The 52,664-nt window shown below is 52.4% G+C and carries 38 protein-coding genes, 2 tRNA genes and 3 pseudogenes; 22 read left to right on the top strand and 21 right to left on the bottom strand.

Translation table 11 applies throughout. From position 1 onward, the window contains the following. Positions 1–17 precede the first annotated feature (17 nt). From JCM12308_RS08660 to JCM12308_RS08615, 10 genes are all read right to left on the bottom strand, one after another. Positions 18–93, bottom strand: a tRNA-Val gene (locus JCM12308_RS08660). Between the two features lie 257 nt (positions 94–350). Then, positions 351–626 carry a non-specific DNA-binding protein Hbs gene (gene hbs / locus JCM12308_RS08655; RefSeq protein ID WP_008546789.1) on the bottom strand — a complete coding sequence of 92 codons (276 nt, stop codon included), beginning with the start codon at positions 624–626 and terminating at the stop codon, positions 351–353. Between the two features lie 191 nt (positions 627–817). Beyond that, complete coding sequence (gene lon / locus JCM12308_RS08650) at positions 818–3,247, bottom strand: endopeptidase La (protein ID WP_008547296.1); 2,430 nt, start codon at positions 3,245–3,247, stop codon at positions 818–820. Positions 3,248–3,707: 460 nt separating this feature from the next. Further along, a complete protein-coding gene (gene clpX, locus JCM12308_RS08645; protein ID WP_008547232.1) occupies positions 3,708–4,973 on the bottom strand; it encodes an ATP-dependent Clp protease ATP-binding subunit ClpX in 1,266 nt (421 codons plus the stop codon). Between the two features lie 257 nt (positions 4,974–5,230). Then, complete coding sequence (clpP, locus tag JCM12308_RS08640; RefSeq protein ID WP_008547009.1) at positions 5,231–5,866, bottom strand: ATP-dependent Clp endopeptidase proteolytic subunit ClpP; 636 nt, start codon at positions 5,864–5,866, stop codon at positions 5,231–5,233. A gap of 347 nt (positions 5,867–6,213) precedes the next feature. After that, positions 6,214–7,560 (bottom strand): trigger factor, encoded by a 1,347-nt coding sequence (tig, locus tag JCM12308_RS08635; RefSeq protein WP_008546975.1) that lies wholly within the window; start codon positions 7,558–7,560, stop codon positions 6,214–6,216. 234 nt (positions 7,561–7,794) lie between these two features. Next, a tRNA-Leu gene (locus JCM12308_RS08630) sits at positions 7,795–7,877 on the bottom strand. A 246-nt stretch (positions 7,878–8,123) separates the two neighbouring features. Continuing rightward, positions 8,124–8,483, bottom strand: coding sequence for a hypothetical protein (locus JCM12308_RS08625; protein ID WP_208609004.1), 360 nt, complete (start codon positions 8,481–8,483; stop codon positions 8,124–8,126). Between the two features lie 266 nt (positions 8,484–8,749). Further along, on the bottom strand, positions 8,750–9,103 hold the full coding sequence (locus JCM12308_RS08620; RefSeq protein WP_054783451.1) for a hypothetical protein: 354 nt from the start codon (positions 9,101–9,103) through the stop codon (positions 8,750–8,752). A gap of 115 nt (positions 9,104–9,218) precedes the next feature. Further along, positions 9,219–10,739, bottom strand: coding sequence for an NAD(P)H-hydrate dehydratase (locus JCM12308_RS08615; RefSeq protein WP_083416992.1), 1,521 nt, complete (start codon positions 10,737–10,739; stop codon positions 9,219–9,221). A 211-nt stretch (positions 10,740–10,950) separates the two neighbouring features. On the opposite strand from JCM12308_RS08615, the gene JCM12308_RS08610 reads away from it, so the two are divergent. The 4 genes from JCM12308_RS08610 (at position 10,951) to JCM12308_RS08600 (ending at position 14,505) form a co-directional block, all read left to right on the top strand. Continuing rightward, the gene (locus tag JCM12308_RS08610) at positions 10,951–11,400 is read left to right on the top strand and encodes a type III secretion system chaperone (protein WP_083416991.1); all 450 of its coding nucleotides are present in this window, start codon (positions 10,951–10,953) and stop codon (positions 11,398–11,400) included. Positions 11,401–11,413: 13 nt separating this feature from the next. Further along, positions 11,414–12,526, top strand: a complete 1,113-nt coding sequence (locus JCM12308_RS08605) for a protein kinase domain-containing protein (RefSeq protein ID WP_208978391.1) — start codon at positions 11,414–11,416, stop codon at positions 12,524–12,526. After that, entirely contained in the window at positions 12,514–12,705 is a 192-nt protein-coding gene (locus JCM12308_RS29420) for a hypothetical protein (RefSeq protein ID WP_208978390.1), read from the top strand. The genes JCM12308_RS08605 and JCM12308_RS29420 overlap by 13 nt, the downstream gene beginning before the upstream one ends. Positions 12,706–12,867: 162 nt before the next feature. Further along, the gene (locus JCM12308_RS08600; protein WP_054783449.1) at positions 12,868–14,505 is read left to right on the top strand and encodes a protein kinase domain-containing protein; all 1,638 of its coding nucleotides are present in this window, start codon (positions 12,868–12,870) and stop codon (positions 14,503–14,505) included. A gap of 114 nt (positions 14,506–14,619) precedes the next feature. Here the strand turns inward: JCM12308_RS08600 and JCM12308_RS08595 are convergent. Then, positions 14,620–14,988, bottom strand: a pseudogene (locus JCM12308_RS08595) (VOC family protein); the annotation flags it as partial. Between the two features lie 393 nt (positions 14,989–15,381). Between JCM12308_RS08595 and JCM12308_RS08590 the strand changes: the two are divergent. Then, positions 15,382–15,720 (top strand): P-II family nitrogen regulator, encoded by a 339-nt coding sequence (locus tag JCM12308_RS08590; RefSeq protein ID WP_008547261.1) that lies wholly within the window; start codon positions 15,382–15,384, stop codon positions 15,718–15,720. A 120-nt stretch (positions 15,721–15,840) separates the two neighbouring features. Next, a complete protein-coding gene (gene glnA, locus JCM12308_RS08585; protein ID WP_014285966.1) occupies positions 15,841–17,250 on the top strand; it encodes a type I glutamate--ammonia ligase in 1,410 nt (469 codons plus the stop codon). 184 nt (positions 17,251–17,434) lie between these two features. Here glnA and JCM12308_RS08580 read toward each other — a convergent pair whose 3' ends face one another. Beyond that, a complete protein-coding gene (locus tag JCM12308_RS08580) occupies positions 17,435–18,031 on the bottom strand; it encodes a YceI family protein (RefSeq protein WP_054783447.1) in 597 nt (198 codons plus the stop codon). A gap of 168 nt (positions 18,032–18,199) precedes the next feature. On the opposite strand from JCM12308_RS08580, the gene JCM12308_RS08575 reads away from it, so the two are divergent. From JCM12308_RS08575 to JCM12308_RS08560, 4 genes are all read left to right on the top strand, one after another. Beyond that, on the top strand, positions 18,200–18,625 hold the full coding sequence (locus JCM12308_RS08575; RefSeq protein ID WP_054783446.1) for a MarR family winged helix-turn-helix transcriptional regulator: 426 nt from the start codon (positions 18,200–18,202) through the stop codon (positions 18,623–18,625). A 706-nt stretch (positions 18,626–19,331) separates the two neighbouring features. Beyond that, positions 19,332–19,712, top strand: coding sequence for a bleomycin resistance protein (locus JCM12308_RS08570; protein ID WP_054783445.1), 381 nt, complete (start codon positions 19,332–19,334; stop codon positions 19,710–19,712). Positions 19,713–19,894: 182 nt separating this feature from the next. Then, positions 19,895–21,148 carry a tyrosine--tRNA ligase gene (gene tyrS, locus JCM12308_RS08565; RefSeq protein ID WP_037035782.1) on the top strand — a complete coding sequence of 418 codons (1,254 nt, stop codon included), beginning with the start codon at positions 19,895–19,897 and terminating at the stop codon, positions 21,146–21,148. Between the two features lie 159 nt (positions 21,149–21,307). Next, positions 21,308–22,069, top strand: a complete 762-nt coding sequence (locus JCM12308_RS08560; protein WP_054783444.1) for a class I SAM-dependent methyltransferase — start codon at positions 21,308–21,310, stop codon at positions 22,067–22,069. Here the strand turns inward: JCM12308_RS08560 and JCM12308_RS08555 are convergent. Next, positions 22,062–25,232, bottom strand: a complete 3,171-nt coding sequence (locus JCM12308_RS08555; RefSeq protein WP_208609001.1) for a YhdP family protein — start codon at positions 25,230–25,232, stop codon at positions 22,062–22,064. The two genes, JCM12308_RS08560 and JCM12308_RS08555, sit on opposite strands and share 8 nt — an antisense overlap. Positions 25,233–25,527: 295 nt before the next feature. On the opposite strand from JCM12308_RS08555, the gene JCM12308_RS08550 reads away from it, so the two are divergent. From JCM12308_RS08550 to JCM12308_RS31400, 4 genes are all read left to right on the top strand, one after another. After that, entirely contained in the window at positions 25,528–26,025 is a 498-nt protein-coding gene (locus tag JCM12308_RS08550) for a peroxiredoxin (protein WP_083416989.1), read from the top strand. Positions 26,026–26,028: 3 nt separating this feature from the next. Beyond that, positions 26,029–26,913: a ferritin-like domain-containing protein gene (locus JCM12308_RS08545; protein WP_054783442.1), complete on the top strand. Its 885-nt coding sequence runs from the start codon at positions 26,029–26,031 to the stop codon at positions 26,911–26,913. Between the two features lie 157 nt (positions 26,914–27,070). Then, positions 27,071–27,970: a hypothetical protein gene (locus tag JCM12308_RS08540; RefSeq protein ID WP_244271855.1), complete on the top strand. Its 900-nt coding sequence runs from the start codon at positions 27,071–27,073 to the stop codon at positions 27,968–27,970. Continuing rightward, on the top strand, positions 27,967–28,293 hold the full coding sequence (locus JCM12308_RS31400) for a M23 family metallopeptidase (RefSeq protein WP_244271854.1): 327 nt from the start codon (positions 27,967–27,969) through the stop codon (positions 28,291–28,293). The genes JCM12308_RS08540 and JCM12308_RS31400 overlap by 4 nt, the downstream gene beginning before the upstream one ends. A gap of 75 nt (positions 28,294–28,368) precedes the next feature. Here JCM12308_RS31400 and prfB read toward each other — a convergent pair. From prfB to JCM12308_RS08525, 3 genes and pseudogenes are all read right to left on the bottom strand, one after another. Beyond that, positions 28,369–29,500 (bottom strand): peptide chain release factor 2 gene (gene prfB, locus JCM12308_RS08535; protein ID WP_128647353.1). Its coding sequence is split into 2 segments (ribosomal slippage): positions 28,369–29,430 and positions 29,432–29,500, totalling 1,131 coding nucleotides; the frame shifts between segments, so codons are not numbered across the junction. A 151-nt stretch (positions 29,501–29,651) separates the two neighbouring features. Further along, a pseudogene (locus tag JCM12308_RS08530) lies at positions 29,652–32,101 on the bottom strand (penicillin-binding protein 1A). Between the two features lie 267 nt (positions 32,102–32,368). Next, a complete protein-coding gene (locus JCM12308_RS08525; RefSeq protein WP_208978389.1) occupies positions 32,369–33,610 on the bottom strand; it encodes an N-acetylmuramoyl-L-alanine amidase in 1,242 nt (413 codons plus the stop codon). Positions 33,611–34,429: 819 nt separating this feature from the next. On the opposite strand from JCM12308_RS08525, the pseudogene JCM12308_RS08520 reads away from it, so the two are divergent. Then, positions 34,430–37,488: pseudogene (locus JCM12308_RS08520) on the top strand (Rne/Rng family ribonuclease). 63 nt (positions 37,489–37,551) lie between these two features. On the opposite strand, the gene JCM12308_RS08515 reads toward JCM12308_RS08520, so the two are convergent. Further along, positions 37,552–38,694 carry a pyridoxal phosphate-dependent aminotransferase gene (locus tag JCM12308_RS08515; protein WP_054783441.1) on the bottom strand — a complete coding sequence of 381 codons (1,143 nt, stop codon included), beginning with the start codon at positions 38,692–38,694 and terminating at the stop codon, positions 37,552–37,554. A gap of 184 nt (positions 38,695–38,878) precedes the next feature. Between JCM12308_RS08515 and JCM12308_RS08510 the strand changes: the two genes are divergently transcribed. From JCM12308_RS08510 to aat, 6 genes are all read left to right on the top strand, one after another. Then, entirely contained in the window at positions 38,879–40,051 is a 1,173-nt protein-coding gene (locus JCM12308_RS08510) for a M48 family metalloprotease (RefSeq protein ID WP_054783440.1), read from the top strand. Continuing rightward, positions 40,021–40,320, top strand: a complete 300-nt coding sequence (locus JCM12308_RS29415) for a hypothetical protein (protein WP_054783439.1) — start codon at positions 40,021–40,023, stop codon at positions 40,318–40,320. Before JCM12308_RS08510 ends, JCM12308_RS29415 begins: the two co-directional genes overlap by 31 nt. A gap of 50 nt (positions 40,321–40,370) precedes the next feature. Continuing rightward, the gene (locus JCM12308_RS08500; protein ID WP_054783438.1) at positions 40,371–41,114 is read left to right on the top strand and encodes a DsbA family protein; all 744 of its coding nucleotides are present in this window, start codon (positions 40,371–40,373) and stop codon (positions 41,112–41,114) included. 525 nt (positions 41,115–41,639) lie between these two features. Further along, positions 41,640–42,134: an acetyl-CoA carboxylase biotin carboxyl carrier protein gene (accB, locus tag JCM12308_RS08495; protein ID WP_008547175.1), complete on the top strand. Its 495-nt coding sequence runs from the start codon at positions 41,640–41,642 to the stop codon at positions 42,132–42,134. Positions 42,135–42,148: 14 nt separating this feature from the next. Beyond that, positions 42,149–43,516, top strand: coding sequence for an acetyl-CoA carboxylase biotin carboxylase subunit (gene accC, locus JCM12308_RS08490; RefSeq protein WP_008547084.1), 1,368 nt, complete (start codon positions 42,149–42,151; stop codon positions 43,514–43,516). A gap of 31 nt (positions 43,517–43,547) precedes the next feature. Then, on the top strand, positions 43,548–44,237 hold the full coding sequence (gene aat, locus JCM12308_RS08485) for a leucyl/phenylalanyl-tRNA--protein transferase (RefSeq protein ID WP_054783437.1): 690 nt from the start codon (positions 43,548–43,550) through the stop codon (positions 44,235–44,237). A gap of 15 nt (positions 44,238–44,252) precedes the next feature. Here aat and JCM12308_RS08480 read toward each other — a convergent pair whose 3' ends face one another. Further along, positions 44,253–44,798 (bottom strand): DUF2155 domain-containing protein, encoded by a 546-nt coding sequence (locus tag JCM12308_RS08480; protein WP_008546745.1) that lies wholly within the window; start codon positions 44,796–44,798, stop codon positions 44,253–44,255. Positions 44,799–45,189: 391 nt separating this feature from the next. Here JCM12308_RS08480 and JCM12308_RS08475 point away from each other — a divergent pair, with 391 nt between their 5' ends. Next, positions 45,190–47,166 carry a mechanosensitive ion channel family protein gene (locus JCM12308_RS08475; RefSeq protein ID WP_054783464.1) on the top strand — a complete coding sequence of 659 codons (1,977 nt, stop codon included), beginning with the start codon at positions 45,190–45,192 and terminating at the stop codon, positions 47,164–47,166. 57 nt (positions 47,167–47,223) lie between these two features. Here the strand turns inward: JCM12308_RS08475 and JCM12308_RS08470 are convergent, their stop codons facing one another. From JCM12308_RS08470 to JCM12308_RS08460, 3 genes are all read right to left on the bottom strand, one after another. After that, positions 47,224–50,061 (bottom strand): valine--tRNA ligase, encoded by a 2,838-nt coding sequence (locus JCM12308_RS08470; RefSeq protein ID WP_054783436.1) that lies wholly within the window; start codon positions 50,059–50,061, stop codon positions 47,224–47,226. 207 nt (positions 50,062–50,268) lie between these two features. Beyond that, positions 50,269–50,925 carry a PopZ family protein gene (locus tag JCM12308_RS32175; RefSeq protein WP_054783435.1) on the bottom strand — a complete coding sequence of 219 codons (657 nt, stop codon included), beginning with the start codon at positions 50,923–50,925 and terminating at the stop codon, positions 50,269–50,271. Between the two features lie 222 nt (positions 50,926–51,147). Further along, complete coding sequence (locus JCM12308_RS08460; RefSeq protein WP_244271853.1) at positions 51,148–52,395, bottom strand: TolC family outer membrane protein; 1,248 nt, start codon at positions 52,393–52,395, stop codon at positions 51,148–51,150. Positions 52,396–52,664 lie beyond the last annotated feature (269 nt).

The raw sequence follows: 52,664 nt of genomic DNA, 5'->3' as shown, positions 1-52,664 counted from the left end.
CCTCCTGTAAAGAGGAATGGTGGGCGATGAGAGACTCGAACTCCCGACATCTTCGGTGTAAACGAAGCGCTCTACCAACTGAGCTAATCGCCCCCGCTTGGGTGGTACGCCGTGTGGCGTGGGGAGCTATTTAGCCGCCCTCCCTACCCTTGGCAAGTCCTGAAATTGAAAAAAACGACATTACCAGCAAAAAACTTGAGCCAGCCACCGATCCTGTGAATTACCTGATTAAACAAAGGCTTGTCTGCACAGCTAAAAATCGGAGGCCCACCTGAAATCCACGCATAAAAAAAGCCCCTGCCACTCCAATGAGCAACAGGGACTTTTCAACCCAAAACGAACAAGCCCAATTAGGCGTTGACCGCGTCCTTCAGGCCTTTACCAGCTTTAAATTTCGGCGTCTTGGAAGCCGGAATCTGAATGGTTTCGCCTGTGCGTGGATTACGGCCTTCAGTTGCCGCACGAGCGGAAACGGAAAAGTTGCCAAATCCGATGATCCGAACTTCATCGCCGCTCTTCAGGGTTTCAGTGATTGCCTCGAAAGATGCTTCTACTGCTTCGCCTGCCTGTGCTTTGGTCAAGCCAGTTTTTTCTGCAACGGCCCCGATCAGATCATTCTTGTTCATGACAGTCCCTTTCTAAAATAACGTGGGGAATGCTTTAGATTCGCGCTGCACTCCTGAATCGGACATTCGTGCGAAAATGCGTTCAAATCAAGCCGCAAACCGCAGAAAACGGCCATTTCCTGTGTAGTATCAACCAAAAAAAGCCTCGGAACTTGTCCGAGGCTTTTGTATCCACAACCTGACGCTCTGGTTTAGTGGGCAACGACCCCTGAACCCTTGTCATCTTTGACCAATGCTTCTGAGCTGGACTTATCTTCCTCTTCGCTCCATTCGATGGCCTCAGGCATACGAACAAGAGCATGTTCAAGGACTTCGTCCATGCGAGCGACTGGAATAATTTCCAATTCATTCTTCACATTGTCAGGAATGTCAGCCAGATCCTTCGCGTTGTCCGCAGGGATCAGAACCTTCTTAATGCCGCCGCGCAGAGCTGCCAGAAGCTTCTCTTTCAGACCACCGATCGGCAGCACGCGACCACGCAGTGTGATCTCGCCTGTCATCGCCACATCACGACGAACCGGAATACCTGTCATCACAGAAATGACGGTGGTCGCCATGGCGATACCTGCAGATGGACCATCCTTAGGAGTAGCCCCTTCTGGCACGTGAACATGCAGCTCACGCTTGTCAAACAGTGGTGGCTCAATGCCGAAGTCTTCAGAGCGGGAACGAACGTAAGACGCAGCTGCGGAGATGGACTCTTTCATCACATCACGCAGGTTGCCGGTTACGGTCATCTTGCCCTTACCTGGCATCATGACACCTTCAATGGTCAGCAGCTCACCGCCAACCTCGGTCCATGCCAGACCGGTGACAACACCAACCTGATCTTCGTCTTCAACCTGACCGAAGCGGAAGCGTGGAACACCGAGGTATTCCTCAACAATGTCCTCATCAACAGAAATGGACTTCTTGTCGGAGGTCAGAATGTCTTTCACAGCCTTACGCGCCAGAGTGTTCATCTCACGCTCAAGGTTACGCACACCGGCTTCACGGGTGTAAAGACGAATGGTCTTCTGCAAAGCGCCATCGGACACTTCAAACTCACCATCCTTCAGACCGTGGTTCTTCACAGCCTTAGGCAGCAAGTGGCGACGGCAGATCTCGATCTTCTCGTCTTCGGTGTAACCAGCAATACGGATGATTTCCATACGGTCCATCAGTGGGCCAGGAATGTTCAGCGTATTGGCGGTGGTCACGAACATGACGTCAGACAGATCGTATTCCACTTCAAGGTAGTGATCCATGAAGCTGCCGTTCTGCTCTGGGTCAAGAACCTCAAGCAGAGCGGAAGATGGATCGCCACGGAAGTCCATGCCCATCTTGTCGATCTCATCGAGCAGGAAGAGCGGGTTGGACTTCTTCGCTTTCTTCATGGACTGGATCACCTTACCCGGCATGGAGCCGATGTAAGTGCGGCGGTGACCGCGGATCTCAGCCTCATCACGCACGCCGCCAAGGGACATACGCACGAATTCACGACCAGTTGCCTTCGCAATGGATTTACCCAGAGAGGTTTTACCAACGCCTGGAGGGCCAACGAGACACAGGATAGGACCGCGCAGCTTGTTCGCGCGCTTCTGCACTGCCAGATACTCGACAATGCGCTCCTTGACCTTCTCAAGGCCGTAGTGATCGGTGTCCAGCACCTTCTCAGCCAGCGTCAGATCGTGCTTCACTTTGGACTTCTTGCCCCAAGGAATGCCGATCAGCCAGTCAAGGTAGTTGCGAACAACGGTTGCTTCCGCAGACATTGGGCTCATCTGCTTGAGCTTCTTCAGCTCAGCATTTGCCTTCTCGCGAGCTTCCTTGGACAGCTTCGTCTTTTCAACGCGCTCTTCCAGCTCAGCAAGTTCGTCACGGCCATCTTCACCATCGCCAAGCTCTTTCTGAATGGCCTTCATCTGCTCATTCAGATAGTACTCGCGCTGGGTTTTCTCCATCTGGCGCTTCACGCGGGAGCGGATGCGCTTTTCCACCTGCAGAACGGAGATTTCACTCTCCATCATGCCCAGCACCTTCTCAAGGCGCTCTGTGACCGCCACAGTGCCAAGCAGCTCCTGCTTGTCCTGGATCTTCACAGCAAGGTGGGATGCAATGGTGTCAGCAAGTTTCGAGAAGTCGTCAATCTGGTTAACGGCGCCGAGAACCTCAGGAGACACTTTTTTGTTCAGCTTCACGTAGTTTTCAAACTCGGAAATCACTGAACGGCCAAGCGCTTCAACCTCAACCTCGTCACCACCAGTCTCATCGAGAATGACAGCTTCCGCTTCATAAAGGTCTTCGCGATCGGTGAACCCGCCGATTTCGGCACGTGCACCACCTTCAACCAGAACCTTTACGGTATTATCAGGCAGCTTCAGCAGCTGCAAAACTGTTGCAAGAGTACCGACCTTATAAATCTGGTCAGTATCCGGATCGTCATCCGCCTCGTTCATCTGGGTGGCAAGCAGGATCTGCTTGTCAGAGTTCATAACCTCTTCCAGAGCACGGATCGATTTCTCGCGCCCTACAAACAGCGGCACGATCATATGAGGGAATACGACGATGTTGCGCAGTGGGAGAACTGGAAATACCGAGCTTTCCGTTTCTTCTACCGGGCGCATTTCATTGTCAGCCATCTCTATTCCTTTCAAAATGCGGCTTTCCAACGAAAGCCACGAAAAAGCGCAACATAAAAATCAACTCGGACCACAAGGCCATTCGAAGAATTTTTGTAAAGGCCGAACCTCCTCGCCCCGGAACGGGCACGAACAAACTCGCCAAGCTGCGAACTAGACCTATTACGTGGAGACACCGCCCCCAAGTGTCAAGCACTCCCCTCTTAAGTCTTTCAGCGATCTGTTGATATTATAAGCTTTTTTCCTGTTGGAAGGAGCGCATAACACCGCCTGACCATCCTCATCCTTAAGCCGGAATGCTATCCTTTCTGGCCTGATCCGCCGTTTACGCAGAACACTCATTCACCGCATCATGCTAGACGCATGAGACAAAAAATGGGCGGCACTTTTTTCTCAAGTTACCGCCCAAATTAAACTCAATACCTGCGAGCGACGCCAAATGGCTCTTCAATCACCTAGCTTATGCGCTGGTGGCTGAATTCTCCGCACGGTCCTCATAGATGTACAAAGGACGTGCTTCGCCGTCGACGACTTCAGCAGAAATAACAACTTCCTTGACGCCCTTCAGTCCAGGAAGCTCATACATGGTCTCCAGAAGGATCGCCTCAAGGATGGAGCGCAGACCACGTGCACCGGTCTTACGTTCAATCGCTTTGCGGGCAATGGCCTTCAGAGCATCTTCGTGGAAGGTCAGCTCAACATTTTCCATCTCGAAGAGACGCTGATACTGAGCAACCAATGCGTTCTTAGGCTCACGCAGAATTGAAACCAGCGCATCTTCGTCCAGATCTTCCAGAGTTGCGATCACAGGCAAGCGACCGACAAATTCCGGGATAAGACCGAACTTGAGCAGATCTTCTGGCTCCAGCTCCGCAAACAGCTCACCAGTCTTACGATCTTCCGGCGCCATGACGGACGCGGCAAAACCGATAGAGGTGGAACGACCACGGTCAGAAATGATCTTGTCCAGACCAGCAAACGCACCACCACAGATGAACAGAATGTTCGTGGTGTCCACCTGCAGGAACTCCTGCTGTGGGTGCTTACGACCACCCTGCGGAGGCACAGAAGCAACAGTACCTTCCATGATCTTCAGCAGTGCCTGCTGAACACCTTCACCGGAAACATCGCGGGTGATGGATGGGTTCTCTGCTTTACGCGTAATCTTGTCCACCTCATCGATGTAGACAATACCACGCTGTGCGCGCTCAACATTGTAGTCAGCGGCCTGAAGAAGCTTCAGAATAATATTTTCAACGTCTTCACCAACGTAACCCGCTTCAGTCAGCGTGGTTGCGTCAGCCATTGTAAACGGAACATCCAGAATTCGGGCGAGCGTTTGTGCCAGGTGGGTTTTACCACACCCGGTAGGACCAACCAGCAGGATGTTGGACTTTGCAAGTTCAACGTCGTTGTTCTTGGACGCGTGATTCAGGCGCTTGTAGTGGTTGTGCACCGCTACGGACAGAACCTTTTTGGCTCGACCCTGACCAATCACGTAATCATCCAGAACGCCACGAATTTCCTGAGGTGTCGGGATCCCATCACGAGACTTCACCAGCGAAGATTTGTTTTCTTCGCGAATAATGTCCATGCAGAGTTCGACGCATTCATCACAGATGAACACGGTCGGACCCGCAATCAGCTTACGGACCTCATGCTGGCTTTTTCCGCAAAACGAGCAGTAAAGCGTATTCTTGCTGTCGCTGCCGCTGGCTTTGCTCATGAGATATAACCCCGCATCGTTTCAGGGGACGCAGCCCCTGTTAGAATTCTTAACTCGACAGCGAAATATTCGCCTCGACGTTCTACTGACTTATCGCGTTTTGTGTTCCGCTTCCAGAGGGAAGCTTTGGAAATCACTAATAGCCATTCTCTTATGCGATATTTGGCTCGCAATAATCAACATTCCTTTAAGCCCCGCACGCAAAGTTCATTCCCTGTTAAAAAAACTTGCGCGCGAGTTACTTTTAAAAACCGGCTTTAAGCTGGCTCGATAACGTTCAGGCTCTCGCGATTTTCAATAACGTTATCAATCAGACCGAACTCTTTCGCCGCATCTGCACTCATAAAGTTATCACGCTCAAGCGCTTCTTCAACAGCTTCAAGAGTCTGACCTGTGTGAGAAACGTAAATCTCATTGAGGCGACGCTTCAGCTTCAGAATTTCCTGTGCATGCAGCATAATGTCTGCCGCCTGCCCGCGGAAACCACCGGAAGGCTGGTGAACCATGACCCGGCTGTTTGGCAGAGAAAAGCGCATACCCTTTTCACCAGCAGCCAGAAGCAAAGAACCCATGCTTGCAGCCTGACCGATACAAAGAGTTGAAATCTTCGGGCGGATAAACTGCATAGTGTCATAAATAGCAAGACCACTAGTGACAACGCCACCCGGGGAATTGATATAAAGCGCAATCTCTTTGTTCGGGTTTTCCGCTTCCAGATAAAGCAACTGGGAACAGACCAGCGTCGCCATTGTATCTTCCACAGGACCGGTCAGGAAGATAATGCGTTCCTTGAGCAACCTTGAGAAGATGTCATAGGCCCGCTCACCCCGGTTGGTTTGTTCTACAACCATCGGCACCAGGCTGTTCGTAAAATACTCAACAGGATCGGTCATGCGTCATCCATTTTAAATATGCAGAAAGCTTATTAAGCTCGGTAACTTATCCGGTATCCCGGCAAGCCTGCAAGAAACTTATGTCGAAAAAAGCAACATGCCCACCCACGGGATGTCGCCCTTGTCTTAAAGGCACTTGCCAAAAGGTAAAGCCACAAGGTTTATGGAGTGTTTCCATAAGGCCTGATAGTCTTATCCCAATTATAAGGGAGCTTAAAGGCCACATTAGCCCTATGCACTTAAGACGGCTTTAGATATTTCGGCTTTCCACCTCAAATTTCAAGATCTCAAAAAAGAAAAAGGGGGCACAAGGCCCCCTCTCCGTAATTCTCGGAAAATTTCGAGAATTAAGCTTCGTCTTCGTCCTGAGCCAGCAGCTCTTCTTTGGACACGACTTTGTCGGTAACTTTCGCGAGTTCCAGAATGTAGTCCACAACCTTCTCTTCGTAGATTGGGGCACGCAGGGAAGCGAGAGCCTGTTCGTTGTTCTTGTAGAATTCGAACACCTGCTGTTCCTGACCTGGGAACTGACGAACGCGGTCGAACAGAGCTTTCTGAACTTCTTCGTCGGTAACCTGAACTTTGTTCTGCTCACCAACTTCAGAAAGAACCAGACCGAGGCGTACGCGACGCTCAGAGATCTTGCGGTATTCAGCTTTAGCTTCGTCTTCAGTAGTTTCTTCGTCTTCGAAGGTCTTACCGGACTGCTGCATGTCAGCTTCAACCTGCTTCCAGACGCCTTCAAATTCTGTTTCCAGAAGTTTTTCAGGCAGCTCGAAGGAGTACTCTTCGTCCAGCTTGTCGAGAAGCGCGCGCTTCACTTTCTGACGGGTAGCTGCACCGAACTGGCTTTCGATCTGGCCGCGAACGATTTCTTTCAGCTTGTCCAGGGACTCAAGACCCAGCTTGGTTGCCATTTCATCATCAATGGAAACTTCGCCTGGAGCTTCAATGCCCTTAACGTCGATGTCGAAGGTTACTGCGCGACCAGCAAGGTTTGCTGCGCCGTATTCTTCAGGGAAGGTCACGTCGATGACTTTTTTGTCACCGATTTTCATGCCAACGATCTGCTCTTCAAAGCCTGGAATGAACTGACCAGAACCCAGAACCAGCTGACCGTTTTCGTCTTCACCACCGTCAAATGGCTCGCCGTCAAGCTTACCAAGGTAGTGCATGGTTACACGGTCACCGTCTTCAGCAGCAGCGCCTTCTTCGCGCGCTTCAAATGGACGGTTGGATTCTGCGATCTGCTTAACCTGCTCGTCGACTTCTTCGTCAGCGATTTCAACGATTGGGCGCTCAAGTTCGATCTTTGCGAAATCTACCAGTTCAAACTCAGGCAGAACTTCGTAAGTCATGGTGAAAGCGAGATCTGCTTCACCTGCCAGAACTTTTTCAGCATCGTCTTCAGGAAGATCGATTTCTGGCTGAAGAGCTGGCTTTTCTTTGCGCTCTTCAATGGTCTTAGCAGTGGTTTCGTTGATCAGGTTACCGATCAGCTCTGCCATTGCCTGACGGCCATGGATCTTCTTAAGGTGAGAAACTGGAACTTTACCCGGACGGAAGCCGTTGATGTTAACCTTGGACTTCATGTCGTCCAGATATGCATCGAGGCGGGTCGCCAGATCCGTCGCCGGGATAACGACTTTGAGTTCGCGCTTTAGGCCCTCGGCCAGGGTTTCTGATACCTGCATTGGTCTTTGCTTCGTCCTTGATTTAGGACGTGTAACGACAAACCAAAATGGTTTGCCCCAGTACGGAAAACAATCACCAATTTCGAAGGAAGAGTTTGCGCTTGAAGGGCTATCCCCTCAGCTCTTATCCGCCTGGCGAAAAGGTGAGCATAAACCGAACTTCGACAACGCCCTCAACTTTTCCGTTTCCGATAAGCTACGGTCGTTTATCTATGCACCGTATCACCGGGGATATGGTGCGGCTGGAGGGACTCGAACCCCCACGGTCTCCCGCCAGAACCTAAATCTGGTGCGTCTACCAATTTCGCCACAGCCGCGTTGGAGGGGTAGCTAAATGGGAACCCGAGAGAAGTCAACCACCTAATGCGCTGTTTATGCCCAGTTCTCGGTTTTCCACGCCATTTCTACCTATGAAACTGTGCATTACGCCTATCTGGGGCTCATTTCTCATAGGGCCCTGCCTGTTTCACACAGGCCTGAAACCCATTTCCTGCGAAAGAGATAGCTCGCACGCTGTTTTTCTTTTTTAGCTCCTGACACGTTCATTCAGCAGCTGACAGCCATCATTCGCAAAGTGGCGTCAGCACACGCTGCATAAAAGCCGCGCCTTTGTCTGTCAGATACAGCTCCCGGCGGCGACCATCCGTCTTATCTGCCTCAACACGGGCATAGTTATGTCCGCCGCGCACATCCTTATGCCCCTCACACCAATAATAGATGTTTCGGGTTGCGGTGCCGGACTGGTAGCCAATCTTCTTTTGCAGGCTGAGAGGATGGATCTTCACCCCCTCCTCCTGATGGGCCGCGATCTCGAGCAATGTCAGAACCGTTGAGACCTGCATCTTGGCATCATGGTCTTTGAACGGTGTCAGCGCCTCGATAATCTGGCGTAGGGCTGCAGAGTGCTGTGTCGTCTTGCTCATGTAAATATCCGTCGTAATCATCCGGAGGCGGGCACAACCACACGCTCCACGTGCAATCCCCACCCCTTTCTCGCATGCCTATCGCATTGCTTGCTTCACTAAATGATACGCATCATCTTTTGCAGATTAATTATCACAAAAATTGATGATTCCCACCAGATATCTCAGGAAGACAACCTATCCCTTGGGCAGGGAGCGGTAAAAAGGGCGCCTCAAGAGCTACCCTTTTCACGTCATGGAAATATGGGTACACAACGTCATAAGTGCTAAATAAGAACGATATTTCCCAAGTCTACCTGTCGAACCGAGATCTCAATCCGCTGATTTGTAAAACCTACCAACTCGAGCTGCTGAAATGGCTCGTTATCCTCGTCAACCGGCCTGCGGAAAATTTCATAACCCCAACGCCCATCGAAAAGATGAAACGGCACGCAATCAACGCGATACTCTGACATTTCGTTCCTAAAGAAAACACTCCCAATGTCCTGCTCCAGATTCAGTAGCCGCAATACGCCCATATCTGGACCAACATTATGGTTGTGCAGCGGAGCCAATGGTCCATTTGCATGAAGCATTAGTCCCTCTTGATCCATCCTATTTATGATTGTCACACCTGCCATGTTGTTTTCACTTTCTTGTTTTTCCTACAACCACAAGAAAGTGACGTACTCACCAAACAACTGTGAAAATACATTTCGCCAATACAAACTTAGAGCCTTCACAAACAAGAAAACCCTAAAAGTCTCCCAGAAACTGAACTAATTCGGTGATCACATCCGGAATGTGTGAGATCAGGTCCTCAGCAATGAGCCCTGCCCCGGCAATCTCCGCAGCACGCCCATGCACCCAGACACCTTTGGCAGCCGCTTCATAACCACCGAGCCCCTGCGCCAGATACCCCGCAATCACGCCTGCAAGCACATCGCCAGAGCCAGCCGTGGCAAGCCACGGTGTACCGCTGGCATTAATAGAGACATTGCCTGCCGGATCAGCAATGACAGTGTCCGCCCCTTTAAGCACCACAACGGCACCGGCCCGCTTGGCCGCCTTTTGGGTGCGCTCCACTTTGCAGTAGGTAGACGTCGGATCATATAGATCAGGGAACAACCGGCGGAACTCCCCTTCATGAGGCGTCAGAACAACCCGCCCAGCGCTTTCACTCTCCGCGATATACTCAAACAGATGTTCCGGCTTTTCTTCAAAAGACATCAGAGCATCTGCATCCAGCACCACAGCCCGCTCAGAAGACAGACACTCTGCAACCCGCTCCTGCGTTTCCCGGCCAATACCGGCAGCTGGCCCAATCACCACAGAGTTGAGCCGCTCATCTTCCAAAATACGCTCAAAATCAGCAATGCGCTCAGCCGGACGGATCATTACACTCGTCAGATGCGCTGCATGCACAAGCGCCGCTTGCTCTCGTGCCACAACCGTCACAAGACCACTGCCCGCCCGCTGCGCGCCCAGCGCGGCCAGACGACTGGCACCGGTAGAGAACTTCGGCCCACTGACAACAACCGTGTGCCCCCTATTATATTTATGACCAGCCACAGCAGGCTGATCTGGAATGTCGCCCCAGATCTTGTCGCAGTTATAAAAGGCAGTGGGACCAACCTTCTCCAGCACCTCATCATCCAGACCGATCTGCTCAATAACAATCTCACCGCAATGAGCACGCCCTGGATAAAGATAATGCCCCGGCTTGGCGCGGAAGAAGGTGATGGTCATATCAGCATGAACGGCCTCACCCAGCACCTCACCGCTTTTGCCGCTCACGCCAGAGGGAAGGTCAACAGCCACACACTGCGCCGGGCTCTCATTGATCTGCTGAACCAGATCCAGAACCTCGTCATCCAGCGGACGTGATAGCCCTGCACCGAACAAGGCATCGACAATCACGTCGTCCTCGCCCAGCTCCTCCAGCGCCGCTCGCATGTTATCCATTGAGGTTAAGTCAAGATCCATCTCGTCATAGGCCAGCTCCGCATCGCCTTCCAGCGTCTCCGGATCACACACCAGCCCGACTGAAACATTAAAGCCCTCATTGTCGGCCAGCTGCGCCACAACAAAGCCATCGCCCCCGTTGTTGCCGGGGCCACAAAACACCAGAACGCGGGAATAAGGATGCAGAATCTGGCGCATCACCTCAAACACGGCTTTGCCCGCGTTATGCATCAGTTCAATGCCAGGAAAGCCACCTTCAATTGTCAGGCGATCTGCCTTCTTCATCTGCAAGGGTGTCAATAACTCATGCATAAAGCTCTCCAATTCCCTATCCGACGGTTCTTGAGAAATTTATTACCCATTATCCCTAAGAATTTGGTTCATCATTACCCAACTGCCGCCACGGTTTTTTCGATCACGAAAATTCACAAAACTTGAGCTAGTGCTAAAAGGCACAGATTTCAGAGGGACTTCCTGAGTAAATGTTGATACCAGCGCACCACTTTGGGAAAACAACGAAAACATGCACGAGAGACGAGCCCATTACGACCAGCTTCTAACTGCTTTCGCACGACGTCTGGGTATGACCACCCGGCCTGATAATGGACTATTCCTTATCGAGGAAGCAAATGGTAGCCGCTGGTCAGTCGAACTCAATGAAAGCTCCGATCTCGTTTACATTAGTACCAGTCTCTTTCTTGCAGAAGATAAAAACACGCTGAAAGCGGCATTGGAACTCAATCAGAACGTGGAACTCTTGCGTGGAGCCTTCCTCGGCCTGTCTCAATCTGGCGACCTGCAACTCAACGCACAGGCAACCTTACAGTTCACAGATGACCTTGCTCTGGAGAACACACTGGTCAACCTGATGCAAATTCGTGAGCAGGTATGCGCACGGCTTTCTGAAATGAAATCCACCCAAAGCTCCCCAGCCGTTCAACCGGACTGGAGCACGACGTCTATTCGCCTGTAAAGGTTTCTCACCCATGCATTCCGTCAACTCTCCCAAGCATACTCCAGTTGATCAGAGCCAACTCCAGAACGACGTAAGTGCACAACGAAACTCTGCTCCAGAAAAATCAGAGAAGTTAGAAGCACGCGGCGTGACCGCGGATGTACAAAAAAGTTCAACACAGCCAACAACAAGCAACGCAAAACCTCTGGACACCGCCGCAACTGAAACGCTCGCAAACCGGATAAAGCCACCGAGCGCAGACAGTTCCCAAACCTCAGCACCAACATCTTCCTCTGCCCCTTATGAGGCAGACCGCACCGCACTGGAACAATCCGCAAAACGCCTGGGCGCAGGTGCTTTCGGAGACGTCTACCTGATCAAGCAGGACGGCAAGTCCTTCGCATTCAAGGTAGCCAGCACGGAAGCCGGTTGGGAAGCGTTGCAGCGCGAGGCGAAGGTTTACAGCGACATTGCCAAAGTCGGGCCACATGACAATGTGGTCAAGAGCATGGGCATTGTGGAAGTTCAGGGCGTACAAGGCTTGGCCTTGGAATACGTGGAGGGTTGCGAAGCGGGCAAGCTCTTCACCACCGCAGAGAATTTGTACACCAGCAACAAACTCAGCCACTCCCAGTACTGGGGCACCGTGCAGTTCATCATGCGTGATGTGCTCAGCGGCGTACAGCATCTGGCAGAAGCTGGCATCAGCCACAGCGACATCAAGGGCGGCAACCTGCTCTATGATAAGGAAAGTCAGGCGATCAAGATCGTCGACTTTGGCAGCGCTGCAACAATCGGCAAAGACCCTGTCACCATCGGCACCCCATCCCACTCTGCACCGGAAGCGCTCCTGTCACTTCCACAGCGGGAGGGAGAAAAGGCCCGTGCCAATGAGAAGCAGGACACCTTCGCCGTTGGCCAGATGACCTACCGCGCAGGCGAGCACACTGAAAACCTATTTGGCGCCCAGAACAACGGCGATCAGGCAGCCCTCGGTTACTCCATGCATTCCCAGCTGCGCGACATTGAACGACGTGATGAAACACTTGAGTATCAGGCGCTCAATGAAACCAGCGATCCAAAACTGGCAAACACAGCAGGTCACTACGGCAAAGGCGGCGAAACAGCTATGTGGAGTTTGTAAACCTCTCCACCCTGCTCGACATCGACGTCCGCGGCACAGCAGAAGAGCTCCTGAAAACCAACTTCATCTCAGACCCTCTGTGTCAGCCAGATGAAGCCCGCCAGGTGATCTCAGGCCTCATGACCAAAATGGAAGAAGACCATCAAGCCGAACTCGCCGCCCTCATGGGCCGAGCCTAAAAGGCACCACCTTGATAAAGATAAGAAGCCGGCCCTTTGGTCGGCTTTTTTGTTGGAAGCTTCAAAGACATTTTAATCGCATCCCTCCAATTGGATACACTGGATCAACATCTGCGTTGACTACACTGAAGGGGTGATCACAAACCTCTGAAGACCGGCAGCATGACCAAACCTCCGCGCGCCCTCCAGACACCAACGGACGAGACCGCCAATCAGGATGCCCAGATCGGCATATGGGCCGACAACGTCATCACCCTCCTCGGCCTCAGTGAAACGCCTCCCGACCGTGGACAAACAGAACCCGACTTCGACCAACCGTCTGCAGCTAGTCGGTTCACAGTCAGCGACGTAGTGGAAGACAGCTCTTCAGAAGAAGAGAGCGACGACGAGTTGGAACCAACACCTGCCAAGACTACCGCTCCCACCAGCCGCTTCACCGTCAGCGATGTGGTGGAAGACAGCTTCTCTGAAGACGAGGAGAGCGAAGAAGAGCCAACACCAACCACAACACCTCCACCCGCTAACCGCTTCACCGTCAGCGACGTTGTAGAAGAAAGCTCCTCTGAAGATGAGGAAAGCGGAGAAGAGCCGGAACCAACCTCCACAACGCCTCCGCCAGCTAACCGCTTCACTGTCAGCGACGTTGTAGAAGACAGCTCCTCAGAAGACGAGGAGAGCGAGGACGAGCCGGAACCAACACTAGCCACAACCGCCCCCACTAACCGCTTCACCATCAGCGATGTCAATGAACCCAGCTTCTCCGAGGATGAGGAAGGCCCGTTGGCGACACTGCCGCTTCCTTCTGACAACCTCAAACGTGCCAAACGGTTGGGGGCTGGGTCTTTTGGGGAGGTCAGCCTGTTCACTGATGAGCAAAGCGGCAAGTCCATTGCGTTTAAGACGGCACGATCCCAGAAAGGCAAGGACGCCCTGCAGAAAGAGGCGCAGATCTACGGCAAGCTTATGGCCGCCGGTCCGCACAAGAACGTGGTCCAGTGCTACGGCATGCACGAGATCGACGGCGAGACAGGCCTTGCCATGGAGTATGTGGAAGGCTGCGAGGCAGATGACCTGTTTCAGGGCGCTGAAGAACTCTACCGCGACAACAAACTCAGCCATGCCCAATACTGGGGCGCTCTGCAATTCATGGCCAATGAAGTGATCGATGGCCTGAAGCACATCAACGCCGCTGGCATCAGTCACAACGACATCAAGGGCGGCAACATCCTGTTCGATCAAAACAGCCAGTCTCTCAAGATCGCTGACTTCGGCTTTGCAGGTGTCATCGGCGAAGACCCGCTGGATTTCGGTACACCTGAGTATTCCAGCCCAGAAGCCATTGCCGCGGCCTTCGAGGATGAAGACAAACGCGACCGCCTGGACGACAAACAAGATGGCTATGCTGTGGGCCAAATGGTGTTCGGCGGCGGCGAAGGTGAGTTCAATCTGCTGGATGCACCCGATTGCGACAACCCCTACGCCTTTGCACTCCATGTTGTCCGCAAACTGAGCAATTCAAAAAGCCAGAATTCGGGAGCCGATGAAAAAGACAGCTCAAACAGCGAATACAAAGCGCTTAAGCCGACAGATGACCCGGATCTGGCAGCCGAACCCGGCTATTACAATGAGAGCTATGAATCGGAGTACGCCCGCTTCGTCAACAATGCCATGCAGATCGACCCGAAAAAGAGAAGCAGCCTGGACGACATGCAGCAAAGCGAGTTTCTAAAAGACCCGCTCCTCCAGCCAGAAGATGCCAAAGTCGTGCTGGAACTAATCCGGAAACAAAGCAGCTCCTGATCTACTCCCAAAAGGCTCAAGCTTTTAACGGTTAGACTTGGGCTTCCCGGCACCTTTCGTTTTCTTCAGCTCCTCAGGCCGCTCATCACTGGCAATCACCACATCCTGCGGCTGGGATAGCTCAATCAGGTTCCCATCCGGGTCTCTTATATAAACGGACAGAATGGGCGAACTGGCCCCTGTTCGGAATACCGGCCCCTCAACAATGGTCACAGACGCAGCCCCCAGCCGCGCAATGGCCGCATCAAGGCTCTCCACCAGAAAACACAGATCAGCTGTGCCCGGCATCTGCTCCTTGGCTAAAGGCTCCTGCGAAACATCGATGGGTTGAAGGTTGATCTTCTGCTGGCCAAAGTGTAGCGCCCGCCGCCCGCCTCCGAATATGATTTCCTCCATACCCAGCACGTCCTGATAGAAACGACTGGTACGTTCAACATCATGAACGGTAAGCACGACATGGTCGAGAGAAACCAACCTCATCACTCGCTCCTTTAAGCGCACTCCCTCAAGAGACTTGATCAGAGCGCACGAGAAACTGCATCAGCTTTTGCTGTTCCAACCATAACCCTGCCTTGCACAGGGAACCAACACCTAGTTTCTGGCGAGATGAACAAAACGTACACTGCCTATTTTTTAACCATCCTGCGCAGTGTTTGTGCACCAGATATATTTCAGATGCACTTTCCCATTAGTATTGAGGGAGAGGAATGCCCGCTTTTGTGGCTTTTTAAGAAAATTTCAAAACTGGCACGGTTTCTGCATTCATATTTCCGTAAGTTTTGAATCGCGAACTTTCTGCACACGCACTGGTCATTTTAAAGAGCATGCCAGACCAGCCGCGGAGCAGATACAAGACGAACTGAGAGTGTGACGACCATGAAGAAAATTGAGGCGATCATTAAGCCGTTCAAACTGGATGAAGTGAAAGAAGCACTTCAGGAGGTTGGCCTTCAGGGGATCACCGTTACCGAGGCAAAAGGTTTTGGCCGCCAGAAAGGCCATACGGAACTCTACCGCGGCGCTGAATACGTGGTCGACTTCCTGCCAAAGGTAAAGGTGGAAATCGTACTCAATGACGATCTTGTCGACAAAGCTGTCGAAGCTATTCGCGACGCAGCACAAACCGGTCGTATCGGTGACGGTAAAATCTTCGTCTCTTCCATCGAAGAAGCTATCCGTATCCGTACCGGTGAGACCGGCGAAGACGCCGTTTAAGTAATTCCTTAGGGATAAATGGGGGACCGGTGACGAGTTGGGGGGAACAGTCCCGCGTAGTTTGGTCTTCAACAGTATAACACGACGCCACTGGCGAATTTATAAGAGGAATAGGAAGTTATGACGACCTCCGCTGATGTCTTGAAAGAAATCCAGGAAAAAGACGTAAAGTTCGTAGATCTTCGTTTTTCTGATCCGCGCGGCAAGCTGCAGCATGTTACCATGGATATCTCCCAGGTGAATGAAGACATGTTCGCTGAAGGCGTTGCATTTGACGGTTCTTCCATCGGTGGTTGGAAAGCAATCAACGAATCCGACATGATGCTGATGCCAGATCCGGAAACAGCGCACGTCGACCCATTCTTCGCACAGTCCACCATGTCCATCTTCTGTGACGTTCTCGACCCACGCACAGGTGAAGGTTACAACCGTGACCCACGCATGACTGCAAAGCGTGCAGAAGCCTACGTGAAAGCATGTGGCGCTGGTGACACCGTGTTCGTTGGCCCGGAAGCTGAATTCTTCATCTTCGACGACGTTCGCTTCGCAGCAGACCCATACAACACCGGCTTCAAGCTGGACTGTTCCGAACTGCCATCCAACATGGACAGCGAGTACGAGTCCGGTAACCTCGGTCACCGTCCACGCACAAAAGGTGGTTACTTCCCGGTTCCTCCAATCGACAGCTGTCAGGACATCCGCTCTGAAATGCTGACCGTTATGTCCGACATGGGTGTAAAAGTTGAAAAGCACCACCACGAAGTGGCAGCTGCTCAGCACGAACTCGGCATGCAGTTCCAGACCCTGACCACTTGTGCTGACCACATGCAGATCTACAAGTACGTGGTTCACCAAGTTGCTCACGCGTATGGCAAGTCCGCAACCTTCATGCCTAAGCCAGTCTTCGGCGACAACGGCACCGGCATGCACTGCCACTTCTCCATCTGGGACGAAGGCAAGCCAACTTTTGCTGGCAGCCAGTATGCTGACCTTTCCGAGAACGCTCTGTACTTCATCGGCGGCATCCTGAAGCACGCGAAATCCCTGAACGCGTTCACCAACGCGTCCACCAACTCCTACAAGCGTCTGGTACCGGGCTATGAGGCTCCAGTTCTTCTGGCATACTCTTCCCAGAACCGTTCTGCATCCTGCCGTATTCCATTCACCTCATCTCCAAAAGGTAAGCGCGTTGAAGTTCGCTTCCCGGATCCAACAGCAAACCCATACCTGGCGTTCGCTGCACAGCTGATGGCTGGCCTTGATGGTATCAAGAACAAGATCCATCCTGGTGATGCAATGGATAAGAACCTGTACGATCTGCCAGCAGAAGAACTCGCCGAGATCCCAACTGTTGCAGCATCTCTGCGTGAAGCTCTGGAAAGCCTTGATGCAGACCGTGAGTACCTCAAAGCAGGTGGCGTATTCGACGACGACCAGATCGACGCATACATCGAACTGAAGATGGAAGAAGTTCTGCGTACAGACATGACCCCTCACCCAGTTGAGTTCGACATGTACTACTCCGTCTAATTTATGAAGGGGCTGTTTTAACTCCAATGCACCCCGGGCGTATCTCCAAGCGGATACGCCCATCCAAAGCAGCCCCGTCATTTAGACACAACAAAACCCCGACTGGCCCCAGTCGGGGTTTTGTTTTTTAAAAGAGCACGCTGCTCTGATCACATCAGACGATACAAAGCTGCATCAGGCAGACTTACCAGCCGCCCTCACGCATCTCCGCAGAGATCTCCAGACGCACACGGTCACTGGTCAGCGGCGCAAACATGCCCACACCAAAGTCACTGCGCAGGATCTCCCCTGTGCCCTCAACGCCAATCCACTGGCCCTGATAGTAGTCAAAGTAGCTGCCAAGCGGGTGCGGACCATTGTGATTGAGCTTAAAGTCCAGCTCCACCGGATGCTTCTGGTCCTTGATGGTCAAATCACCAACCAGAGTGACACCGGTCGCACTGGTCTGCTTCACGCTCGTGGAAACAAAGGTAATCTCCGGATACTTCTCTACGTCGAAGAAATCAGAGTTCTTCATATGCTCATCCAGCGCCTCAACACCGGTATCAATGCTGGCTGGGTCAATGACCACGGAAATTTTGGTCTCTTCAATCTTTTCCGGATCAAACTCTACGTCGCCACTAACAACCTTCCACTCACCAGACTGCTCGCTCAGCCCCGCATGGTTGTAGTAAAAGCGAACTTCGGTATGTGTCGGGTCAAACTTGTAGCTTGCAGCCTGCGCCGATGCGGTGAATGCAAGTGATGCCGCAACAACGGCAAATTTTGTGAAATGCTTCATGCTGTTTCCTGCCTCATATCCCTGTCTGCCACATAAAAACTGTAGCTTTTCATAGGTACATATCCATTAACTTATTGATTTATAGTCAACTAATGTATATGCATGTATATACATCTAAATGAATAGAAATACGTTTCAAGTCTTGAATGCGAAAATAACGAGGATGTGATGTCTGTCAGCAAAGAGTCAGTCTCTCTCTGGATCGCCCTGAACCGGGTGCAAAAGACCATCTACACGGAGATTGAGAGCACCTTTAAAGCAGAAAGATTTCCCCCTCTGTCATGGTACGACATCCTCTGGGAACTGGAGAACGCCCCCGACGGCCTGCGTCAGTTCGAGCTGGAAGACCGTGTCCTCTTCCAACAGGCCAACCTCTCCCGCGTCATCCAGTCTCTCGCCAAGGCTGCACTGGTCGAAAGCAAACCGGCCCCCAAAGACAAGCGCGGCAAGACCCTCTACATCACCGAGAAGGGAAAAGACCTCCGCGCCCAGATGTGGCAAACCTACGAACGCATGCTGATAGAAAAGCTCGACACCAAAGTCAGCGCGGACAACGCCACACAGCTGGCAGAAGCCCTCAAAACACTACTTTAGATTTTTTCAGCGACTATGGGAGGCTGGTACCCAAAAGCTTCCGAAATGCATCACAGCCGCCTCAACACAGCAACGCAGAAAAACACAAAAGAACGCAAACCAACGCACATATGAGCGCAAGGGGAATATGTCATCACCCCGTCACGAAACTGCGTTTAAGTGCAGCGAGGTTATCAGCAACTGACCGTGCTGATTAGACCCGCATACCTCTTAAAGGCGGCCTTCTAAGGTCGCCTTCTTTTTACACTTTTTCAAAAAGTGAAATGATTAGAGCAATCCGGCACTAACTATTTTCTCCCCCTTCTCTTGAAAGAAAAGCCGACCGTTCCTACGTTAGGAACAGGTCAACAAAAGGAGAGCCAATGACTCCACCGGACCTGCATGTTGTACGGTGTTTATAAAGGCAATTCGGCACTTATGAAGACCCTCTGCAGGATGCCACAATATATCGGCACTACAAAACGGCCTGCACGACTGAGCGTCATCAGGCGGTAAGCAAGGATCGAACCCGGACGTACAAGGGCGAGAAATCATATAAGACGCCCAAGCATATAGCCTTGAAACGGTAAATCGCGGCGATCCAACCAGAAAAGCAAGACCCCGTTAGAGCCTTCGAGAAGGTCACGGGGTTTTCTTTTGGCCATTGCAATGTATTTGCTCCCCTCTAAAATATACTATTCACATTCATATTTTAGAGATTCTGGTGATGACAACAGCCGATACAATTGAACTTCTCCCCACGCTCCCCTCCCTAAATATTCAGGAAACAAAGGCGTTTTACGCAGGACAGTTGGGCTTTACCAACATCGTCTATGAGCGTGATGACTTTCTGATTCTGAGAAGGGACAATCTGGAAGTTCACTTCTGGCTCACCACAGAAAAGCACCTCTGCGAAAACAGTAGTGTGTATTTTCGCGGCGGCCCAATCGCCGCTCTCCACGAAGAGTTCCGCAAACTCGGCCTTCCAGAAGACGGCAAAAGCGAACCCCGCCTCACCCCACTCGCCAAACGTCCCTGGGACATGGAAGAATTCTACATCCACGACCCACACGGTAACCTCCTGAAATTCGGTCGCATTCCGCTCTGAACCTCAAAAGAGCCACTTCGCCACACGCCGTTGTAGCACAGCAACCACACAATTTACCCGCACAATCCCAAAGGCCCCGCATACCTTTTGGGCTTTCCAGAAAAAACGAGTGAATCCCGGCAAAAACTCAGGTATAGACCTTTCAACTTGGAAATACTCAGCAAATTGAACAGGCTTGACCAATGAGCTCATATAAATCCGAATTTATGCGGACAATGGAAGAACGCGGTTTTCTGCACCAACTCTCCAACGCCGAAGGGCTGGACGAGCTGTGCGCCAACGAGACCGTCACCGCATATATTGGCTTTGACTGTACCGCGAGCAGCCTGCACGTTGGCTCCCTCGTGCAGATCATGATGCTCTATTGGTTCCAGCAGGCTGGTCACCGCGCAATCACCCTGATGGGCAGTGGCACCACCCGCGTTGGCGATCCAACTGGCAAGGATGAAAGCCGTAAGGTTCTGACCGATGAAACCATCGAAGACAACAAAAACGGCATCAAGCAAGTCTTTGAAAAATTTCTGAAGTTTGGTGATGGCCCATCTGACGCGATGATGATGGACAACGCCGACTGGCTCCTGAAACTCAACTACATGGACTTCCTGCGTGACGTAGGCCGCTACTTCTCTGTCAACCAGATGATCCAGCGCGACAGCGTGCGCCTGCGTCTGGAGCGCGAGCAGCACCTGTCGTTCCTCGAGTTCAACTACATGCTGCTGCAGGGCTACGATTACCTAGAAATCCACCGCCGCACCGGCTGTCGCCTGCAGATGGGTGGCTCTGACCAGTGGTCCAACATCCTCTCCGGTGTAGACCTTGGCCGCCGCCTCGCAGACAAAGAACTCTTCGCTCTCACCACGCCGCTGCTGACCACCGCATCTGGTGCAAAGATGGGCAAGACCGCTGCTGGCGCCGTATGGCTCAACGCTGACATGCTCAGCCCCTATGATTACTGGCAGTTCTGGCGCAACACCGAAGATGCTGACGTAGAGAAGTTCCTGAAACTCTTCACTATTCTGCCAATGGACGAAATCAAGCGTCTGGCAGCTCTGGAAGGTGCTGGCATCAACGAAGCTAAGAAGGTTCTGGCAACCGAAGCAACCGCCCTTCTCCATGGCCGTGAAGAGGCTGAAAAAGCCGCTGAGACCGCTCGTAAAGCCTTTGAAGAAGGAGCGAACGCAGCTGGCCTACCAACCATCGAGATCGCAGCTGCAGAGCTGAACGACGGCATCGGCATCCTCAACGTGTTCGTAACCGCAGGCCTGTGCACCTCCAACGGTGAAGTCCGCCGCAACATCAAAGGCGGCGCTGTTCGCATCAACGATAAAGCGGAACAGGATCACACACGCGAGATCACCGAAGCGGACCTGACCGACGACGGCGTCATCAAGCTGTCCCTCGGCAAGAAAAAACACGTTCTTGTTAAGCCTGTTTAACAGACTGACAGCACAAAGAATTCAGAGAAGCCGGGTCACAACACCCGGCTTTTTCTTTGCTCACAAAACAGCGCAAGTTTAACCAATTACGCGCAGAAACTTGCACTCAGAACTAGGCTCCTTCAAGTACCCTCTACTCAGGAATGACGGAGCAAATCCATGGTCCTGCAGAGCTGGAACGCACAGCAGTATCTCAAACACGCCGCCTATGTCCCCGACTTCGGGCAGGATGCACTTGAGCTACTCTCTGTCGAGCCAGGAGAAATCATTCTGGATCTCGGCTGCGGTGAAGGCACTCTGGCTGCACAAATCCAAAACCGTGGTGCACTCGTCACTGGCATCGACACCGCAGAAGACATGCTCAAGCAAGCCGATGAGAAAGGCATCAAAACCCTGCTCATGTCCGGCGAAAAGCTTGAGTTTGAAAATGAGTTCAACGCTGTCTTCTCCAACGCTGCCCTTCACTGGATGCAAGACTACAAAGGCGTCATTCGCGGTGTTGTCAAAGCCCTGAAACCGGGAGGACGGTTTGTGGGTGAAATGGGCTGCGACCGAAACTGCCGGATCATCCGCTCTGCAATGGAAAATGTGTTTGCTGAGAACAGAGATTTCGGTCCCTACAAAAGCCCCTGGATCTTCCCATCCCCAAAGACTTACATGCACGCCCTGAAAGAGGCAGGTTTTTCGCTCACCTATCACACGGAGATAGAACGCAGAACGCCGCTGGAAACGGGTATGAAGGGCTGGTTGGAGCTTTTCACCGGTAGCCTCACAGAAGAGCTCAGCGAGGCACATAAAAAACGATTTTACAAAGAGACGATCAAACGCCTGAAACCGGATCTCTACTCAAAAGAAAAAGGTTGGGAAGCAGACTACGTGTGCATGCGCTTCGCAGCCTACCTCCCTGTCAACACTACTTAAATTCAAAGATACGGCGGAACACACCCGGTGCAATCGCTGAAACCGGATTGACCTGAAACTGTGGCTTCTCGAAAGTACCATCCAGCTTGTAAGTCACACCAAACAGCCCTTCATCAGAAGATCCACCACCAAGAATGAGGCCAATCACAGGCAGCTTGGCGAACAGGTTGTTCAGCGCATAAGCCGGTACAAATGTACCTGCCATATCCAGCTTCCGGCTCTTCAGATTAGCGTTTCCACTAAACGTCCCGCCAATAATCGCGCCGCTCAGCGTTCCTTTGGAAACATTCAACGTATCGCCATTACGGGAGAACTGCATACGCATCTTCTGGAACGATGCCTCACCTGAGTTCACCGCAGCCGAGTAGACTTCACTGTTCCGTGACCCACGAATTTCACGCGGCTTGATACCCTTCAGTGCCTTAATGGCTGGATCTTCTGTGATGGAGAAGTTCGTCACGGTCAGCTGACCAGCCCAGTTGGTATCGCTCGGCATCTGAATATCAACGCGACCGCTACCACCACGCATACGCGGGAAGATGTCCATAAAGCGCAGGAACTCGCCGGTGTTATTCAGCTTACCCTTCGCAAAACGGTGCTTACCTTCACCACCAACAGTGAAGTTGAACTGACCACGACTGGAGGTCGCTCCAGAGACTGTCAGGTCGACCGGGCTCTCACCGCGGAACAACCCGTCTACGCGTACGTTAGACGCCTGAACGCCTCTGTAACCAATCAAGCGACGGAAGCTCAGGTCAACCTCAACAACGTCTCTCCTGCCTTTGCTGGCAGACGAACCACCATCGCCACCAAAACTATCCAGTAGGGCACGACCATCAAAACGCTCTGCGTTCAGCACAACCTTGTAGCCCCCACCACGACGCGGGCGAACAGTCATCTTCGCATTGTCATTCGGACGCAAATTAAAAGCGGAGAAATCAGCCAGAGATAATTTGCCACTACTATCAATCTTCAGATTGCCACGCACTTCCACTCCCTCAGAGAGGAACGAGAAGTTATGTAGTGTCTTGGCATTACCAGAGCTGGTCACACGGAAACGCGCCGTTGCACGAACGCCAGGAACCTTACTCCAGCCAACTTCCCTCACATTGATGGAAGCTTTCGCCAGATCCAGCTCAAACACCTGCGCACCGCCGCTATCTTCATAGCTGACTTTGATCGGGCCCTTGATGTAATCCTGCAGATCAACACCGTAGTCTTTTAGGTCCTTGGCATTCGCAACAAACGTAACTCCCTGCCGGTCCTCACCGCCACTGCCATCACGGCTGGTGCTCAGATCGATTTCAGACTGGAAGCCGTTGAGCTTACCCTTACCGGTAATCAGTGTCTGTTTCGTATCTGCCTGAACAATAAGATCTGCGTTTTCAATGGTCTGACCTGAAATCTTCGCTTTACTGGTAAAATCTTTCAGATCCAGATTGGCGCGCCAGTCAACGTCCTTGACTTTCAGGTTCTTAGCAAGCGGGAACGATGCCTCAACGCGTACCTCACCTGTTCCGGAAAGATCCGCAGGCACCACGCTAAAGCCGTCCAGTGCGTTGATCGGCTCAGAATCTGCCAGGACACCAAGATCATCTGCCCGGCCCGTCACAACAACAGAAAGTTCCGCAGGCTGAATACCCGGCCCAGCAATCTTCTTGATGGCAAACTGAACTTCCGGAACCTTGACGATATTGCCATCCTGCATGCGGAAGTGGCCATTGGTGCCGGAGATCGAGAAATCTTCGTTTTCAATCTTCCCTGATCCAGTCAGATCACGCACCACAGGCAGTGAGTTCAGCGCCTTGATAGAGCCATCAATCACATCAAATGTCGCTGTCAGTCCATTCCCCTGCCAAGCAGGCGTTGCCTTATCACCATCAAAAGCTGCAGGCCCAAGCGCCAAGTCCAGGTACACATTATCAACACGGCCAGGACCAAGATGGTTGATCAACCAGTCGCGGGTTTTTGGAGCTGTAATCGTTGGCCAAACCTGCAGCACCTCACCAAAGCTCAGGCTTGGGGTGTAAACAGAAAGAGCCAAAGATGGCCCCGGCTGACCGTAATAGAATGAACCAGCCACATTGATATCCGCATCAAGACCAACAGCCCGTGCTCGCTCAATTGAAATCAACGAGTTGGCCGGATCAAACGAGCCAGACGCATACGCATCCGGGAAAAGCAGCGGCGGCGAATTCACATCCGCAGGTGCCAGTACGATCTCACGAGAGCCCAGAGAATAGTTCCACTCTGCCCCTTCAGTGACAGGTGGCTGCAATACACCGCCAAACACCACGCGCGTATTCTTGCGGCGCAGATATGACCGGCCAACGATAATATCCGGAGTATCGCGCTGCAGTTTCAGATCCAGGTACGCTTCATCAACGGTGATGGAGTTGTCTGGTGCAGTGCGGATGAAGATCGGAGACGTCCGCACATTCATATCTGCGCTGACAAACTCACCCGTTGCCCAAAGCTCTGCACTGGCTTCAACGAACAAGCGGGTACTTGCCAGCTTGTCATCGCGGGCAAAACTGTGTGTCGGTAGCAGGTCACGCAGGGAAGCATCACGCAGATTGACGGAGATGTTGCGAACACCCGTTTCAGGCGTCACGGTTCGCTTCAGATCCCATGACCAATCCCCTTCACGGCCCACGATCTTCGCATTCACAGCAAAGGAAAGGTCATCCAGCAGTACCGCATTTGCATCAATGCCATCAGCGACGAACTCTTCCCCTTGAGTGTTGATCACCAGACGGCCGTACTCAATCGCAACCTTTTCCAAGTGCCAGCGCTTGAGTTCCTCAACAGCAATCACACTGAACTTGTCAATCGCAACAACACGGTTCTGAACCCGTGGCAGAGGCTCTGAGCCGCTTGCCAGCCGAATGGTCGCAGATGGGCGTTCAAGCGCCACGCTCGTGATCTCCAGATCACCCGTCAAAAGACCCGAGAGATTGATGCCAATCTCAGCCCGGGGCAGCAGAACAGTCGCGGCTGTGCGCCCCTTGACACGGATGAGAGAGTCTTCAAGAATGATGCGGCTGCCGTTGTCGCCAAACAGGTCAAACTGGGCACTGCCGACCGTGACATTCAGTGCCTTGCTTTCAAACTGACGGATCGCCCAATCCACCAGATAAGGCACAGAAACCGGCCCGCTCATCAAACGGTAACCGCCAAAACCAATCGTCAAAAACAGAAAAACACAAACAACGCCCCAGACAACGCGGCGCTTAAAACGGCGTGTAACCGAAGAGCTTTCAAGCTCTGCTGAATTCCCAACATCAACAGCCAGAATCTTATTCCCTGTTTTAGTAGTCCGTTCGAGTATGCTCGAATCGTAACCTGCGCTAGCATCGCGTGATCACAGGTGCTCTGCAAGATAAATTACTTATCTACACCATGTAGAAAAACGCAGTCCTGAGAGACAAATTGCACACCCCAGGAGCAAATAAAGAATGCCTGATACAAAAGATGCGACACCTTCCTTACCGCTGGAAGAAATGCCGGCACCGGATTTCTCCTTAGCCACAGATTCGCAAGGACAATTCATTTTATCAGAACAAACTGGCCAGTCAGTCGTTGTTTACTTTTATCCTAAAGATGACACGCCCGGCTGCACTAAGGAAGCAATTGCCTTTACCGAACATGCGGCTGAGTTTCAAAAACACAATGCTGTTATCATTGGCATTTCGCCCGATACAGCACTAAAGCATGACAAGTTTAAGGCGAAACACGGGCTAACTGTCACACTTGGGGCAGATACCGACAAAGAGGTCTGCGAGGCCTACGGCGTCTGGGTAGAAAAAAACATGTACGGAAAGAAGTACATGGGCGTTGAACGCTCGACGTTTCTCATAGATAAAACGGGCAAGATTGCCAAGATCTGGCGTAAGGTCCGCGTTCCCGGTCACGTCGAAAAGGTTTTGGAAGAACTGAAGAGTCTGAGCCAGTAAAGAATGCCAAAACTACCGGGCAAAAATGAAGCAGATGCGTTTGCTGGACAAGCGCATCTCAACCTTCCTGAATATATCAGTGTAAAGTCGCTCAAGGACGGTGCACGCCAGATTCTGGAGACACCAGATCTGGAGCTGAAAGTCGCACTGGCCTACTATGTGGCCAATCAATGGTTCAAAGGCGCACTCTCCATTTCAAGAGGATCTGCAGAAAGGCCTATGCCGGATCGCCCGGGCCGCCCGGCCAAACCAGATCTGCTTCCACCTCGCGATATGCCAAAGCGCGCCGTCGGCGGCAAAAACGGCAAAGTCGCCCTACTCCACTCATTGGCCCATATCGAGCTGAATGCTATCGATCTCACCTGGGATCTGATTGGGCGCTTCACACATGTACCAATGCCGCGCTCTTACTACGATGATTTCGTCCGCGTAGGCTTGGAAGAGGCAAAGCACTTCACACTCATTCAGGAACGACTGGCAAAGCTTGGTGCAGCGTATGGCGACCTCCCTGCCCACGATGGCCTGTGGCAGGCAGCTCAATCCACCGGCAAGGATCTGTTAGCCCGTCTGGCAATCATCCCGCTGGTGCTGGAAGCACGCGGCCTCGACATCACACCATCCATGATCGAGAAGGCCAACGCCACTGGTGATGAGGACACGGCCAGTGTGCTGCATGTGATCTACCGGGATGAAAAAGGGCACGTTGCCTTTGGAGCAAAGTGGTTCCGCTTCATGTGTGACCGCCAGCGCGTGCGCCCTGAGCCACGTTTTCAACAGCTCGTAAAACAACATTTCAAAGGACCACTGAAACCCCCGTTTAATGACAGGGCAAGATCTGAAGCTGGCCTCACTCCGGGCTTCTACCGCCCGCTCATCAAATTGACCTAATGATACACCGCACTTAGACTTTATTAACCATAACTAACTTTAATCGAATTTAACAAATCATTTCCAGTAGGCAAACTGAGCAAGTGGTCATCCGATGAAACTTTCTAGGTGCAGTGAGTTTTCCAGCAATTACAGTCAATTGAAGTTGGATGGTCCAATGTGGCTTTCGCGCATCACATCTGAGCTGCGCTCAATTCCGCCCGTGGCCTATTGGATTTCCGGTCTCGCAGCCACGGCTGTGGTCTCTGCAGTATTAGCAAGCAGCTTTCAGCAGTCACTCAGCGAGATACGGCTTAATTCAACATTATCCAGAGAAATAGCTCTCCGTGAAAACTATGAAAGCGAAATCCGGGACCTCAAATTTCAGCTTGGAGAGCTGAGAGGCCGCATGGATCAGGACGCTTCTGGCTTGAGCGCTCCAGCCCGTAAACAGCAAGAGCTCTTGCTGCGCCAGTTCAGAGAAATCGAAGCTCTGGTAACACTGGCAGAGCAGTCCAATCTCGTCCTTTCTGCAATCCCACCGTCCCCAAAACGCAAACCGCTTAAGAGCGCGACACCAGCAGCTCCAACAGCAAGCCTCTCCTATGCCCCGCAGCAGAACAGCTCTGCACCACTGGATATTTTGAGCACTTTGTCGGGAAAGAAGACCGCTGCTGAACAACAGGCGGCAACACACAAAGATTTCTATTCCAAACAAGCTCAAGGCCAGCTTTTGTTGACGGCCTACACACAAGCCGCACTGGACGACATCAAACGGGCCAACACCCTGCTCAAAAAAGCCGGTGTCTCTCAGCCAGCGTTTGTCACACCTCGCTCTTCTGCTGGTGGCATCTATCAGGACATTGGAACGGCTGATCTCGACAGCAGCATGATTGCAGCCCGCAGGATCATAGAGCAGCGCATTGAGTTGAACGCGAAGGTAGATGCGCTCCCATTTGGGCGCCCGCTGAACAGCTTTAACATCTCCAGCCTTATGGGGCACGCACCGATCCATTCCTCGGCAAACCAGCAATTCACACCGGGCTCGATTTCAAAGCCAGCCGCGGAACCCCAGTGAAAGCAACTGGTGCCGGTATCGTCTCACTGTCTCGCTACAACGGTGGCTATGGTCTGTCTGTAGAAATTGTTCACGACAATGGCCTGATCACCCGTTACGCCCACATGCAAAAGCTTTTGGTGAGTGAAGGTCAACGCGTCAACATGGGCGATATGGTCGGCACAGTCGGCAACACAGGCCGCTCCACCGGTCCTCACCTTCACTACGAAGTGCGCCTGAACGGCAAACCAATCAACCCAATGCGCTTCATCCGCACTGGAGACAGACTGGCAGCGATCTTCCGCCCTAAACAGCAAACCAAAGTCGCCCTCAACCTGCCGTAACATCCATTTCCACGGAAAACAAAAAGCCCCGAAACTGAGTTCCGGGGCTTTCTCATTCATTGCAGAAGACAAGATTTAGTCGAGATCTTCAACCGCTGCTGGAGCATTGCCGAAGGCGCGGTGTGCGAGCGTTGCTTCCATGAACTTGTCCAGATCACCGTCCAGAACGTCAGAAGGCGCAGTGCTTTCAACACCTGTCCGCAGATCCTTCACCAGCTGGTATGGCTGCAGAACGTAAGAGCGAATCTGATGCCCCCAACCGATATCGGTCTTGGAGGCAGCATCCTTGTTCGCCTGCTCTTCACGGCGCTGTAACTCAGCCTCATAAAGACGCGCACGCAGCATGTCCCACGCTGTAGCGCGGTTTTTATGCTGAGAACGTTCGCTCTGACACTGAACAACAATACCAGTCGGATTGTGCGTGATACGAACAGCAGAGTCAGTCGTATTCACGTGCTGACCACCTGCACCAGATGCGCGGTAGGTATCAATGCGGCAGTCGGCCTCATTAATCTCGATATTGATGCTATCATCAATAACCGGATAAACCCAGACAGATGCAAAGGACGTATGACGGCGCGCGTTGGAGTCATATGGGGAGATACGAACCAGACGGTGAACACCAGCTTCGGTCTTCATCCAGCCATAGGCATTCTCGCCCTTCACAAGCAAAGTCGCAGACTTGATGCCAGCTTCTTCACCGTCGTTGTATTCCATCAGCTCAACTTTGTAGCCGTGCTGTTCGCCCCAACGACGATACATACGCAGCAACATGCTGGCCCAATCCTGGCTCTCCGTACCACCTGCACCAGAGTTGATCTCGATGTAAGTGTCGTTGCCATCTGCTTCACCAGAAAGCAGAGACTGCAGCTGAAGCTTGTTGACCTGCTCAAGCATAGCCTTCAGAGCACCCTCAGCCTCGTCAACGACAGACTGATCGTCCTCCATCTCGCCCATTTCAATCAGTTCCTGATTGTCAACGAGATCCTGCTCAAGCTTGCGAACGCCATTGATGCTGTCATCAAGCTGCTGGCGTTCACGCATAAGTTTTTGCGCATTCGTCGGGTCATTCCAAAGATCTGGATCTTCAGAAAGCGCATTGAGTTCATCTAGACGGACAAGTGCGACGTCCCAGTCAAAGATGCCTCCTCAGCAGGCTTATGGCCTGCTTGATTTCGTCGACGATGGCCTCCATTTCGGCGCGCATCGGATACCTCACTGTTTTGAAAAAACTTTAATGCAGTCAATTGTACTGCGTCGGTTGCGAACATAGTCGCAGCAAATCATTTCCGCAATCAGTCAGACCACAGAAACTGTGGGCTGGTCACGCAGTTAGCATGACCAGCCCATGAAGAGTTTTAGTAAAGACCACCAGTACCGGACATAACCGCCCGCCCTGCTTCCGGAGAAAGATCCTGACGGATACCAATCTCATCCTGGAAGCCAATCACAGAATAACTGTCCGGTGGAGATGTACCAGGCTTGAAGGACTCCAGAATGGTTCCTGGAGAACCTGCGGATGCCCGCAGACCTGTACGGCGGTTAATGGAAACCAGACGCAAACCGTTAGGAACGCGGAACTCAAGTGGAGGTGCATCCTGAAGCGCGTCTTTCATGAACGAGGTGAAGATTGGCGCAGCAACCTGACCACCAGTTGCACCTTTACCCATCTTGCGAGGCGTGTCGTAACCAACAAATACACCAACGGTCAGTTCTGGCGTAAAGCCACAAACCAGGCATCACGCTCGTCGTTGGTGGTACCGGTCTTACCAGCAACCGGACGGCCAACAGCCTTAACACCTGTCGCCGTACCACGCTGTACCACACCTTCCATCATGGAGGTGATCTGATAAGCCGTCATTGGGTCGAGCACCTGCTCGCGAGTATCGATCAATTCAGGCTCTGCCTGATTATCCCAATACTCTTCAGAGCAATTGGTGCAGACCAGCTGGTCGTTCTGATAGATGGTTTCACCATAACGGTTCTGAATGCGGTCAATCAGAGTTGGCTGCACGCGGCGGCCACCATTTGCCATCATGGAGTACGCAGCAGTCATACGCATCACAGTCGTTTCACCGGCACCCAGAGACATGGAGAGCACTGGCATCATGTTGTCATCAATGCCAAAGCTGCGCGCATACTCGGAAACCAGATCCATGCCCATGTCCTGAGCAAGGCGCACTGTCATCACGTTACGGGAAAGCTCAATACCTGTCCGCAGAGTGGACGGACCGTAGAACTTGCCGCCGTAGTTCTGCGGCTTCCATGGGTCTTGTCCCGGTCCCTGTTCAATTTCAACCGGCGCATCAAGCACAACAGAAGATGGCGTATAACCATTATCCAGCGCAGCTGCATAAACGAACGGCTTGAAAACAGAACCCGGCTGACGCCATGCTTGTGTCGCGCGGTTGAACTGGCTCTCTGCATAGCTAAAGCCACCAACAAGCGCCAGAACACGACCAGTATGCGGATCCATCGCCACCAGAGCCCCGGAAACCTCAGGAATCTGACGCAGAACATACTTACCGCTTGGCATGCGCTGCACGTAGACAACATCGCCCGGGTTCAGCACTTCCTGAACATTGCGCGGAGCACGTCCATTAACGCGCGCCCACTTCATGTCGCTCAGGTTTAGATCAGCACGCACGCGCTCGGTAGAAAGCTTGCGGTTCGCAAGGCGCTCTGGACGAAGTCCAACAACAGCCTTCTGATTGCTCACAGAAAGAACAACTGCGCTGGTCCACTCAGGAACATCGTTCAGGGTCTGAACTTTGTCCAAAGCAGCACCCCAGTCGCTGGAAGCGATTTCGATGTTGCCGATCGGTCCACGCCATTTGCCTCGCTTATGGTCAAAGTCAACCAGACCATCACGCAGGGCTTTACGCGCTTTCAGCTGCATATCAGGATTAAGAGAAGTCCGAACGGACAAACCGTCCTCATAGAGCTTCTCTTCGCCATATTGAGCAGCCAACTGACGACGCACAGCCTCAGAGAAGTACTCAGATCCTCTCACGAGGTTTCCTGTTGGACGCAGCTTCACATCCAGCGGCTTCGCTTTTGCTTCGATGCCTTCCTGAACAGAAACGTAGCCGTTCTCAACCATACGGTCGATCACCCAGTTACGACGCTCAATAGCACGATCGCGATAGCGGTATGGGTGATAGTTGGATGGGCCTTTTGGAACAGCAGCCAGATAAGCAATCTCTTGCAGTTCAAGCTCATGAACGGATTTGTCAAACAGGATCAGGGATGCAGCACCAACGCCATATGCCCCTACGCCAAGGTAGATCTCATTCAGATAAAGTTCGAGGATTTCATCTTTGGTGAAGGCCTGCTCAATGCGCAAAGCCAGAAGCGCTTCTTTGATCTTGCGCTCATACTTCTGCTCACCGGTCAGAAGGAAGTTCTTCGCCACCTGCTGCGTAATGGTAGACGCACCAACAAGGCGGCGCCCGGAACCACTGTTGCGCACGTTGGTGATCACCGCACGGCCAATGCCCCATGGATCAATACCAATATGCTCATAGAAATTCTTGTCTTCCGCAGAAAGGAAAGCCTGCTTCACACGGTCAGGAATAGCCTGAATCGGAATAAACAAACGCCGCTCACGCGCGAACTCATACATGAGATGACCATCAGCGGCATGCACACGTGTCATGACTGGTGGTTCGTAATCCTTCAGCGCAGTGTAATCCGGCAGATCCTTGGTTATGTCATTGAGATAAATCCACAGTCCGGCCGCTGCAATCAGCCCCAGAACAACTGAAATCCCAAAGAGATATCCAATGAACTTCAAAAATAATCTCATATTCGGGCTCGTTTGCTTTCCCGCTAAGAATGTTCGAGTCGTGAAGCCAGCATTCCAGAGCCAGTTTCAAACGCCGTTCCTGATGCATTTCCGGTAAAGGGTCAAGAGGTCTTGGCCCGAATGAGTGCAGCAGAACCGAATCCAGACTTCACTGTTACAGTTTGGCACCCAATCGCTTTTCATTATGGCAAAGCTGAGGCAGGAACTTTGGAATTATCCCACCGCAACAGCGACATATACGCACCCGAAAAACAATCAGCCAAACAGCTATTGCTGCGCAATTCTGGCCCGAAAGAAACTGTTCGTTGCCTGAACAATCGCATCCGACACACGTTCCCGCCACTCATCAGAACCTAACATTTTCTCATCCAGATTATTGGAAAGAAATCCAAGCTCGATCAAAACGGAAGGGACATCGTGGCTTTTCAGCACCTGAAACCCCGCAGAACGAAGAGGATTTTTAATAACTGTTGTGGCGCTTTTAAGTTCTTCAACCACCAATCGTGCAAAATGGATCGAAAAATTCTTGGTTTCGCGTCGCGTCAACTCCACAAGAATGTCTGTAACCTCTTCTGGTTCATCAGAAAAATCCACACCACCGATTACATCGGAATAGTTTTCACGCCGCGCCAAAGCCGCCGCCATACGGTCGGAGGCTTTCTCTGATAGGGTGTAGATTGAGGCACCACGTGTGGTCTCTGCCCCATTTGTGATCGAATCCGCATGAATGGAGATAAAGAGGTCAGCATCCTTGCCACGAGCAATCTTGGTGCGCTTGCCAAGAGAAATGAACTTGTCGTCTTCACGGGTTAGATGAACCTGATAGTAGCCAAGTTTATCCAGTTTCTGTTTCAGGAACCGGGCAAAGTTGAGCACAATTGCCTTCTCCAGCGTCCCGTTACTGCCCACGGCTCCGGAATCAACGCCGCCATGCCCCGGATCAATAACGATCACCGGCAAGTTGCTGTCAGCAGCTCGCACAGGTTCCTCAGCCTTTGGCTCATCAGGAACAGAAGCTGTCGCGCCTACCGGCAAAGTCTGCGCAATTGCACGGCCAACGGAAGCTTCAAACTCATCAGGGGAAGATTCGGTCAGATCAATCACCAACCGCGTCGGCTGATCTTGAACACCGGGCAGCAGAAAGGTTTTGTCCAACGCCACCGGTGAATTCAGATCCAGAACAACACGCGAGCGCCCCTTGGAAATGGAGCCATAGCGCCAGGAACGCACAAGTCCCCGCCCCTTCGGCGTAAAATCTCGTGGAAACTCAAAGGTCACTGATGGGAGATCAATCACCAGACGATAAGGGCGGGACAAGAATGACAGGCTATAGCCCACTTCACCGTCCATATCGAGAATGAAGCGTGTTCGCTTCAGATCTCCGGCAACACGTGCATCCGAGACGACAGAAACTGCATTTTGCGCTGTTGCCGGGCCATTCACTGCGACGACCGCAAGAAGAGAAAACGCAAAACAATAAAAGACTGAGAGCACAGAACTGGAATGCATGACTGATGCGGCTCACCTTTTCACTCCCCTCAATAAACGCTGGCAATTTAGTTTAAATCAAGTTGAACGATTAAATGACGATTAAGCGAAAGTCACCCCGCCAAACCCTTCATTAAGCATTGATTAACAACTGCAGCTTTCGTAGCAACACACTGCCAGATCGATTTTCCCAAGCTTGCCAAGCGTCTCGATGGATCGTAAAAGGTTTACTAGGACTTCGATTTGGAACTGTTCTGTAAAGTTGTGAGCCATATTTTTTGAAGCTGATATCCTGAGATTTTCGCAGTTTTCAAGCTGATCGGAATGCTTCAAAAGCCCATATGAGCAATTTATGTCGTTTCCAGTTTGTTGATGTGGATACGATATAAACCAACCGGAAGAGCAGTCTGCTCGAGAACCAAGACAGAGTTTTGCCGTGACATTTTCAGTCATGGCGGGTTGTGAACAGTTTTTCTGTCGCTCTGGATAAGTGCTTTATCCCCGAAAATTCGGAGAGGTAGGGCAGCTAGGCGCACGAAGAGTTGTTTACTTACTGGAAGCCTGAAGAAGCGCTTCTATCTAAAGCATACCGCCTTTTGGGCGGACACAAGAGATCATTAAGGGCGAACGGTTTGTCAAAGCTACGCGCAAATACAAATGAACACACTGTAGGAAGCAGTGCGCCGACGTGTCAGTCGGTCCCTTCCTGTCGTGCTCATGCGCGCCGCCGTCTCGCCTTTTCTACTAGCAACTTAAATAACAAGTTGACCGACCTGGGGATGTACAAATCTCAGCGCCACTCGCGCCGTCTTCAGGGCTTGGTCCTAAGGAACTCACTTCATGGCAAACAAGATGCTGATAGATGCGACCCACCCGGAGGAGACCCGGGTTACGGTCGTGCGCGGGAATCGGGTTGAGGAATTTGACTTTGAAGCAGCAAACAGAAAGCAGCTTCGCGGAAATATTTATCTAGCTAAAGTCACCAGAGTAGAGCCATCTCTTCAGGCAGCATTTGTCGAGTACGGTGGCAACAGACACGGGTTCCTCGCATTCAGCGAAATCCATCCGGATTATTATCAGCTTCCGAAAGAAGATCGCGAAGCTCTTGAAGCTCAGCTTGCAGCTGAAGCCGCTGCAAACCAGCGCGAGCGCGAGCGTCGTGAAAAAGAAGAAGCTAAGCGTGAAGCTGAAATTCAGAAAGCCGCAGCTGCAAAAGCCGCAGAAGCTTCTGAAGAGGTTGTCGCTGAGCTGATTGAAGCTGAAACCAGCGCGCTTGAAGCCGAACACGAAGCTGAAGCACTCGCCAGCATGGATGCGCCGTTCCAGGACGACAGCATCGAGGATATCGAAGCTGAAGCACCTTCTGACGAAGATGACACAGATGCAAAGACTGCTGATGAAGCTGCTGCCGAAGCTGAAAGCACAGAGGAAAATCCTGCAGAAGAAGCTTCCGAGGAAGCCGCTCCTGTAGAAGCAACCACTTCCGAAGAAACAACTGAGGAAGAGACTTCCGGCGAAGCGTCTGAAGAGAAGACTGAAGCAGAAGAAGAAACTGCGGAAGCAGCTTCTGACGCTGACGAGCAGGATGAAAGCGAAGACGAAGCGCAGGAAGAAGTTACCGAGCGCCCTCGCCGCCTGCGCGACAACTACAAAATTCAGGAAGTCATCAAACGCCGCCAGCTGCTGCTGGTTCAGGTGGTGAAGGAAGAGCGCGGCAACAAAGGCGCAGCTCTGACCACATACCTGTCTCTCGCTGGCCGTTATTCTGTTCTAATGCCAAACACCGACCGTGGTGGCGGGATCTCTCGTAAGATCACCAAGCCAACAGACCGCAAGCGCCTGAAGCAGGTTGCTGGTGATCTGGATGTGCCGAACGGCATGGGTGTTATCCTGCGGACCGCAGGTGCAAGCAGAACCAAAGCAGAAATTAAGCGTGACTTCGAATACCTCTTGCGTCTTTGGGAAAATGTCCGCGAACTGACTCTTGATTCAGCAGCTCCTACCCTCGTTTATGAGGAAGGTAGCCTGATCAAGCGCTCTATCCGTGACCTTTACAACAAAGACATCGATCAGGTTCTGGTTGCTGGCGAAGAAGGCTACCGTGAAGCAAAAGACTTCATGCGTATGCTGATGCCAAGCCATTCCAAGAATGTTCAGCCATACCGCGATGCAACGCCAATCTTCACCCGTTTCGGTGTTGAGGCCCAGCTGGATGCAATGTTCTCCCCGCAGGTGACATTGAAGTCTGGCGGTTACATCGTCATCAACCAGACAGAAGCTCTGTCGCTATCGACGTGAACTCCGGTAAGGCAACACGCGAACAGAACATTGAAGACACAGCTCAGGCAACCAACCTAGAAGCTGCTGAAGAGATCGCACGCCAGCTCCGTCTGCGTGACCTCGCCGGTCTTGTGGTTATCGACTTCATTGATATGGAAGAGAACCGCAACAACCGTGCTGTTGAGCGTCGCCTGAAGGAATGCCTGAAGTCTGACCGCGCCCGCATTCAGGTTGGCCGTATTTCTCACTTCGGCCTACTGGAAATGTCACGGCAGCGTATCCGTACCGGCGTGCTGGAAAGCTCTTCCGTTGTATGTCCGCACTGCCATGGTTCCGGCATCGTACGTTCAGTAGAATCCGTTGCTCTGCACATCCTCCGCTCTCTGGAAGATCAGCTGCTGCGCGGCTCCTCACATAACCTGAACCTGCGCACGCCAAACGAAGTGGCAATGTACATCCTGAACCAGAAGCGCCATCACCTGATGGATCTGGAACGCCGCTTCGGTCTGGAAATCTCCATTTTTGGTGACGACAGCGTTACCGAGCAGCACTTCACTCTGGAGCGTGGTGAACTCGCAACACCAAGCGAACGCACCCAGCCGCTGCCTGCAACCGTTCAGCCGGACACCATCTTCCCGATTGAGGAAGATGAAGACGTGATCGAGGAAGCAGCAGACGAGCAGAAGCAGGAAGCTTCTGACGAAGATGGCAACGATCGTCGCCGTCGCCGTCGTCGCCGCCGCCGTCGCGGTGGAGACAAGGCTGAAGCAGAACAGAAGCTGGACGATGCTGATCTGTCTGAAGAACAACCTTCCGATGACGAAGAAGCCGCTGAAGAAAAATCTGCGGATGCGGAAGCATCAGACGCCGGCGAAGACGATGATGATCGTCGTCGTAAGCGTCGTCGCGGTCGCCGTGGTGGCCGTCGCTCACGCCGCAGAAATGCATCTGATGAAAACGGCGAGAACGCAGAAGCAGCTGAAGGCGCAGAATCTTCTGAAGAAGCTGAGCGCTCCGAAGAAGGCACTGCAGACAGCGTAGAAGAAATCATCGCTGAGGCAAAATCTGAAACCGCTGAAGATGCAGCACCGGCAGAAGAAGCTTCTGCGCCTGCTGAAACCACAGCGGAAACTGAAGAAGAGCCAAAGAAAGAGACACGCAAGCCGCGTCGTCGTCGCAGAAAGCCTGCTGCAGAAAAAGAAGCAGCTCCTGAAGCCAAGGAAGAAACTGAAGCACCTGCTGTGCAGGCAGAAGCTTCCGAAGACGTAGCCGTCAAAGAAGCTCCAGCTGCTGTAGAAGCACCGGTTGAACCTGTCGCAGAAGTGGTTGAAGTTGCGGCAGAGCCTGTCACTGAGACAGCTGACGCTGTTGCTGAGCAGCCGAAGGAAGAAAAGCCAGCTGAGGAGCCAAAAACCGAAGCAAAGGAAGAAGCTCCTGTTGCTGAGGAAGCTCCAGCGGTCGAGGCTGCAGTTGAAGTTGAAGCTCCGGCAAAGCCAAAGGCACCAACCAAGCCGGTCGTCACCTCCCACAAAGTTGTTGAAGGTGAAACCGTAGCAGTTGAGAGCGATGAAGACACACCACGCCGCACCGGCTGGTGGCAGCGCCGCTCCTTCTTCTAAGAAGATCTGAGATCAAATAAAAAGCCCGCTCATTTGAGCGGGCTTTTTTGTTGTTAGTTCTGCCTACTTGAGCCAGCTTTCCAATCGCTCTACGGCCAGCTTTATGTCTGCCTCCTTCCCAGCAAAGGAAAAGCGCATGAATTGATGACCGCGAGTAAGATCGAAGTCGACACCCGGTGTTGCAGCAATATGCGTTTCGGCGAGCATACGCTGACAGAAATCCATTGAGTCATTAGTCAGCTTGGAGACGCCAGCATAAACATAGAATGCGCCGTCCACTGGCAACACATCAAAGCCCAGCTGAGGTAAGTGATCCAGAAGTACCTGACGGTTCGCAGCATAACCTGCCTTGATCTTCTCGTAGTCTTCCACCGCATCAAACGCAGCCGCAGCAGTCACCTGCGCCAGTTCTGGGGGTGAGATGTAAAGGCTCTGCGCAATCCGCTCAATCGGCCGCACCAGTACCTCAGGCAACACCATCCAGCCGATACGCCAACCGGTCATGCAGTAGTACTTGGAGAAGCTGTTGACGATGATCGCCTTGTCCGTAAACCGAAGCGCAGTCTCCTCCCGCATGTCATAGGCAAGGCCGTGATAAATCTCATCTGAGATAAACCAGAGGTCCATCGCCTCACAGGCCTCCACCAAAGCCTTCAGAGCTTCAGGAGACATCATGGTGCCTGTCGGGTTTGCCGGACTTGCCACCAACACACCCTTGAGAGGCTTTTCCTTGTGCACCTCTTCTAGGATTTCTGGCGTCAGTGACCAGCGGGTCTCTGGCCCAACCTCAATCTCCACACACTCCAGGCCCAGCACTTCAATGATATTGCGATAGGCTGGATATCCCGGAGACGTAATCGCAATCCGGTCCCCCCGATCAAAACCCGCCAGAAACGCCAGATTGAAGCCAGCAGAAGAACCGGTGGTTGCAAAGATTCGGGATTCTGGCACTTCAAGCCCAAAGGTCTGCTTGTAATAGCGTGCAATGCTCTTCTTCAGCAGTGGAATGCCCTGTGCCTCTGTGTATCCCAGGCGGCCGGAAGACAGATACTCATGCGCCACCTTCAAAACCGAGTCAGGAACCGGCGCGCCGGGCTGCCCAACTTCCATGTGCAGCACATGTTCACCAGCCTGCTCAAGGCGATTAGCAGCATTCAGCACTTCCATGGCTTGAAATGGCAGCACTTCACTCCGTTTTGATCCCATTAATACTGACAAATGCATTCCCTCTTATTTCTTCTTCTCAGAGCCTGTGCTTTAATTTTTCGGGCCACCTAGCAATTTTGCCTAATAACTGCCTATCTTGGGTGGTTAAGGCTTATTTGAAAGTCTATGTAGTACTTTAAGTGCGAACCGCTCTGCGCCTGCCAAGCCAACTAAGGGACTTGACGTGCAATTTAAGAACAATGCATTGAAACGTGTGATTGAACCAGTAAAATCACAAGCAACAAAGTTTGCGCGCAATTTTCTCATCACAGCGACTGCACTTTCACTGGTTGTACCTAATGTGGCAATCACCACAGCTCAAGCTCAACAAAAGAAGGGTCTCCCCCTCGTTCGTGATGCTGAGACTGAAGATTTGCTGCGCGAGTATGCCAAACCAATTTTCCGTGCTGCAGGCCTTCCTGCAAATCAGGTTGAGATTATTCTGGTCAACGACAAAAGCTTCAACGCTTTTGTGCCGGACAGCCGCAGAATGTTCATCAACCTCGGCGTCATCATGGACGCCAAAACACCAAGTGAAGTGATCGGCGTGATTGCCCACGAAACCGGCCACATCGCGGGTAACCACCTCGTTCGTATGCGTCAGGCTGCCTCCAACGCACAAATCATGTCCGTTATCGGCATGATCCTTGGTGCTGGTGCAATGGCAGCAGGAGCAACCACAGGCAACAGCTCCATCGCACGCGGCGGTGCAGCCGCTGTGTCCGGCGGCGGCGCCCTTGCACAACGTAATTTCCTATCCTATCGCCGCTCAGAAGAATCTGCAGCTGACCAGGCAGCCCTGCGCTACCTTGATCGCGTCGGTGTTTCTGCCAAGGGCATGCTCACCACATTCGAGCGCATGGCAGATCAGGCATTGTTCTCGGCTCAGTACGTTGATCCATACGCACTCAGCCACCCGATGCCGCGTGCCCGTTTCAACGCACTTCAGAACAAGGCGCAAAAAAACAGGCACTTCAACAAGAAGGATCCTGAACGCCTTCAGCTGAAGCATGACATGGTCAAAGCCAAGCTACTGGCCTTCACCAGTCACAAAAACTCTGTTTATCGAGCTTACCCGGATAAAGACAAAAGCCTTGCCGCGCAGTATGCCCGCGCGATTGCCAGCATGCGCTCTGATAAGGTTTCCAAAGCCGTCAGAAAAATCGACGCGCTGATCGCGAAAGCTCCGGAATATCCATACTTCTATGAGATTAAGGGTCAGGCCCTGCTCGAAGGTGGCAAGCCAAAAGCGGCTATTGCACCGTTCCGTAAAGCGCTGGCCCTTTATCCGGGCAATCCGCATTTTGAAATCTGGCTCGCTTCGCCATGGTCGCTTCCAATGACCAGAAGTATCTGAAAGAAGCCAAGAGCATTCTGACAAGAGCTCTTCAGAAAGACCGGTACTCCATGAACGGCTATGCCCAGCTCGCCATCGCAAATGCTCGCCTCGGCGACGTTGCAGGCGCTGATCTGGCAACAGCTCAAAGTCATATGGCCCGCGGCGATATCCGCAGCGCACAGCGCTACGCAAAGCGTGCTCAAAAAAAATTGAAGGTCGGCACACCGGCTTGGCAACAAGCAGACGATATACTGTCGGTTAAAGTGCCTCAGGTAAGACGCCGCTAACAGATCAGACAGATAAAAACCAACACCCGAACAGGGTTACAGGAGATGTCATGAATAAACTCATTCGCCGAGCTGCGATCACTTGTGCAGCAACGCTCGCTCTGCTGCCAGCAACTTTTTCTGCACAAGCAGAATCGGTGAACCGCACTGAAGTGGAAACGATCATCAAGGAATACCTCGTTCAGAACCCTGAGATCGTGCTGGAGGCACTGCAGGAACTGGACAAGCGCCGCCTCGCTGAAGAAGAAAGCGCTCGTAAAGAAGCCATCACCGGCCTTTCCGACGAGATCTACAACAGTGAATACCAGATCGTGCTCGGTAACCCAGATGGTGACGTCACCCTCGTGGAACTGTTCGACTACAACTGTGGTTACTGTAAACGCGCCTTGTCCGACCTCGTTCGCCTCGTCGACGAAGACAAGAACCTGCGCGTAGTGCTGAAAGAATTCCCGGTACTTGGCAAAGCCTCTCAGGAAGCTGCACGCGTTGCGATCGCAGTTGCTGAAGTTGCACCAGACAAGTACGAAGACTTCCACCTCGCCCTGCTCAGCCAGCCTGGCCGTGCGAACCTGGCAAGCAGCCTGAAAGTGGCGAAAGACCTCGGCATTGCAGATGCAGATCTGGAAAAGTCCATGAAGTCTAGCCGCGCAGCTGAAACCTTCCAGGAAGTCTTCACCATCGCAGAACAGCTCGGCATCACCGGCACACCATCCTACATTCTGGGTGATGAGGTGATTGTAGGCGCTGTCGGCTACGACACTTTGAAGGAAAAAATTGCAGCAGAACGCGAGTAAATTCATCTTAATCGCGCATATCAACGCATTTTCGCTGCTTTATCCTTAAGAACTCTGCTCAGAGCGGACAAAGGTCTTTTCCTTGGTCCGCTCTGATCATATAAGAGGGCCAGTTATGTTTATTTGTCTGGCTACACTTTACCAATACGTCAAGTAAACCTAGCTCATTACACAGAGTTTTTGAGAACAGATTGGTTGCGTAGTCGCAACTACATTTGTGTACTTCTGAGTAAATCAAAGGGAAATGTGCCTTTCTGCGCGGTTAAACATGATATTGCCTTATGCGCAGCCTAGGCACACCGGATGCATACTTTTTTAAAAGCAGCATCTCGCAACTAGAGAATTAATGGCCATCTATGCAGTTAATGACCGACTGCTTGATGCGTTCATTCACTAAGAAGATCCGTGTTTTGCTCTGAGCAACTGGATTTTCACAGATTATTAAAGGCCATCCTTGCTGCACATTCGCTTTGGGGGGCCAAACCGAAAGTTCCTGACACCAGTCAGGGCATTTCGAACTGGACGATGAAAACGATGACGAAAGAAACTAAGTTTGATCAGGAAATGATCCGCCAGCTGGCTAACGTGCTGGACGAAACCAACCTGACCGAAATCGAGGTGGAACACAAAGATCTCCGCGTTCGTGTCGCTCGTCAGCTGTCAGCAGGCGCAGTCGCGGCAGCTCCTGTTGCAGTCGCAGCACCGGCTCCTGTAGCAGCTCCAGCACCAGCTCCTGCTGCTGCAGCGCCAGTTGAGATCGCAGTGTCCGCAGACGCAGCAAGCCATCCGGGCGCAGTGACTTCTCCAATGGTTGGTACCGCTTACCTTGCTCCAGAGCCAGGTGCAGCGCAGTTCATCGAAGTTGGCAAATCCATCAAGAAGGGTGACACCATCCTGATCGTGGAAGCAATGAAGACCATGAACCAGATCCCTGCTCCAAAAGCAGGTACTGTAACTGCAATTCTGGTTGAAGACGGTCAGCCAGTAGAATTCGGCGAACCACTCATCATCATCGAATAACAGGCGTAGTCTCTATGTTCTCCAAGATCCTCATCGCAAACCGCGGCGAGATCGCACTCCGCATCCTTCGGGCATGTAAAGAGCTGGGCATTCGCACTGTTGCGGTCCACTCCACTGCCGACGAAGACGCAATGCACGTGCGCCTTGCTGACGAAAGTGTTTGTATTGGTCCGCCGGTAGCCCGCGACAGCTACCTCAACATTCCGCAGATTCTGGCAGCCTGTGAAATCACTGGCGCCGACGCGGTGCATCCCGGTTACGGTTTCCTCTCCGAGAATGCACGCTTTGCGGAAATCCTTGAGGCGCACGGCATCACCTTCATCGGCCCTACCTCTGAGCACATCCGCGTAATGGGTGATAAGATTCAGGCTAAAACCACGGCAAAAGAACTGGGTATTCCAGTTGTGCCGGGTTCTGACGGTGGCATCACTCCGGAAGATGACGTCCATGCAATTGCAAAAGAGATCGGCTACCCGGTTCTCGTAAAAGCAGCTGCAGGCGGCGGTGGTCGCGGCATGAAGGTCGCCCAGACCGCTGATGATCTGGACACTGCAATCTCCACGGCACGCTCTGAATCCAAAGCAGCTTTCGGCGACGATGCGCTGTACATGGAAAAGTACCTCGGCAAACCGCGCCACATTGAGGTGCAGGTTCTGGGTGACGGTCAGGGCAACGCGATCCACCTTGGTGAGCGCGACTGTTCCTTGCAGCGTCGCCACCAGAAGGTATTCGAAGAGTGTCCTTCCCCAGCTCTGAACGAAGAGCAGCGGATGGAAATCGGCGAGATCTGTGCGGAAGCGATGCGCAAGCTCAAGTATCGCGGCGCAGGCACCATCGAATTCCTCTATGAAAACGGTGAGTTCTACTTCATTGAAATGAACACCCGTTTGCAGGTGGAACACCCTGTGACAGAAATGGTAACCGGCATTGATCTCGTGATCGAACAGATCCGCATTGCTGCAGGCTCTACCCTTTCCATCAATCAGGAAGATGTACGCTTCTCCGGTCACGCAATTGAGTGCCGCATCAACGCAGAACATCCTCTGACATTCGCTCCGTCTCCGGGCACCATCACCTACTACCACCCACCGGGCGGTCTGGGCGTACGCGTGGATTCCGGCGTTTATCAGGGCTACAAAATTCCTCCACACTATGACAGCCTGATCGGCAAGCTGATCGTTCATGGCCGCTCTCGTGTGGAATGTATGATGCGTCTGCGTCGTGCACTCAGCGAGTTTGTGGTTGATGGCATCAACACCACTGTTCCGCTCTTCACAGAGCTTCTGGACAATCAGGATATCGCCAACGGCGCCTATGATATCCATTGGCTGGAGAAGTTCCTGGAAGCGCACATCGCAGAACAGAACTCAGAAGAAAACTGAGGAGATTTAGGGAGGTCAAAAGCAGCCCAGCATGGAATTTAAGATAACTCCACAAATTCTGCTTAAAGCATACGCTTGTGGCATCTTTCCAATGGCTGAAACTGCGGATTCTCCTGATCTTTTCTGGATCGATCCCGAGCGGCGAGGCATCTTGCCGCTCGATTCATTTCACATCCCCAAACGGCTCGCACGAACCGTTCGCGCAGACAAGTTCATCGTCCGCGCCTCCCGCAATTTCAAAGCTGTCATCTCCCACTGCGCAACCACCAATGCGGAGCGCAAAGAGACATGGATTAATGCGGAGATCAGAAAGCTCTACACTGAGCTTTTTGCCATGGGCTATTGCCACACCATTGAAGTTTTTAACACTTCTGACGAGCTCGTTGGCGGCCTTTACGGGGTGTCTCTTGGCGGAGCTTTCTTCGGTGAAAGCATGTTCTCGCTGGAACGCGATGCCTCAAAAGTCGCGCTGGTGCATCTCTATGGGCGCCTTCTCTATGGCAACTACAGGCTGCTGGACGCGCAGTTTGTGACAGAGCATCTGGAGCAATTCGGCGCCACTGAAGTTCCAAAAGAGCAGTACGGCAAGCTATTGGAAAATGCGTTGATGGTGCATGGAGATTTCAATGCGCTGCCTCAGGAAACCTCAGGTAAACTGCTGCTGCAGATCATTGAGGACATGCGCCCTACTCCACCCAAAAACAAAAACGGCCTCCTGTAAGAGGCCGCATCATCTTTATTGCAGGGTGGCAACAACCTTAGGCCGCGGCACCGGAATTTCACCTGAAGAAACAAAGTCTTTGCCAGCCAGCTCATCCTCTTCGGAAACAAGCTCAACGGCAGGACCAGCATAGCCTTCCGGCGGTGGAACGGATGTGGTCTTCTTACAGTTGATCAGCCAGATGTCATAGACGCTGTGCTCCACAGCATGAACGCCCGGGTTGCTGGCGAACATCCAGCCGCTGAAGATACGGCGTACTTTGCTGTCTAGTGTCAGCTCATCAACCTCAATAAATGCAGTGGTTTGAGAGGCTTCTGTCAAGGGACGAGAGTTACACACGCGCGGTGTCACCTGCAGCGCACCAAACTGAACGGTCTCATCAATGTAGACATCAAACGTGGTAATACGGCCTGTGATTTTGTCGAGGCCTTTAAACACAGCAACTGGGTTATGAATTGGTGTCTGAGCTTGAGCAGGCAATGAGTAAGCTGCCCCACCAATCAACGCAGCGAGTGCGCAGGATGCAGCACGCCCAAGATATTTACGCATTGTAAAACCCATAAAACTTTCCAGCAGCTATTGATTCAATCGCCCAAGCTGTACAGGGCTTAGCACTGGAATGGCGCGGGGAAAAGGCCAGAACGAGGCAAACAGGCGGCAATCGCTGAGGAATCTCAGCTAACCCACAGGCGTTGCCCAGATGTCACGGTGGATTTTTATGGCTCACCTGCAAATTTTACTTAAATAACAAGGCGCCAATTTCCCAAATGGTCTTGTGTCACTGGTTTCATAGCACCCACTGCTGGCAACACCCGAGACCTTGATGCAACCACAGCAACAACGCGCATATCAACCACAAGGACAACAGGCACAGAGCCTGAAGAGCCCACTTTGCGTTGGTTTGCGTTATTTATGCGTTGCACGCGTTTTTTCTGCGTTTCTTTGCGTTCTTATGTTTCTGGCACTCCCAAGCGAGGCCCCTGCCCAATCCCTCTACCAGAAGTACATCAAACAGCAGCAAAAGGAGATCCTGAAAGCGCCCTCCGAGAAGCCGGAGATGACAGGCGATGAGAACGGCACGCCCGAGACCTTGCGCATGCCAGCAATGCCTCTGATGGAGTTCCGCGCAAAAGATATCATCGGGATGTTCCCCCTCGCCCCTGCTGATACCAGCTCTCCCAGAGCGACCCTCGACAGCTTCCTCGACATCATGGAGGAAACCAACCACCTCATTCAGGAAGCGTATGAGGAGAACACCGGCATGGGGGCGTTCTCCATGGAAACGCTCGGCATGAGCAAGAACCATGAGCGCCTGCAAAACAAGATCCACCTCGCCGAGATCCTTTTGGAGCGCGCCAGAGGCTGTTTCGACCTCTCCGGCCTTCCCAGCGCTACCAGACAGCAAACCTCTCTGGAGCTGGTTCTCCAGCTCAAAGAGATACTGGACCGCATCCCGCTGCCGCCGTTCCCCGACATCCCGGGAACCGCTGCTGGTACCTATGACTTCAATCAGGCGGGACTGGAGAATTCATGGACAATCCCGTTCACCCAGATCGTCATCACCAAGATGACAGAGGGACCACAGCAGGGAGAATATGTTTTCTCAGCGCAAACCGTAGACCGCATTCCTGAGTTCTATGAGGAGGTGAAAAACCTTCCCTCCCGCTCTTCCATCCCGCAGGATCTTTACCACTTCTTTGCCAGCAGTCCGGGACATCTGCTGCCTCCGGCATGGTTCTCGCTGATAGAAAGCCAGCCTTCGTGGCTGCTGGAGCTTTACTACGGACAGGCCGTCTGGCAGTGGTTTGCGCTGATCCTGATCACAGCCATCGCCGCAGCTATTCTTTTTGCTTTCATCAACGTCATGCGGCGCTTACCTGATCGCAAGAAGCCGGTTCGCCGGCAGGTGCTCAGCATCATCACCTCCAGCGTCATTGTCGGCTCGCTCATCTTCCTGCGCTATCTGGCAGACTATCAGATCAACATTGGTGGACCGGTCCTGCAGGTCTATGACCTGACCATCGAAACACTGGTCTGGATCGGGGCAGCGGTGATCATCTACAAAAGCCTGCGCCTTCTGAGTGAACTGGTGCTCCTGAAAAACCGTGGCGCTCCCTCTATCGATCGCAGCATCATCCGCACAGCAACCCAGTTCTTCGCCATCATCTGCGCCCTTGTCCTACTCACTTATGGCGCAACGCGGCTGAACATTCCGCTCTACGGCATCATCGCCGGTATCAGTGTGGGCGGCCTTGCCATCGCCCTTGCGGCCCAACCAACGCTGGAAAACCTGCTGGGCGGCCTGATCCTTTACGCAGACGGCATTGTACGGGTTGGAGACTACTGCGAGTTCAACAAAATACGCGGACACGTGGAATCCATCGGCATGCGCTCCACCCGCATCAGAACCACAGACCGAACGCTGGTCACCATTCCCAACGCGGACCTTGCCAAGATGAACTTTATGAACTTCACGGCAAAGGATCACTTCCGCGTGGTCCTTAGGTTTGCGCTCAAATATGACACCAGCGCCGAGCAGCTGGAAAGGCTGATCACTAAGATCAAACGCATGCTGGCCAAACATCCCCTCTCCCAACCGGACGCCGCAAAGGTGAGACTGGAGAACATCGACGAGAACGGCATCGTCATTCAGATTGAGGACAGCGTTCAGGCCGCAACTCGAGATGAGTATCTCGCCATTCAGGAAAGCATCATCATCCGCACCCTGAAACTCATTTCAGATGAGAACATCGAAGTCGCCCACCCCTTCGTCACCAACTACGGCGAGACCGGCAACCTCCAGATGCCCGAAAAAACCGTCGTGCCACCTGTAAAACCAAAACCCAAAGCCAAGGCTGAGACTAAGAAAGAGCCCAAGGCAAAAGCACCAAAGAAAAAGAAGGAACGAAAGAAGGCGAAAAAGGCTTGAACGAGAAACGCGGCCCCGAGGAGCCGCGCTTTGAATTTCTAAGAAGGATGTGAGCTTTTAGCCCAGAGCTGCGAGGCGCTCCAGAGCGGCTTCCATCTTTTCCTTACGCTCTGCGAGCTCTGCCACTTTTTCTTTTTCAGCAGCAACAACATCTTCAGGAGCTTTCGCAAGGAAGCGCTCGTTTTCCAGCTTCTTGGAGATCTTGGTGAGTTCACCAACGATCTTGTCCAGTGACTTGCCAAGACGTGCCTTTTCCGCATCCAGATCGATAACGCCAGCCAGCGGCAGACACACAGTCGCTTCACCAACAACGATCTGAGCAGAGCCCTGCGGGATCTCGTCAGCGGTGGTGACGCTTTCTGCACGTGCGTTCTTGATGATCGCAGCTTCGTGGATCGCCAGACGCTCTTTGGTCTGCTCGGAAGCTCCGGAAAGAACAACAGGAACCTTCGCGCCCGCAGGAACGTTCATTTCAGAACGAACGGAGCGGATCTGAACGATCATGTCGATCAGCCAGTTGATCTCAGCAGCAGCTTCTTCATCTTCACCAATCGGAGTGGGCCAGGAAGACAGAACCAGCATCTCATCACGCTTAGAGCCTGCAGTTTCAGCAGTACGCTGCCACAGCTCTTCGGTGATGAACGGCATGAACGGATGCAGAAGCTTCAGAATTTCGTCACGAACCCAAGCAGTGGTCGCACGTACTTCTTCCTTCGCCTCTTCATCATCGCTGTAGAAGATTGGCTTGGTCAGCTCAACGTACCAGTCACAGAAGGTGTTCCAGACGAAACGGTAAGCACCACCGGCTGCATCGTTGAAGCGGTACGTGTCGATTGCCTCAGAAACTTCGCGGATAGCGCGGCTGGTTTCAGTCACGATCCAGCGGTTCACAGTCTGCTTGACCAGAGCCGGATCAAAACCTTCGACAGCATGACATTCGTTCATTTCCGCAAAGCGGCAAACGTTCCAGAGCTTGGTCGCAAAGTTACGATAACCAGCAACACGGGAGGTCGCCAGTTTGATGTCGCGGCCCTGAGCAGCCATAGCAGACAGAGTGAAGCGCAGTGCATCCGCACCGTACTCTTCAATCAGCGCCAGCGGATCAATCACGTTGCCCTTGGACTTGGACATCTTAGCGCCCTTCTCGTCACGAACGAGGGCGTGGATGTAAACCGTGTCGAATGGCTCGGTCTTCATGTAATGGTTGCCCATCATCATCATCCGGGCAACCCAGAAGAAGATGATGTCAAAGCCAGTTACCAGAACGGACGTTGGGTAGTAACGTGCCAGCTCAGCTGTTTTGTCAGGCCAACCCATGGTGGAGAACGGCCACAGAGCAGAAGAGAACCAGGTGTCCAGAACGTCTTCATCGCGGTACATGGCAACAAAGTCAGCTTCGCCTGCATCATGCGCAGCCAGAGCATCATTCTGTTCCATCAGCTTAACAGGCTTGCCGTAAAACTCTGCAGCAGCCGCCAGAGCTTCTTCTTCAGTTTTTTCAACGAAGAACTTACCTTCTGGGCCATACCACGCAGGGATACGGTGTCCCCACCACAGCTGACGGGAAATACACCACGGCTGGATGTTTTCCATCCACTCGTAATAGGTCTTATCCCAGTTTGCAGGAACAAACTTGGTGCGGCCTTCACGAACGGAAGCAATAGCAGGCTGCGCCATGGTCTTGGCATCAACATACCACTGATCGGTCAGCATAGGCTCAATCGGCACACCACCACGGTCACCATGTGGAACCATGTTCAGGTGGTCAACAACTTCATCCAGCAGGCCTTTTTCATCCAGCATGGAAACAATCAGTTTACGAGCAGCAAAACGCTCAACGCCTTCAAGCGCCTCAAGGGTCTTGGTCAGCTCGTCGGTCATCTCCAGACCATCCATAAAGCCTTCTGCTTCACGCAGAACAATGTTGGCTTCACGGTCCATAATGGAGATTTGTGCCAGATCGTGGCGCTTGCCAATGTCAAAGTCATTGAAATCGTGCGCAGGCGTAACCTTCATCGCGCCTGTACCGGTTTCAAGATCAACATAATCATCAGCAATGATTGGAATACGGCGGCCAACCAGCGGCAAAATAATGTCTTTGCCCTGCAGCTCTTTAAAGCGCTCATCATCCGGATGAACGATAACAGCCGTATCACCCAGCATGGTTTCCGGACGAGTGGTCGCAATCACGATGTAATCGCGGGTCTCGAACTCAGTCGCTTTGCCTTCTTCGTCAAATGCAACTGGGTGCTGGTAAGTCACACCATCCGCAAGCGGATAGCGGAAGTGCCACATGTTGCCCTGCATTTCCTTCTGCTCAACTTCCAGATCGGAAATCGCAGTCAGAAGCTTAGGATCCCAGTTCACAAGGCGCTTGTCCTTGTAAATCAGGTTCTCTTTGTAAAGGGAAACAAAGACTTCCAGAACGGCCTTGGAAAGGCCTTCATCCATGGTGAAACGCTCACGGGACCAGTCACAAGACGCACCAAGGCGCTTGAGCTGGTTGAAGATCATCCCGCCGGACTCACCTTTCCATTTCCAGACGCGCTCAACAAACGCTTCACGGCCAAGGTCACGGCGCGTGATGTTACCGCCGTCAGCTGCCATCTGGCGCTCAACAACCATCTGCGTTGCGATGCCTGCGTGGTCCATACCCGGCTGCCACAGAACGTCGCGACCACGCATACGCTGGTAGCGAACCATAATGTCCTGCAGGGTGTTGTTGAGTGCGTGGCCCATATGCAGAGAGCCTGTCACGTTTGGCGGCGGAATCACGATTGAGTAGGTCGCAGCTCCATCTTCTGCGCCCGCACCTGCCTTAAAGGCGTCAGCCTGTTCCCAGGCTTCGTAAATCCGCGGCTCAACAGAGGCCGCCTCATATGTTTTATCCAGCATACCTAAAAGCTCTTCCACTTATGGAGTTTGTCTGGTGTAAATCGGATGCACTCGCCTAAGTCAACCTTTCATGCAGTTACAGAGCATATTTGAGCGACAAATACCCAAACAGCCCACACCACAAACGGGTTTTGACAAGGTTTTCACAGAGGGAGTGATGAAGGCCGGGAGATGTGAGGGGAACTGAACGCCCCTCTCCCCGGTAAGCTATTTGCGTGAGATGCGATCGATCTCTTGGCGCACGAGCCGTTCCACCACACTTGGCAGATGTTGGTCGAGCCAACTTTTCAGCATCGGGCGCAGCATCTCAGCAACAAGGTCTTCCAGCGTACGGGCGTTCTTGGACAGCACCGTGTTGGCAAGACCGTTAAAGGCATTGGACACAACCTGGTCCGTTGCCGTTGAAATCAGAGTTTCAGCAGGATCTTTTGCAGTAGCCGCAGCTGCAGGCTCAAGAATGTCGTCCTGTTCCGTACTGCTCAATCCAAAGGCTTCCGGTCCCGGCTGATCAAGAAACGCGATGTCGCCACCGTCGTCCTTGTCTTCATCCGCAAGGCCTTCAACCATCTTCAAGGAGGAGGTTTCCTCTTCGATCTTCTCTTTTTGTGTCAGCTCAAGAACCTCAGGTTCTTCCGCCTTCACCTCTTCAGGCTCAGGCGCCGGAGCTGGCTCCATTTCCGCTGGCGCATCGTCAAAGAGTTTATCCAGATCGTCCTGTGATAGTTCACGACCCGCGTCCGCTTCACTTAATGCAGCATCTGTCATTTGCTCTGCGCCACTCGCTTCGTCATCCGAAATAATCTTGCGGATCGAGCTCAGGATATCCTCCATGGAAGGCTCGTTACCTTGAGAAACAGCTCCCATGTATGTACTCCACTTCTAAACGCGTCTAATCCGCCGGCTTTCCGACTCAGTTCATTAATAAATACTTACTCAAATATAAGAGAAAAGCCGCCTCACCTGACAGCCACAGAACGGGCAAAACGCCAATTCCCACAAGGAAAACTGGTACCCTTGCAAATCCGGGCAACAAAAAAGGGAGCTCAACCGGCTCCCTTCTTCAAAATTTCGTTTTATCAGAGGAACTTAACGTCCATCCGGGGTCCGCAGACCAATCCACTTATCACGTACCAGGCGGTAGTGTTCAGTTGGATCATAACGCGCACCGGTCAGGCCGAGATTGTCGTAGTCCAGACGACCGATAGAGGAAAGAACAGCATAAGCTGCCACAACCCGATCACGCTGTGCGGTCACGAGTGTCACACGCGCATCAACCAGATCACTCTGAGTGTCCAGAACATCGAGCGTGGTACGCTGACCAACGCGCTGCTCTTCAATCACACCTTCCAGAGCCAGACGAGCCGCAGCAACCTGCGCTTCAGCTGCTGTAATAGATGCGATGGACGCATTCAGCTGCCCCCAGGAAGAAATTGCCTGTGCGCGAATGCTATCGCGGGAGACATCAACGAGGATCTCGGTGCGACCCAGATCTTCTTTTGCCTGACGAACAACTGAGTACTCACTGCCACTCTGGTAGATTGGCACAGTCACACGACCGAAGATGGAAGCAGACTTGGTGATACCACCACCGCTCACACCAGGAAGAGAGTTGTCATTGTAAGACAACGTACCCTGAACATCTGCGGAAGGAAGCAAAACACCCTCAGCGGTTTTCACAGCGAACTGCGCTGCATCAACCATGAACTGAGAAGACTGAATAGAAGGATGCTCTTCCTGACCAATAGAGATCGCTGAAGAAACAGTCTTCGGTAGCAAGCTGGTGATATTGGTGCGCGCACTCAGGTTTTTCGGATCAATGCCGATCACCTGACGGAAAATAGCACGGCTTGTGTTCAGGTTTGCCAGAGAAGTGTTCAGCGCAGACTGCGCACGAGCACGACCGGATTCAGCCTGAGAAACATCAGTACGTGTGCCCTCACCCACATTGAAGCGGTCTTTGGAGGCACGAACTTGCTCTTCCTGGAACTTCAAGTCGCTCCGGCGCAAAGAAACAAGCGCGGTGTCGCGAATAACATCCATATAGGCTGTTGCAGCCTGAAACAGAGCAGTCTGTTCTGCAAAACGCAAATCTTCACGCTGAGCACGAACAATAGATTCAGCCTGACGCGTGGAGTTCACTGTCCGGAAACCACGGAACAACGGCTGCGTCGCCTGCAACGAAAGCGTAGCTTCGTTACGGTTTCTGTTAGTTCCGTTTGTATCTTGCCACTGATAGCCATATTGACCGCTACCAATAATGGTCGGACGCCATCCGGATAATGCCTGCGGCACGCCTTCATCTGTCGCACGAAGCTGCGCGCGTGATGCGTTCAATGTCGGGTTATTCTGATAGGTGGCAGCTAATGCCTCTTTAATAGAGAGAGCATTCGCGCTTGAGCACTTACAAGCAAGCCGACTACTGCAACTGCACCCGCTAACGTTTTTCGAGAAACCACTTTTAATGCCTCAAACAAGGGTCAATCTTACGAACCGCAAACCCAACACGTTCGCCGAAAGGTATAACTTATTCGGCGTTTTCCGAAACCGGCGATCAAACCGATTTTGGAAAAAAAAATAAATACTGCGACGAACCAGCAACATCT

Origin of the sequence: Pseudovibrio denitrificans JCM 12308 (assembly GCF_001310815.1) — a bacterium.
Lineage (GTDB): Bacteria > Pseudomonadota > Alphaproteobacteria > Rhizobiales > Stappiaceae > Pseudovibrio > Pseudovibrio denitrificans.
This window is presented reverse-complemented; position numbering and strand designations above follow the sequence as displayed.

What these genes read in the sequence shown, in the direction of transcription:
- JCM12308_RS29415 (WP_054783439.1), top strand. Translation starts at nt 40,021, where the DNA reads ATGGTCGCTTCCAATGACCAGAAGTATCTGAAAGAAGCCAAGAGCATT.
- tyrS (WP_037035782.1), top strand. Translation starts at nt 19,895, where the DNA reads ATGAGCTCATATAAATCCGAATTTATGCGGACAATGGAAGAACGCGGT.
- JCM12308_RS08590 (WP_008547261.1), top strand. Translation starts at nt 15,382, where the DNA reads ATGAAGAAAATTGAGGCGATCATTAAGCCGTTCAAACTGGATGAAGTG.
- JCM12308_RS08600 (WP_054783449.1), top strand. Translation starts at nt 12,868, where the DNA reads ATGACCAAACCTCCGCGCGCCCTCCAGACACCAACGGACGAGACCGCC.
- JCM12308_RS08525 (WP_208978389.1), bottom strand. Translation starts at nt 33,610, where the DNA reads ATGCATTCCAGTTCTGTGCTCTCAGTCTTTTATTGTTTTGCGTTTTCT.
- JCM12308_RS08470 (WP_054783436.1), bottom strand. Translation starts at nt 50,061, where the DNA reads ATGCTGGATAAAACATATGAGGCGGCCTCTGTTGAGCCGCGGATTTAC.
- JCM12308_RS08475 (WP_054783464.1), top strand. Translation starts at nt 45,190, where the DNA reads ATGTTTCTGGCACTCCCAAGCGAGGCCCCTGCCCAATCCCTCTACCAG.
- JCM12308_RS08580 (WP_054783447.1), bottom strand. Translation starts at nt 18,031, where the DNA reads ATGAAGCATTTCACAAAATTTGCCGTTGTTGCGGCATCACTTGCATTC.
- JCM12308_RS08480 (WP_008546745.1), bottom strand. Translation starts at nt 44,798, where the DNA reads ATGGGTTTTACAATGCGTAAATATCTTGGGCGTGCTGCATCCTGCGCA.
- glnA (WP_014285966.1), top strand. Translation starts at nt 15,841, where the DNA reads ATGACGACCTCCGCTGATGTCTTGAAAGAAATCCAGGAAAAAGACGTA.
- tig (WP_008546975.1), bottom strand. Translation starts at nt 7,560, where the DNA reads ATGCAGGTATCAGAAACCCTGGCCGAGGGCCTAAAGCGCGAACTCAAA.
- accB (WP_008547175.1), top strand. Translation starts at nt 41,640, where the DNA reads ATGAAAACGATGACGAAAGAAACTAAGTTTGATCAGGAAATGATCCGC.
- JCM12308_RS08540 (WP_244271855.1), top strand. Translation starts at nt 27,071, where the DNA reads ATGTGGCTTTCGCGCATCACATCTGAGCTGCGCTCAATTCCGCCCGTG.
- JCM12308_RS08575 (WP_054783446.1), top strand. Translation starts at nt 18,200, where the DNA reads ATGTCTGTCAGCAAAGAGTCAGTCTCTCTCTGGATCGCCCTGAACCGG.
- clpX (WP_008547232.1), bottom strand. Translation starts at nt 4,973, where the DNA reads ATGAGCAAAGCCAGCGGCAGCGACAGCAAGAATACGCTTTACTGCTCG.
- lon (WP_008547296.1), bottom strand. Translation starts at nt 3,247, where the DNA reads ATGGCTGACAATGAAATGCGCCCGGTAGAAGAAACGGAAAGCTCGGTA.
- clpP (WP_008547009.1), bottom strand. Translation starts at nt 5,866, where the DNA reads ATGACCGATCCTGTTGAGTATTTTACGAACAGCCTGGTGCCGATGGTT.
- JCM12308_RS08550 (WP_083416989.1), top strand. Translation starts at nt 25,528, where the DNA reads ATGCCTGATACAAAAGATGCGACACCTTCCTTACCGCTGGAAGAAATG.
- JCM12308_RS08570 (WP_054783445.1), top strand. Translation starts at nt 19,332, where the DNA reads ATGACAACAGCCGATACAATTGAACTTCTCCCCACGCTCCCCTCCCTA.
- JCM12308_RS08515 (WP_054783441.1), bottom strand. Translation starts at nt 38,694, where the DNA reads ATGGGATCAAAACGGAGTGAAGTGCTGCCATTTCAAGCCATGGAAGTG.
- aat (WP_054783437.1), top strand. Translation starts at nt 43,548, where the DNA reads ATGGAATTTAAGATAACTCCACAAATTCTGCTTAAAGCATACGCTTGT.
- JCM12308_RS32175 (WP_054783435.1), bottom strand. Translation starts at nt 50,925, where the DNA reads ATGGGAGCTGTTTCTCAAGGTAACGAGCCTTCCATGGAGGATATCCTG.
- JCM12308_RS08555 (WP_208609001.1), bottom strand. Translation starts at nt 25,232, where the DNA reads ATGAGCGGGCCGGTTTCTGTGCCTTATCTGGTGGATTGGGCGATCCGT.
- accC (WP_008547084.1), top strand. Translation starts at nt 42,149, where the DNA reads ATGTTCTCCAAGATCCTCATCGCAAACCGCGGCGAGATCGCACTCCGC.
- JCM12308_RS08610 (WP_083416991.1), top strand. Translation starts at nt 10,951, where the DNA reads ATGCACGAGAGACGAGCCCATTACGACCAGCTTCTAACTGCTTTCGCA.
- JCM12308_RS08615 (WP_083416992.1), bottom strand. Translation starts at nt 10,739, where the DNA reads ATGCATGAGTTATTGACACCCTTGCAGATGAAGAAGGCAGATCGCCTG.
- JCM12308_RS08560 (WP_054783444.1), top strand. Translation starts at nt 21,308, where the DNA reads ATGGTCCTGCAGAGCTGGAACGCACAGCAGTATCTCAAACACGCCGCC.
- JCM12308_RS08545 (WP_054783442.1), top strand. Translation starts at nt 26,029, where the DNA reads ATGCCAAAACTACCGGGCAAAAATGAAGCAGATGCGTTTGCTGGACAA.
- hbs (WP_008546789.1), bottom strand. Translation starts at nt 626, where the DNA reads ATGAACAAGAATGATCTGATCGGGGCCGTTGCAGAAAAAACTGGCTTG.
- JCM12308_RS08620 (WP_054783451.1), bottom strand. Translation starts at nt 9,103, where the DNA reads ATGGCAGGTGTGACAATCATAAATAGGATGGATCAAGAGGGACTAATG.
- JCM12308_RS08625 (WP_208609004.1), bottom strand. Translation starts at nt 8,483, where the DNA reads ATGAGCAAGACGACACAGCACTCTGCAGCCCTACGCCAGATTATCGAG.
- JCM12308_RS08500 (WP_054783438.1), top strand. Translation starts at nt 40,371, where the DNA reads ATGAATAAACTCATTCGCCGAGCTGCGATCACTTGTGCAGCAACGCTC.
- JCM12308_RS08605 (WP_208978391.1), top strand. Translation starts at nt 11,414, where the DNA reads ATGCATTCCGTCAACTCTCCCAAGCATACTCCAGTTGATCAGAGCCAA.